Consider the following 57,441-nt stretch of genomic DNA (forward strand, 5'->3'; position numbering starts at 1 on the left):
GAAGCCTTCTTCAAAGTCCAGCCGGATCAGTTGCTGGTTACGGGATAATACGCGCAGTTTGGTGATGGTCGGATGCGTCGGCACCGAGACGAAATCGCACTTCACATTGACTTCGCCAAGTTTGCTGCTCAGGGCGCGGGCGGCGTCGTCAATCCCCGTCAGGCCGACCAGCCGCGAACCGGCCCCCAGAGAGGCGATATTCATCGCCACGTTCGCCGCCCCGCCGGGTCGCTCCTCGATGGTATCAACCTTGACCACCGGCACCGGCGCCTCCGGCGAAATGCGGCTGGTCGGGCCATACCAGTAGCGATCCAGCATCACATCCCCAACCACTAACACCCCCGCACGGCGGAAATCAGGCAGCGTAACTTTCATCCCATACTCCAAGCTCATTTTGCATAATGCGCGTAATAATATCACAGGCCCGATTATTACTATTAAAAAGCGCATCCCGGTTAAACAGAATGCGAGGCCTCTCTCAACCCAGCCATTTGTTCCAGCTGTGCTGCACCTGCCGACGTTCGGCGAGAAATTTATCCTGGCTCACGCGGCCGGCGATCTCCTGCAACGCCAGATGATGCAGCTCGTTGCGCAGCGTAACGTAAGCCAGCCGCAGGGCATGCGCCTCGCTCTCCTCCATCACGCCGTACCGCGCCATCATATCCAGGATGCGCACGTTATCCGACCAGCGGGTCAGGCGCGGCTCCCGCGGCGCATAGCGCAGCACCAGATACTGGACGATAAACTCGATATCGGTGATCCCGCCGGCGTCGGTCTTCAGGTCGAACAGCGTCTTGTCTTTATTCGCCAGATGCTGGCGCATCTTCTCGCGCATTGCGCGCACTTCGCCACGCAGTTTCTCCCCGTCGCGCTCGCGGCACAGGATGTGGCGGCGAATGTCTTCAAACTGCCGCTGTACGCCGCTCTCGCCGTAAACCATCCGCGCCCGCACCAGCGCCTGATGCTCCCAGGTCCAGGCTTCGTTGCGCTGATAGTCGTCAAAGGCTTCCACGGTGCTGACCAGCATCCCCGCCGCCCCCGACGGCCGCAGCCGCGCATCCACCTCATACAAAATCCCCGACGAGGTGCGGGTGCTGAACAGATGTATCACCCGCTGGGCCAGCCGCAGGTAAAACTGGCGGCCGTCGATGCTGCGCTCGCCGTCCGTCATCACCTCGGGCGGACAATCGTGCAGGAAAACCAGATCGAGATCGGAGCCGTAGCCCAGCTCCCAGCCCCCCAGCTTGCCGTAGGCGATCACCGCGAATCCGCGCCCCTCACGCTGCCGCAAATGGGCCGGCTGGCCGTAGCGCGCCGTCATCAGCCCCCAGGCCTGCTGTACCACCGCGGCGATGATGGCTTCGGCCAGGTAGGTTAAGTGATCGCTCACTTTCATCACCGGCAGCGCGCCGGCGATATCCCCGGCGGCAATACGCAGCAGCTGCGCCTGCTTGAACTGGCGCAGCGCTTCCAACTGCTGCTCTTCGTCCTCCTCCGGCACCCGAAGGAGATACTGCCGCAGCTCATCGGCATAGGCGTCCGGGGCGATGGGCTGATACAGGGTGGCGGAATCGAGCAGTTCATCGAGCAGCAGCGGATAGCGCGCCAGCTGGCCGGCCACCATCGGCGAGGCCGCGCACAGCCGGACCAGCTGCGCCAGCGCCGGACGCGATTCCAGCAGCAGCTCCAGGTAGGTGGTGCGGGTCACAATCCCCAGCAGCAGCGGCGTCAGGCGCGATAAAATGGTATCCGCATCCTGTCGGGCGCAGGCTTCCGCCAGCAGGTTGGGCATCAGTTGGTCGAGCACGTCGCGCCCGCGCGGGCCGATGGTGCGTTTCGCCACGTCGTGGCGAAACTCGATGACCGCGCGCAGCAGCTTCTCGCGCACGCTTTCCGTCAGGTGCGGCGTCAGCGACGCCAGATCGGCCTCATCCAGCCGGTCCTGCCACAGGCTGCGGTAGCTGGCGTGTTCGGGAATATCGTCGCTGTCCGGCGCATCATCGCCGATTAAATCGTCAAACACGCGCCGCACCGCCAGCATATGCCGCAGCAGCGCCTGATGCAGCTGCGCCCAGTCGGCGAATCCCATGCCCCAGGCCAGCCGCTGCCGATCGAGTTCGTCATCGGGCAGCGTTTGCGTTTGCTCGTCGGCTATCGCCTGCAGAAGATTTTCCAGACGGCGCAGAAAAAGGTACGCCTCGCTGAGTTCGCCGACCTGAGGCGGCGCCAATAGCCCCAGCTCGCCGATATGACGCAGCGTGGGCAACAGCGCCCGCTCCTGCAGCCCGGATTCGCGCCCGCCGCGGATCAGCTGAAAAACCTGGGTGATAAATTCGATTTCCCGAATACCGCCCGCCCCAAGCTTGATGTTGTTGCGCAAGTCGCGCCGGCGGACTTCGCGGGCGATCATGCCTTTCATATTGCGCAGCGACTGAATCACGCTGAAATCGATATAGCGGCGGAAAACAAAGGGCCGCAGCGTGCTGCGCAACTCCTGGCTGTAGGCGTCGTCCATGCCGCCCAGCAGGCGGGCTTTGACCATCGCATAGCGTTCCCAGTCCCGCCCCTGCTCCTGATAATAATCTTCCATGGCGGCGAAACTCAGCACCAGCGGGCCGCTGTCGCCGAACGGGCGCAGCCGCATATCCACGCGATAGACAAAGCCGTCCACCGTCGGCTGATCCAGCACTTTTATCAGCCGCTGGCCCAGGCGGGTGAAAAACTGCGCATTATCCAGCTCGCGGCGTCCACCCCGGGTCTGTCCGTTTTCCGGATAGACGAAAATCAGATCGATATCCGAGGAGAAGTTCAACTCGCCGCCGCCCAGTTTCCCCATTCCCAGGATCAGCAGCGGCTGGGCCGCGCCCTGCCCGTTGACCGGCGTTCCCCACTCCCGGCAGCAGGCCTGATACAGCCAGTCGCGGGCGGCGATAATCAGCGTTTCCGCCAGTTCGCTGAGCTGGCGCAGCGTCTGCTCCGTAGTGCTGGTGCGCAACGTCTGCGACCAGGCGATCCTCACCAGCATACGGCGACGGAACCGCCGCAATACCGCCATCAGCGCCGTTTCGTCATTGACCGCGGCCAGCGCCTGATTCAGCCAGTCGGAATAATGCCGCCACTCTTCCGGCCGCGGCGGCTGCCGATGGATCTCCCGCCACCAGTCGGGATAACGCGTCAGCGCGTCGCTGACGAAATCGCTCAGCGCCAATACGGCGAGATCGTCGTCCGCCGCCGGCGGGTAATCGGCGGCGGTTTCCCGCAAACGCGATAAAATCCGTTGAGACTGTTGCGCCAGTAACGGCGGCAAAGGAAGTAGCGGCATGGTGATTCCCTTGATCCGCCATCGCCGGCGGATAAATGCGGTTAACGGTTAGCCGGCGCTGTGCAGCCAGAATGGCGGCTGAGCCAACGCCTGTTTACGGCAGGCTTCCAGATAGGGCGACGGGGTGTGATCGACCGCCTGTTGCTCAATGGCCTGAATCAACGCGCGCCAGCGATCGATGTACGCTTCCGCCGGTTCCACCGGATAAGCGCCGGATAACAGCTGAAAGGCGCAAATATTGCGCTGCAGGCGCGGCAGTTGCTGTAAATATTGCACTTCGCTCAGCGTACTGGCGAACGTGCTTCTCAGATCGGCGGAACTGCGGCCCAGCATGATATCGGCGAAACGTTTGTAGGAGCCCTGCAGCCTGATGCGATCTTTGTTATCCATATAGTTAAGCCAGCCGGCTTCAACCAGCCATGAAGTAAGCGCCAGCTTACTTTGCAGATACTCCACGCCGTAGCATAGCTCTTGCGCATCCTCCGTCCTTTCGACGCCGGCCTCCAGATTGGCGAGGGCGGCGCGAAAAAGCGTCGTCACCTTACGCGACACCACCCCGCCCACCAGCACCAGCATCTCGCGGATCAGCGCGCCGGCCTGCGGCAGCGCGTGGCGGGCGTCGGCGTTGCCGCGCACCCAAAGCTCCTCATGGTACTGCCAGTGGCTCAGCGCATACTCCAGCGCCGCGCGGATCGCCTGATCGATGTTGGTTTTCGGTTCCACCACCAGGATGCCGAGCGGGCGGCACTCGCGGGGCGGGTTGCCCTGCGCCAGATGATAGCCGCGCGCGGCCTTGCTCAGGCTGCCCTGACGCAGGCCGCCGAATTCGGCGATCTCCTTCGCCAGCTCAAGCAGGTCCGAGGTCTGCCCCAGCTTGAGCTCCATCTCCAGTTCACACAGGGGTTCGCTCAGTTCGCCCGCGCGGATTTCACCCAGGTCAAGGGCGACCTCAATCACGCTTTGATGATAAGTGACCACCCACTTTTCACGGGTAAAATCGGTGCTGAACAGCGGCTTGAGCGACTGCTGGAGCGCCGCGGGATCGCAGTTTTCCGGCCAGATATCCGCCGGAAAAAGGGCCAGATCCAGCTCCGCCTTTTCCAGCGCCAGATTATATTCCGCATGCTGATGCAGCCCGCCGATGACGTTGCCGGCGGTTTTCGCCGTCATTTCGTAGCGCTCATTCTCGCCGCGGATGCGCAGCCCGATGCCATGTCGGCGCAGGAAGTTATCCGCCGTTTCATAGTAGCTATTGGTCAGCCGCAGGGCGCGCAGATGTTCGGAATGGCTGTACTCGCTCTGCCAGCCGGATAACTGCTGCCGTAGCGTATCAACGCCATCGGGATGCACAATAAATTTCAGTTCGATTTCTTCACTCATAATTTGCTACGCCGGGATCAATGTGAATGGCGTCAGTAAATAACATTTTACTTCACCTTGCCACCTTTGCCGCGCGCTCCGGTTTATCGCCCCCTTCGGGCCAGAGTAAGATAGTTCTCATTTCTGTTTAATCATTGCCTCGTCAGACTTAAGCCTCTACTATCGTCCCATAACTCACGCAACACGATGATCTTATGCAGAAATTAAGCCTGATTTGTTTTACCTTGATAACCTTCATTTTAAGCGGCGCGGCTCACGCCGAAGAAAAACGCTATGTTTCCGATGAGTTGCTGACCTATATCCATAGCGGACCGGGTAATCAATACCGCATCATCGGCACGCTGAACGCCGGCGATCAAGTCACGGTGCTCAGCGTTAACCAGGGGGCGGGCTATGCGCAAATCCGCGATGACAAAAACCGCACCAGTTGGATCCCGCTCGCTCAGCTCAGCGAAACGCCCAGCCTGCGCACCCGCGTTCCCGAACTGGAAAGCCAGGTAAAGGATCTGACGGAAAAACTGCACAATATCGATCAGACCTGGAACCAGCGCACGGCGGATATGCAGCAGAAAGTCGCCGCCAGCGACGATATTATCAACGGATTACGCGGCGAAAATGCGGAATTGAAGAATCAGCTTATCGTGGCGCAGAAGAAAGTCAGCGCCGCCAATGTCCAGCTTGACGACAAACAGCGCACCATCATTCTGCAATGGTTTATGTACGGCGGCGGCGTGGCGGGCATCGGACTATTGCTGGGCCTGCTGCTGCCGCACATTATCCCGCGCAGAAAGAAAAACGACCGCTGGATGGGTTAAGAGCGATGCCTGCCTGCGAAGGCATTTTTACCGGCGGTCAATAACGCATCAAAGATGTTAATATGTAGTGAATACCATCGCATACTCAGGAGTCCGACGTTGAATATTTATCTTGTCGGCGGCGCCGTACGAGACAGTCTGCTTAACTTGCCGGTCACCGAGAAGGACTGGGTGGTGGTCGGCGCCACGCCGCAACAGCTGTTGGCGCAGGGTTATCAACAGGTCGGCAGGGATTTTCCGGTCTTTTTGCACCCGCAAAGCCGCGATGAATATGCGCTGGCCCGCACCGAACGAAAATCCGGCAGCGGCTACACCGGGTTTGTCTGCCATGCCGCCCCCGACGTGACGCTGGAACAGGATTTACTGCGCCGGGATCTGACCATTAACGCCATCGCCCGCAGCGAACAGGGCGAGCTGATCGATCCCTATCACGGCCGCCGCGACCTGGAAAACCGCCTGCTGCGCCACGTCTCCGACGCGTTCAGCGAAGATCCGCTCAGGGTGCTGCGCGTGGCGCGTTTCGCCGCCCGTTTCGCCAACCTGGGTTTTCGCATCGCCGAAGAAACCATGGCGCTGATGAGCAAAATGACGCGCGACGGCGAGCTCGCCTACCTGACGCCGGAGCGCGTCTGGAAAGAGACAGAGAAAGCGCTCGCCACCGACAGCCCCCAGGTCTATTTCCAGGTGCTCAGAGAGTGCGGCGCGCTGGCGGTGCTGTTTCCTGAAATCGATAAGCTGTATGGCGTTCCGGCGCCGGCCAAATGGCACCCGGAAATTGATACCGGCATCCATACCCTGATGACGCTGGCGGTCGCCGCCCGCCTCAGCCCGGATATCGACGTGCGCTTCGCCGCCCTGTGCCACGATCTCGGCAAGGGGCTGACGCCGCCGGAGCTGTGGCCCCGCCATCACGGCCACGGTCCGGCGGGGGTTAAGCTGGTGGAGGCGCTGTGCCAGCGTTTGCGCATTCCCAATCATATTCGCGATCTGGCGAAACTGGTGGCGGAATACCATGACCTGATTCATACCGTCCAGGCGCTACAGCCCAAAACCTTGCTGAAACTGTTTGATGCCCTCGACGTCTGGCGCAAGCCGCAGCGGCTGGAGCAATTGGCGCTCAGCAGCGAGGCCGACGCCCGCGGCCGCACCGGCTTTGAAGAGAGTCCTTATCCGCAGGGCGATTATCTGCGCCAGGCGTTTCGGGTCGCCAGCGGCGTCGCCAGCGCCGAGGTCGTCGCCGACGGCCATCAGGGCATTGAGGTCCGCAACGAACTCAACCGCCGCCGCCGCAGGGCGCTGGAGCAGTGGAAAGCGCAGCAGGACGCTTCTCCCCCTGGCAAGGGGAGGAGTTAGCTCCTACAAAAACACCACGTACACCGCCGCCGCCACAAAGAAGCGATAGATAGCGAACGGCACGAAAGAGATACGTTTGATAATCTGCAAGAAGGTTTTAATGGCGATCAGCGCCACTACAAAGGCGGTCACAAAGCCGACGGCGAACATCGGCAGGTCGGCCAATGACAGAAAATGCCAGCTCTTGTACAGATCCAGCACCGTCGCCCCCATCATCATCGGAACCGCCAGAATAAAAGAGAACTCCGACGCCGCATAGCGGCTGACGCCCATCAGCATCCCGCCGGAGATGGTGGCGCCGGAGCGCGAAAACCCCGGCCACAGCGCCAGACACTGGAAACAGCCGATGATAAAGGCCTGGCGATGAGTGATATCGTCCAGCCCCACCGCCCGCGGCTGTTTGGGTTTTAACCACTCCGCCGCCAGCAGCAGAAAGCCCCCGACAACCAGCGCATACATCACATTTTTGGGATCAAACAGCGATTTGATAACGTCGTGAAAAACCAGCCCCAGCACCACCGCCGGGATCATTCCCAACAGGATATGCGTCAGTTTCAGACGCCCCGCCGTTTGTCCTTCATGCGGCACCTGACCGAAATGAATGCCGATCAGGCCGAACAGGCGGCGCCAGAACATCGCCACCACCGCCAGAATCGAACCCAGCTGGATAATCACCTCAAAGGTTTTGGCCTTGTCATCGGCAAATCCCAGCCAGTGTCCGACAATAATCATGTGCCCGGTGGAAGAAACCGGCAAAAACTCGGTAAGCCCTTCAACCACTCCAAGAATAAATGCGATTAACAACGAATGCAGGTCCGTCATCTAAACTCCCTTACCGCCATAAAAAAACGGCTGCGCCACCCAGCGAGCCGCTATAAGCCCCATAGACCCGGTAGATTACCGCTTAGTAACTCGTAAATCATTATTAACGCTGCTAAATCAGATTTATCGTCTGCCGCGCTCAATCACCACGCCAACCTGACGCGCCTGCGCCACGGCGCCCGGCTTGGCGACCTTGATGCGCAGCCAGGGGATCGGAAAACGCTGCATCAGCATCTGCGCCACCTCCTCCGCGACGCGCTCGACCAGCGCAAAGCGCTGTCCGGCCACCAGCGCAATCACCGCTTCGCTGACGTCGGCATAGCTTAAACAGTCATTAACGTCATCGCTGGCCGCCGCCTGACGGTTATCCCATCCCATTTCGATATCGAACACCAGCTTCTGCTGAATCGTCTGTTCCCAATCGTAAACACCAATGGTGGTAATTACGCCAAGCTCTTCAATAAATACGATATCCATCACGCCGTTCTCTGTTTTTGTCGTTGTCGGATACCACTTCCGACGGAATATGCGTATTATCCACAGATGCGAAGAGTAAAACGACCCTTATTAAACGGAACCGCGTTATGAGTGCAATCGCGCTTGGCATGATAGTAATCGCGTATCTGTGCGGCTCGATTTCCAGCGCGATTCTGGTCTGCCGGATCGCCGGGCTGCCGGATCCCCGCAAGCATGGTTCAGGAAATCCTGGCGCCACCAACGTACTGCGTATCGGCGGCAAGTCCGCCGCGGCCGCGGTGCTGGTCTTCGATATCCTGAAAGGAATGCTGCCCGTCTGGGCGGCTTATGCGCTGGGCATTCCCCCGCTGTACCTCGGGCTGACCGCCATCGCCGCCTGTCTCGGCCATATCTATCCGGTCTTTTTTCGTTTTCGCGGCGGCAAAGGCGTCGCCACCGCCCTCGGCGCCATTGCGCCAATCGGCTGGGACCTCACCGGCCTGATGACCGGCACCTGGCTGCTTACCGTGCTGCTCAGCGGCTATTCGTCGCTCGGGGCGATTATCAGCGCGCTTATCGCGCCGTTCTACGTCTGGTGGTTTAAGCCGCAGTTCACTTTCCCGGTCGCCATGCTCTCCTGCCTGATACTGATGCGCCATCACGACAATATTCAGCGTTTGTGGCGCGGGCAGGAAAGTAAAATCTGGAATAAGCTGCGCAGAAAAAAACAGCCCCCCGACGGCGAGCGCTGATGCGCGGTAAACACCGCGACAAAAGCTAGCCGGACAAGCGTGGCGACGCGCCCGCGGCTTTACCCGTCCTCCTAAAAATCGGCGACTTTCTCTGTGAGTTGGCTATAATGACCGGCACTCCATTTCAGCTTTAAAGAGAAGGAAAGCGACATGAGTCTGAACAATGTCCCGGCAGGTAAAGATCTACCGGAAGATATCTACGTAGTTATTGAAATCCCCGCTAACGCCGATCCGATCAAATACGAGATTGATAAGGATACGGGCGAGCTGTTTGTAGACCGTTTCATGTCTACCGCCATGTTCTACCCATGTAACTATGGCTACATCAACCACACGCTGTCGCTGGATGGCGATCCGGTTGACGTGCTGGTGCCGACCCCTTATCCGTTACAGCCTGGCGCCGTCATTCGCTGCCGCCCGGTCGGCGTGCTGAAAATGACCGACGAAGCCGGCGAGGATGCCAAGCTGGTCGCCGTTCCGCATAGCAAGCTGACCAAAGAGTACGATCACATTAAAGACGTTAACGACCTGCCGGAATTGCTGCGCGCGCAAATCGGCCATTTCTTTGAACACTACAAAGATCTGGAAAAAGGCAAGTGGGTTAAAGTCGAAGGCTGGGATAACGCCGCAGCCGCCAAAGCGGAAATCGTCGCCTCTTTCGAACGCGCCAAGAAGTAAGCCTCCTCGTAAAAGCGAAAACACCACTTTTCCTCCATCATGCCGGCGTAAGCCGGCATGCATTGCGAAATATCTCTCGCCGCGCAATATCATCGCACTTAACGTCATCTCATCCGTTTCAGAGGATAGCGCTGCGCATAACCATTTTTTAGTTTTTATATTAAAAATATACGTGCTAAGCGAGATTTTATATCGTTAATAATTAAATACCCTATGCAATACCAATCTTTTACTTTGACAATATCGGCGACCTCTTACAACGTAAACCTTCACGTTAATCCAGGCGGTTCGTCTTAATCTCCCGCTGAGCTTTTAGGCATTTAACTACGGATAAACAGGCGGTTTTATGAATTACGGAGATGTTTTAGCACGGCGCTTTCTGCGTCCGGTCATCGCGTTGATGGCGCTGGGAATATTCAGTCAGGCATTGGCGGAGACACCGCCCCTCAAGCAGTTGAATATCGGCTTTCAAAAAGCCAATATTCTGGCGCTGCTCAAATCCCGCGGCACGCTCGACGAAGCGTTGAAACAGAAGGGCATCGCGACCCGCTGGATCGAGTTTCCCGCCGGTCCGCAGATGCTGGAGGGGCTCAACGTCGGCAGTATCGACCTCGCCGCCACCGGCGACGCTCCCCCCGCCTTCGCCCAGGCGGCCAAAGCGGATTTAATTTATCTGGCGCACAACATCCCCAATCCAAAGACCGAAGCGATCGTGGTGCCGAAAGAGTCGACGGTGCAAAACGTAAAAGATCTTAAAGGCAAGCGGGTGGCCCTTAATAAGGGGTCGGATGTGAATTATCTGCTTATTGAGGCGCTGAAAAAAGCCGGGCTGGCCTATACCGATATCACGCCGGTCTACCTGACGCCCAGCGATGCGCGGGCGGCATTCCAGAACGGCAGCATCGATGCCTGGGTAATCTGGGACCCGTTTTATGCGGAGGTTGAAACCAACGCCGGCGCGCGCCGGCTTCAGGATGCCGAAGGTCTTGTACCGCACTACACCTTCTATCTCGCCAGCCGGCGATTCGCCGAGGACCATCCCGACATCGCCAAGTTGGTCATCGAACAGCTCACGCAGCTGAGCGTTTGGGCCAACGATAATCATGACGAAGTGGCGCGGGTGCTGTCGCAAAGTACCGGCCTGCCGCAACCGATATGGCTGCGGGCGCTGGCGCGTATGCCTTTCGGTACGCAACGCATAACCGATGACGTTATTCGCCAGCAGCAGACGCTGGCCGATACCTTTACCGGCGTAGGTTTGATTCCGGTGAAAGTCGACGTCGACCAGGCTCGCTGGTCGCAGGATAAACCTCAGGGCGCTAACCCATAACGGTGTAATACAGCGGATGGCGTTGCCGCGGTTAGTTAAAAACCGCTATCGCCGGCAAGCGCAAACGCTGCCTGCGCAGCGTTTACGCTGTTTCCTGATTGCGGCCGGCGGCGTCCGCTATTCTTCTTCGTCGCGCTTCAGCCAGTCCCCGCTGGCGATACGCGGTAATCCCGCCACCGAGTGCTTGTAAAGGTAGATCCAGGCGTTGCCCAACGGAGTGGCTATCAGTTCACGCTGATATTCGTGACCGTCCCGCTTTAGCGCATCCAGCTCGGCCAGTATTGACGAACTGATGCGATACACCTCGCAATAAATCTCCCCATTACCGGACACCACCGCCGGATAAAGGCCGAGATCGTACAGCTCGAACCCATCGAGCCGACAATCCCCCAGCCACTGGGCGTTGGTCATCCAGTGACTATTCCCCTGTTTGCGCCGTAAACTGCCGTAGACAATAATTCGCATCGCTAAAACTCGAACTGATAGAGCAGATCTAATGCCTGATCGATACCAGACACCGCTTCCAGGTATAGTTTTGGCATTAAACGATAACGCAGCGTCAACGTTGCCAAAGAATCAAATATGCCAACTCCGTATTTAACCTGCAGGCCGGGAAGGACGTAACCGCTGACCACCACTTGAGAATCGTCGCCAGCGCCTTGTGTATCCAAGGCTAAATTGCTTACGCCAAAAGCCTCGCCGATTTTACCCACAACTTGACCGCTTTGCGCAACCCCTAAACCAATAAGCATTGAGGTCATGGCCGCGCTATCGGCTCCGCTGCTGTCGAGCCCCTCGCCTCTGAGCAGATAGGACAGGGCTTCCTGCTGCGACATGGTCGGCTCGGAGAAAACCTCCAGCTTGGGCGCGCTCGCCGAACCGGTGACGCGGACGCCGGCGGTAACGTCATCCGCCGTATTATCAGGATTACGCACGGCTTCAATATTGAGCAGAGGCTGATCCGCCGGGCCGGAGAACAGCAACTGCCCTTTCTGCACGATAAGATCCTGCCCGTAAGCCTTGAAACGCCCGGAGGGGATATCTATCTGTCCGTTCAGTCCCAGCCCGCGCTCATCCTGCACCATTTTCAGGTCGCCCTGCAAACGCGCCTTGAGTCCATAGGCATCCAGCCGCACGTCATTACCGATGCGAATAGTCAGGTTGCTGTTGATCGGTATGGCGGCGGAGGTCGTCTCCAGCGGCTGACGCTGTTGGTCCAGCATCACCTCGTCCGACGATACCGCCACCGCGCTTTCCGGCAGCTCATTGACCACAATTCTCGCCCAGGGAATACTGACCGAGCCGTTTAACGCGAACACCTGCGGCGTCGCCTCAAATACGATGTCGGGCGAAACGTCCAGCCGCGCCATCGGCGGTACGGTAACCCTGATGCGCTGACCGATGGCCGCGATGCGCGCCCGCCAGGCGTCAGGCTGCGACCAGTCGGCGTTGCCGCCCAGATTTAACTGTCCGTTATCGGTTTTCAGGAATCCCTGCAGCGTCGAGGACATGCCGCTGAAACTCACCGCCAGCCGTCCGTTGGTCAGATCGATCGGCATCCAGCTGCCGTCGACGTCAAGCCGCTCCAGCACCATCTGGCCGAATATCTGCGGACGCTGCGCATCCCCCGCCAGACGCAGATTGGCATTCAGTATGCCGGTGACCTTCTCCCCTTGTTGCAGCACCGGGTTAAGCAGCGCCAGCGAAATATTATTGATGGTGACCGTGCCGCCGAGATTGCGCCTTCCTTGCGGATCGCTAATCTGCACGTCGCCGCTGAAGCGGCCGTTATCGCGGATGGCGATCAGCCAGCCAAGCTGCGCGCGACCGCCATCGATGCCGGCGTTCAGGGTTAAGGTATCAAAAGCGACGGGCAGCGTTTTCCCCTGAACCAGCTGGCGGACATTGACCCCATTGCCCGCCAGCGTCACTTTCGCCTGCGGCAAACTTTGTCCGGCCTGCCAGCTGATATCCGCCCCGCCGCTGAAGGTGCCCGCCAGCTGCGTCTCCTCGCTCAGGAAAGGCTTCAGCATGGCCAAATCAAAGCGGTTCAGACGGATGCTCGCCTGACCGCTCGGCCCGGCCTCAATGGGTCTGGCGACGCAGAGCTCGGCATGGGGATTACGCCAGCAGTGCGCGCCGATGGTGATTTTTTGCTGGGCGTTGAGGTAATCCAGCGCCACGGCCTGCGTCAGCCGCCACTCGCCGACCGGCGTATCGAAACGGGTGTTATTCAGCGTACCGCGCCAACGCTGCGCCTGTCGATCGAAGCTGCCGGAAAGCGCCAACTGCCCCGCTACCGGTTCCCCCGACATATTCAGGCGCAATTGATGCTGCTGCTCGTTGCCGTCGGCATTCAGGGTCAACAGCCCGATATTCAGATCCGCCTGACGCAGTTGCTCCACCCGCAGCGCAATCTGCCCCTGAATCTGCCGTTCGGAGCGCACGTCGGCCTTCAGCGTAACGCGCTGAATCGCCATCTCCTGCCAGCGCAGACCCGACGCCGTGATATCCGCCAGAATCTGCGGCTCACGCAGGTGGCCGCGCAGCTTCAGCGTACCGAGCGCCTGCCCGGCCAGACCGGGCAACAGACCTGTGAGGGCCGGCGCATTGATATCCGCATCCAGCTGCCATTTATCGCTGAGTTCGCCTTTCACGTTGAGCTGATTACGTCCCAGCGCCAGATTAAGGCCGGGTATCTGCCACTGACCGGCGGCATTGCCGCTTAGCTGACCTCTGGCGGTGAGCTTGTTCTGCTTCACGTTGCCGTCCAGACGCAGCTCCGGCACCCGTAACTGCCAACTGCCGCCATACAGGCTGCCGCGGACGGTCACTTTGCCGTCCACTTTCGCCGGCCAGTCGGGCCACTGTTTCGCCGTATTGATGCCGCTCAGCACCAGTTCGCTGCGCCAGCTGACCGCTTTACTCCAGTCCACCACGCCGCTCAGGTCGGCGTTCCCTTGCAGAGCCGACAAACGCAGGCGCTCCAGGTTAAATTGCTGCTCGTTCCCTTTGCCGTCCAGCGACAGCGCGGCGGGCGGCAGATCGGCGCCGCGAATATCGCCGCGCAGCGATAAGGCGTAATCCGTGGCCTTGCCGTTCAGGCGCAACAGCAGATTGTTCACCTGATATTGCGCGTCTCCCGTTAACGGCCAGCGCACCCGCTCGGTTTGCAGCGTCAGCGCCAGCGGCAGGCCCGCCTGCGCCAGCTCGGTCTGCAGCGTGAGCTGCGCCCGCTGCGGGCCGGACAGATTGAGCGCCACGTTCAGCTGTTCACGCAGCCCGCCGTCCAGGGTCAGCTTGAGTTTTTCCCCTTTCAGCGGATCGACGTTCAGCACGCCATTCGCCGTCAGGGAGACCGGCCAGCTCTCGCTCAGGGTGGCCGCTCCGCGCATATTCAGTCCCCCCTGCGGCGACTGAACCACAAACTTCTCCAGGGTAACGCGCTGTTGTTGCGTGGATGCCTGAATCAGCAGATCGGAAATCAGCATCTCCTGGTCACCCGTCAGCCGCAGCTGTTCGCCGTGAATTTCCGCGATATTCACATCCAGCGGCAAGGTGAACGACGGTAAGTCGGGTAATAACGGTTTGGAGAACAGCGCCGCCAGCCGCTCGCCGAGCGGCTGTTCGGGCAAGGCGTCCGTTGCGGCGGCCGGCTTATCGGGCGCCGCTCCGTTATCGCCGGCGACGGAAAGCGTCTTATCTATCTGAATCGGCTGCGTCGTTCCCTTTTCAACCGATTCGCGCACCTCGGCCGCCGTTTGCTTAACCACCGCCGCCACTTCCTGCGCCGTCACTTTTCCGTCTTCCAGCAGGTCGACGGGCGTTTTCGGCAAGGCCACCAGCAGGGCGCTGATTCTGGTCGGCAGCAGCGTCAGACTCCGTTCTTCCCAGCGCATGCCGGTACGGAATTCACCCAGCGACACCGCCGTGCCGTCCACGGTGACCCGCACATTATTCAGGGTCAGCTGACGCAAGGATATCGGAAACGGCGCCGACAGCTCGGTCAGCGGCTCGCCGGGCGGCGCGGGCTCTTCCGCCGCCGGCAGCGATTGGGTATCCACCGCCACATCAATATTCCGCGCCGACAAATCGTTGATGCACAGCTGGCCGCGCCGTAAACACCCCGGCGCCAGCGATAAATGAAACTCGCCCGCCTTAACCGTGACGCCCGGCATTTGATAGCTGACGTTTTTCAGCGTCAGATCGCGCCAGCCGCCGCTGACGCCGGCAATCTCCAGCCCCGGCACCACGCGCGTCGCGCCATTCAGCAACAGATGCAGACCCGGCGTGGTCGCTACCAGCAGCACCACCGCCGTCAGCAATAACAGTAGGAAAGCGATAGTACCGATGGCGATTTTTTTCATCAGGCCCCTTTTATTTATCAGACTCATAGTTCAGGCCCCAATGCGATATAGAACTGCACGTCATTCTTTTCCGCATCGCCAATCGGCGTGGCGATGTCGAGCTTCACCGGACCGATGGGCGAAGCCCAGCGAACGCCGACGCCCGCCCCGGTTTTAAAGTCGCTCTGTTTGATGTCGTTGACGGCCTCGCCCGAATCCACGAAAACGGCGCCCCACCACTTGCCGCTGACGTTGTACTGATACTCCAGCGATCCGGTCGCCAGTTTGGACGCCCCGGTCAGCTTATCTTCGCCGTCGCGCGGCGAGATGGATTTGTACTTGTAACCGCGAATGCTGCGATCGCCCCCGGCGAAGAAACGCAGCGAGGGGGGAACGCGGGAGAAATTGTTGGTTTCAATCCACCCCAGGTTGCCGCGGGCGACAAAACGGTGTTTCTCCGCCAGCGTGCGGATCCACACGTTCTGCGCCTGGAAGATGGTAAAATCGATATCCGATCCCCACAGGGTGTCGGAAACATCGATAGAGTAGCGCTGAGTGTCTCCCCATACCGGCATCAGCCCGCCGCGCTGGCGGGTGCGGTTGATACTCACGCCTGGATAGATCAGCATGGTGGTGTCGGTCACGCTGCCCTGCGTAAAGTGGTCGAGGCTCCAGCGCAGATTGACGGCCCGCTGCCAGCCGCTGGACAAGTCCCAATAACGCGCCACGTTCAGCGTGGTCGAGTCAGACTTCGTATCATTGAGATCTTCACGCTTGAATCCGCCCTGCAACAGGTAATACTGCTCTAACGGGTTCTTCAGTAAAGGAATTTTGTAACTCAGATCGAGCGACTGCTCCGGCGCGGAGACGCTGAGGCTGCTCTCCAGACTGTGTCCGCGGGAATTAAGCCAGGGTTTATTCCAGGTGGTTTTGAAACGCGGTCCGACGTCGGTGGCATACCCCACCCCGGTCTCTATGCGGTTGCGGGTGCGCGGCGTCACCACCGCATCCAGCGGCAGGACTTTGCTTTCCTTCGACTGGCTGAAATCAGGCGCGACAACCACCGAGTTAAACCAGCCGGTTGCCGACAGGCGGCGGTTCAATTCGCCCAGGTTTTCACTGCTGTACGGCTCGCCATCACCAAACGGCACCAGGTTTTGCAGGTAATCATCGCGGATTTGCGATCCCTGGAATTTAACCTCGCCAAAACGGTAGCGTTCGCCGCTGTCAAAATCGATATCCCAGAAAGCCTGGCGTTCTTCCTGAATGACGCCTAACCGGCTCAGCAGAAAATGGGCGTCGAAATACCCTTTACGCAGGGACAAACTATTCAACGAATTTTTAAAGCGGTCATAGTCCCCGTGATTCAGCACCGCGCCGCGTTCGGGCGTGCCCTCCCGCAGCAGTTGCTGATAGTCCTGGTCCTCGCGGGAGCCGCCGCGCAGCACAACGTTCACATCGGCTATTTTCACCGGTTCGCCGGGCGTCACGCTGGCAATCAGCACCGGACGTCCGCCGTTGACCGCCGGGCGGAACTCAAAAGCGATTTGCGGATCGTAATAACCCAGCGCGCGTAATCCCTGCCGGATGGCGTCATCGACCCGATTGCGAAAGCGCCCGTCGGCATTGACTTCATCGACGGCGATGGTGGATAAGCGTATCCGTACGTTCTTTTGCAGCTCGCCTTGCAGGCCGACGACCTGCAGACGCACATTGGCGGCGACGCTCTCGAAAGGAAATAGCAGTATGCACAACAAACCCAAAGCAGGGCAACGTGGCGGGCAGAAGCCCAATAGGCTGGTTTTTGGTCCTGTAAAAATAGTCACTTAGCTTCCTGATCGCATCGTTCTGTCACATCCAATCCATAGCACCGTTTATGACATGGCGTTGTGCCGGCAAACACCCGTACCCCCCTCCTCGCCGACCGCCACGGGGCGACGGAGGCAGTCGTCGATAATGAAGGTTCGTCATAAACCTGCGGGAAATATTGATAATTCCCTTTAGCTATAGATTTTAACCTGTAAATTCTAAATTGCAGCGTTCCGCATATACATAACCTTAACATTAAACAGTTCGGTGCGATAAAGACAGGCCGAGACTTCTCGGTTATGCTCAAAAAGATAAGGTTGATTATGATGTCGGGAGAACAAAAGTGGTAGACAACGTGGATAAAACACAGCGCATCAAGCCGTCCGAGACGCTGCCCGGACGCATCACGCCGATGCCGGTCGCCAGACTGCATGCCGTGAGCGAACACTCCATGACCCATGTTCCGGACAATATGGAGGTGGCTCTGTTTGCCATGGGATGTTTCTGGGGCGCCGAGCGCCTTTTCTGGCAGCTACCCGGCGTCTATAGCACCGCCGCGGGCTATACCGGGGGCTATACCCCCAATCCCACCTACCGCGAAGTTTGCAGCGGGAAAACCGACCATGCCGAAGCGGTGCGCGTCGTCTTTGATCCCGCGGTAATCAGCTATTCCCAGCTATTGCAATACTTCTGGGAAAATCACGATCCCGCACAGGGGATGCGCCAGGGCGGGGATATCGGCACCCAGTACCGCTCGGCCATCTATACGCTGACGCCGGAGCAGGAACAGGCGGCGCAAGAGAGCCGCCAGCGCTTCCAGCAGGCGATGAAAGAGAGCGGCGATAGCCGCGCCATCAGCACCGAAATCGTTCCCGCCGGCCCGTTCTATTATGCGGAGGATGAACACCAGCAATACCTGCATAAAAATCCGTACGGCTACTGCGGCCTGGGCGGCATTGGCGTCTGCCTGCCCCCGCAGCGTTGAGATCTGGCGGTAATTTCACCGCTCCTGTTATAATGCCCCGTTATTAAAATGATTTGGGCCGACTCCCGGCCCTGTTAACGGCTTACTGTGCGTTATTTGAAATGATTTGCCTTTCTGAGGATCGCCTTTCCCCGTTCCGGGCCAAAGCGAAAATACTATGTTAAACAGTCTACTCATTATTATCGTCCTTATCGCCATCAGCGCGTTTTTCGCCCTTTCGGAAATATCGCTGGCGGCGTCCCGTAAAATAAAACTCAAGCTGCTGGCTGACGAGGGAAACCTCAACGCCGATATGGTGTTGAAATTCCAGGAAACGCCGGGGATCTTCTTTACTGTGATTCAGATAGGCGTCAACGCGGTCGCCATTCTGGCCGGGGTTATCGGCGACGCCGCCTTTTCCCCCACTTTCTCCCTGCTGTTTGAGCAATTCATGTCGCCGGAGGCCGCCGACAAAGTCAGCTTTGTCTGTTCGTTCGTGCTGGTCACCAGCCTGTTTATCCTGTTTGGCGATCTCACGCCGAAACGCATTGGTATGATTGCCCCTGAGGCCGTTGCCATCCGCATTATCAACCCCATGCGCTTCTGTCTGTTCGTTTTCCGCCCGCTGGTATGGCTGTTTAACGGCCTGGCGAACGTGATTTTCCGGCTGCTTAAATTGCCGATGGTGCGTAAGGACGACATCACCTCCGACGATATCTACGCGGTGGTGGAAGCCGGCGCGCTGGCGGGGGTGCTGCGCAAACAGGAACACGAGCTGATCGAAAACGTGTTTGAACTGGAGTCGCGCACCGTGCCCTCCTCCATGACCTCGCGCGAAAGCGTGGTGTTTTTCGATCTGCATGAAGAAGAAGCGCACATCAAGGAGAAGATTGCCCAGCAGCCGCACTCTAAATTCCTGGTGTGCGACGGCCACATCGATCAGATTATCGGCTATGTCGATTCCAAAGACCTGCTGATCCGGGTGCTGGGCAACCAGAGCCTGGAGTTGCACAGCGGCGTGCAGATCCGCCCGGCGCTGATCGTGCCGGACACCTTAACGCTCTCCGAAGCGCTGGAAAGCTTTAAAACCGCCGGAGAGGATTTCGCCGTCATCCTCAACGAGTATGCCCTGGTGGTGGGAATCATTACCCTCAACGATGTGATGACCACACTAATGGGTGATTTGATTGGTCAGGGGCAGGAAGAACAGATCGTCGCCCGTGATGAAAATTCCTGGCTGATAGAAGGCGGTACGCCGATAGAGGATGTGATGCGCGCGCTGTGCATCGACGACTTCCCCCACTCCGGCAATTATGAAACCATCGGCGGGTTTATGATGTACACCCTGCGTAAAATCCCCAAACGCACCGATTTCGTGCGCTTTTCCGGCTTCAAATTTGAAGTGGTGGACATCGATAGCTATAAAATCGATCAGCTGCTGGTCACCCGTCTGGAAGATAAACCTGCGGCCGGCGCTGTGAAAAAAGATTAGAAAAAATAATAGCTTGCAGATAAACCTTCGTGGCCTGACCCAACCCTCCCCGTTCTCAGGGGAGGAGTTAGCGCCTGTGCTGTCAGCCCATCTCGGCCTGTAGCCTGATGACCTGCCGGTTGACCTCGGACATCACCAGCAGATGCTGTTTGTCCTGCGTCTTCGGCAATAAGATTTTGCCGTAATCGAATTCAAAAGCGCCGACGCCTTTAATGTACAGCCGTCCGCGAAACAGTGTCTTCACATACTTGGCGACCTTCATCGGGTTGTAACGTTCGAAGATCCTCATCATTTTTTACTCTCCTCCCGTTTTATTTTTCTACGCTCTTTCCATCACCGAAGCAGCTATAGGGTCAGAGCGTTACGGATACTGATAGTTAGTGTAGTGAAACGGCATTTAGTTCCTCCTCAATCAGTATTCTTCACTGCTTTTACAGATTTTTACAGAACAGACTTTACGCATTCCACTTACCATCAGTATAAACCTTCAAAAGATAGGTGTTTGTGCGCTCCGGCACAGGCGGCTAATTTACTTAATCAAGATGACAAAATAACGACGGTCGGCAATAGCGTTCGGTGCATAAGAAAGGGGCGTGTTGTGAAAGCAGGAAATCGTTAAAACGCGGGAAGTGCAGCAGGTTGCGCCCTGCTGCATCAATCGGAAAATGAAAAACAGAAAAACTCAGAACAGCGATACGCGGAAACCGGGGTTGAGGAACGATTCCCGCGGCGTATAAGACAGGTCTTTTCCCTGCCAGTCATGAACCTGCGCGCCGGCGGCGATGGCAACCGCATGGCCGGCCGCCGTATCCCAGACGTTGGTGGGTCCGAAACGGGGATAAAGCTGCGCCTTTCCTTCCGCCACCAGACAAAATTTCAGCGACGATCCGATGGCAACCGTCTGATGCTCGCCCAACTGGCTGAGATAATCTTTCAGCTCCTGATCCGCATGGGAACGGCTCACCACCACCAGCGGCGGACGCGCGTCATGCACATTGATTTGCCGGCGTTGCCCTTTTTCCTCTTTCCACGCTTTCCCCTGCGCGGCGGCGTACATTACGTCGGTAACCGGGACATAGACCACGCCCAGCACCGGCTGCCCCTTTTCAATCAGCGCAATGTTCACCGTAAACTCGCCGTTGCGGCTGAGGAACTCTTTGGTGCCGTCGAGCGGATCGACCAGCCAGTAGCGTTGCCAGTGCCGACGTTCCGACCACTGTGGGGGATCCTCTTCAGACAGTAACGGAATATCCGGAAATGCCGCCGCCAGTCCTTCCTTAATGACCCGATGCGCCGCCAGATCGGCCGCCGTCACCGGCGAATCATCTTTCTTATGCGCCACCTCAACGGGCTGATGCCCCTCATAAACCCGCATAATGGCGGCGCCAGCATCTCGTGCCAGTTGGCAAATAGGTTCTAGCATTTTCTACCTCGTCGTTACCGGTTATGCAGCGAAACGGATAATCACCGCGTCACATAGGCTTCATCCATATCATTATACAACGGGGATTTAAGGAGACACGCATCGGCACGTCCATTACCGGGAAATAGCGTCGTCCAGCTCGCGCGATGATTCATCGAATTTTTTCTGTGACGACAGCACGCGATCCATATTTTGCTCAGCCCAGTAGGTCAGCTCGGCAATGGGCTTGGCCAAGGTTTTTCCCAGTGCCGTCGATGAGTATTCAACGGTGACGGGAACGGAGGGGAAAACCCGGCGTTCCACAAAGCCGTCGCGCACCAGATTCTTCAGCGTCTGCGACAGGACCTTTTGCGAGATCCCTTCCACATCGCGTTTTAACTGGTTAAAGCGCATAGGCCGCTCAACCAGAATATTCAGAATCAGTAGCGTCCATTTATCCGCCACCCGGTCCAGAATCATGCGCGCCGGGCAATGCTGCGCATAAACATTGTAAGGTTTTTTCATTCGCTGGCTTCCGTCGCGGTTACCTTGAGGATACCTAATAACTTAAAAGTGCTTTCTTAACAGAATCATGAGACTCCGCTATAGTCGTCATATTATAGAGTCAGTATCCATAAGAAAGCACGTATCGCCATGATGGATTTTATCGTCGTGATGTCGGCGTGCATCTCATTCAAACACAGAAAGCACGAGGCTTGTTATGTCAAAAACTGTTGTGATCTATCATTCCGGCTACGGCCACACCCAACGTCTGGCTGATGCCGTTGCGCAAGGCGCCGGCGCCGAAGTGATCGCCATTGACGCGGAAGGCAATATCGCTGACGCGGATTGGGATAAACTGGCTGACGCCGACGCCATTATTTTCGGCACGCCGACCTATATGGGCGGCCCGTCCTGGCAGTTCAAGAAATTCGCCGACGCCAGCTCCAAACCCTGGTTTGCCGGCAAGTGGAAGGATAAAGTATTCGGCGGCTTTACCAACAGCGCCAGCCTGAACGGCGACAAGCAGGTTACGCTGATCTATCTGCAAACCCTGGCTTCGCAGCACGGCGGGATTTGGGTCAGCCTCGGCATACTGCCGGCGAATACCAAAGCCGCCACGCGTAACGATATCAATAACCTCGGCGCGTCGGTCGGCCTGCTGGCGCAAACGCCGTCCGATGCCAGCGTGGATGAAGTGGTCGCCGGCGATCTGGCCACCGGGGAACTGTACGGTCAGCGCGTGGCGGAGATCGCCGCGAAGCTGGCAAAATAATCTCCGGCCGCCCCCACCCCAACCCTCCCCTTCGCAGGGGAGGGAGTCGATCCAGCATCCTGGCAAGAGGCTCCCTTCGCAGGGAGGGAGCCAGTTTAGCCGATCAGTGCCGGAACTGGCCGGGGCCGGGACCGTGGCGATCCGGACCGTGACCGCGTTCGGGACCTCGTCCATGGCGGTAATCACGGCGCGGGCCGCGGTCGTCCATATGCCGTGGGCCACGGTGATGGCGATTGTCGAAATGCCGCGGCCCGCGCTGATATTCACGCCACCAGCCGGGGTCACGCCAGCGCCAGCCATCCCAATAGTAGCCGTGGCGGTTACGTTCGCCACGGTGATAGCCCCGGTATTCCCGCCACCAGCGCTCGCTGCGCCAGTCATAGCCATCCCAGTAATAGCCGCGCCGATCGCGATCGCCGATATTCAGCGTCACGCCGGGCAGGATATCGATGCTGACGCCGCCGGCCTCTGCCGCCGGCGTCAAGGCGAACATGCCGACCAACAGGGTACTGACTAACAGTGGCTTAAACATAGGGTCACTCCTTCCTTGCCGCTGCTGCGGATGGCAAAGATATACGGGGAATGCTTCATCGCCACTATCAGATAAATACCCATTTGCACGGATTTACAGTTCTTAACGATTGGCACAGGATTAGCGCCGGCCATGATGGAAAAAATTTTGCTGCACCTTATCCAGTGCATTCTATTAACAACTCCCCTTTCTTATGCTCATTAACCGCGCCGGCGAAAATAAACGAATAGGGATATTTTATAAATAACCACAAGTTAGCCGCCTGACGCCGCCGCCGGGAAAACCGCACGAAATTTGTGCAGCCGCGCTCAATGACAGTGCGAGGCCATATGTTTTTACTATATGATTTATATTGGAAAATTAGCCGTTGACAGCGCTTTGATTTGCTTTTTATAGTGATGTCAACTCTCCGCAAAACCGCCAATGACGTCGGTTTGTGGTGCAGGCAATAGAGCCCATGCAAGGTCTTAAGACTATGCCGGGCTCTTTTTTTTTGCTTATTTCCAGACCAACGCCAGGGGTATTTATGTCCAGAACAACAGGTAATTACGCCGCGCTGACGCTTGCGATCGCCTCCGCCTTTGCCGTGACCTTTTCAGGTATGGCGGCCGCAGCGGATAAACCGATAAAAATCGGCTTATTGGAAGATGCTTCCGGTAATTTTGCGCTGCCGGTTATTCCCAAGATCCATGCAACCGAATTAGCTGTCGAAGAAATCAATGCCAAGGGCGGTATTCTTGGCCGTCAGGTCGAATTGGTAAAATACGATACGCAATCCGACAATACCCGTTTTCAGCAGATGGCCCGCCGGTTAATCCGCACCGATAAGGTCGACGTTATTTTCGGCGCCTTTTCCAGCGCGTCGCGCGAAGCCATCCGGCCGATCATGGATCGGGAAAAACAGCTCTACTGGTACAACAACCAGTATGAGGGCGGCGTATGCGATAGCAACGTTTTCGTGACCGGCGCCGTCCCCGAGCAGCAGTTTTCCACCCTTATCCCCTGGATGATGGAAAAATACGGCAACAAGGTTTACACCATCGCCGCCGACTATAACTTCGGCCAGATTTCAGCGGAGTGGGTGCGCAAGATTGTCGAAGAGAACGGCGGCACCATGGTCGGCGAGGAGTTTATCCCGCTCAGCGTCTCCCAGTTCGGACAAACCATTCAGAATATCCAGCAGGCCAAACCCGACTTTGTGATGACCCTGCTGGTGGGCACCAACCAGTCCTCCTATTACGAGCAGGCGGCGGCGGCAAAGCTTAATCTGCCGATGGCCAGCTCCGTCAACGTGGCGCAGGCCTACGAACATAAACGCTTCAAGGCGCCCGCGCTGAAAGATATGTACATTACCGCCAATTACATGGAGGAAGTGGATACGCCGGCCAGCAATGACTTTAAGCAGCGTTTCCGCGCCAAATTCCCCAATGAGCCCTACATCAACCAGGAAGCGGCCAACGCCTACGATGCCGTCTATCTGTACAAACTGGCGGTCGAACGCGCCAGCAGCACCGATCAGGTCGCGGTGCGCAAGGCGCTGGAAAGCGGGGATATCTGTACCGACGGCCCGTCCGGCAAGGTCTGTATCGATCCTAAAAGCCATCACCTGAGCCATACCATCTATCTGGCCCACGTCAAAGAAGATCACTCCGTCGAGATTCCCAAGGTCTGGCCCGACATCAAGCCTTACTGGCTGGGCGAGGCGGGCTGTAATCTGCCGGTGAAACCGGATACCAGCCAGTACACGCCGTCCAATCCGCCCAAGCCATAACCCGGCGGCTTACGGTCGGGGAAGCGCCGGTCACACGGCGCTCCCCCGGTGTTATCCCTTTCTGACGGTGTCGCGCAGGGCACTAAGGATTTTCAGCAGATGCTCTCCTTTCTTTATTCGGTGATTTATCAGTTCGGAGACAACTTTGCCTATCTGGTGCTCGCGGCGCTGGGACTGGCGGTGATCTTCGGCATGATGGGGGTCATCAATCTGGCGCATGGCGAATTCATCATGTGCGGCGCCTACGTCACCATCTCACTGAACAAATCCGGTCTGCCGCTGCCGTTGGCGATGCTGGCCGGTTCGCTGGCCGCCGCGTTCGCCGGCGGGGTCATCGAGCGGCTGGTGGTGCGTCATCTGTACCACCGGCTGTATGACTCGGTGGTGGCGACCTGGGCGATCAGCCTGATCGTGCAGCAAAGCATGCTGCTGCTGGCCGGCCCGTCGCTGGAGGGGCTGTCCACGCCTTTTGGCTCCTTTACGCTGGGCGGCTACTCCTTCGCCACCTACCGGGCGCTGTTGCCGCTGTTCGCCATCGCCATCCTGCTGCTGTTGTACTGGCTGTTCTTCCATACCAATTACGGCGTCTGCGCCCGGGCCACCATCCAGAATGCCCGCATGGCGGCCTGTCTGGGACTGGAAACCGACCGTCTCTATACCCAGACGTTCGCGCTGGGCGCCGGACTGGCCGGGCTGGCGGGCGCCATCTACGCGCCGACGCTCACCGCCGTACCCACCATGGGCAGCAGCTTTATCGTCCAGGCCTTTGTTTCCGTGGTGGTGGGCGGCGCCAACGTGCTGGTCGGCACCATTCCCGCCGCCATGACGCTGGGGGCGATCCAGACCGGACTGAACGCCTGGTACGGGCAACTGGCCGGACAAATCGGTCTGCTACTTACCGCCATGCTGGTCATCCGCCTGCTGCCGAACGGTGTGGGCAGCCTGTTTACCCGTCATCGCTAGGAGCCGACCGTGACCTCATCATCCATCCGTTTATCTATCAGCCCGGCGGGGAAACGCCCGCTGGCGCCGTGGGCCGGCGGCCTTATCCTGCTGGCCGCCCTGCTGTTGCCGCTGGGCGTCGACAGCGGCACCATCGGGGATTTCGCCTATTTCCTGCTGTGGACCTTCTGCGCCATCGGGCTGGCCGCCATGTGGGGCCACGGCGGGATCCTCTCCTTCGGCCAGACCGCCTTTTTCGGGCTGGCCGGCTACGCCTACGGCGTGTTGACGCTGAATTTCGGCGACGGCGCGCTCGCCACCTGGTCGGGATTGCTGCTGGCGCTGCTGCTGGCGGCGGCCGTTGCCGCCGCGCTCGGTTACCTGATGTTTTACGGCGGCGTGACCGGTATTTTCATCGGCATCGTCACGCTCTCTTTCACCCTGGTGCTGGAAACCTTTATGTCGCAGACCGCCGGGCCGCAGTGGACCATCGGCAGCGCCCGGCTGAACGGATTCAACGGCATGTCCGGCATGCCGCCGCTCTCGCTGCCCGGCGTTGACGGCGAACTGCTGGTGCTGGAAGGCAACGCCTTTTACTACCTGATTATCGTACTGCTGGCGCTGACCTATTGGGGCGTGCGGCGTTTATTACGCTCCGGCTTCGGCCTGACGCTGGCCTCCATCCGCGAGAATCCGCGCCGGGCGGAAATGCTGGGGATCGATATCCGCCGCTATCAGCTGCTGGTTTTCGTGCTGGGGGGCGTGCTGTCGGGGCTGTCCGGCGTGCTCTACACCCTGTGGGGGTCGTATATCACGCCCTCGTCCATGGGGCTGACCGCCGCGGCCATGCCGGTTATCTGGGTCGCCACCGCCGGGCGTAAAAATATCTTCGGCACCATCGTCATTACCGCCCTGCTGGTCTGGCTCTCCCAGTGGCTGGCGGTTTACGGCAGCGAATACGCCATGATCCTGCTGGGCGCCATCCTGCTGTTTGTGGTGCTGGCCGCCCCCAACGGCGTCCTGCCCTGGCTGGGCGACAGGATACGCCGGCTGATGCCGTCCGAACGCAACGCGGAGGACTCATGATGACGCAAGAGATCATTCTGGAAACGCAGGGGCTGGGTAAACGCTTCGGCGGCGCGCAGGTCATCAATCAGGTGGATATGCAGATCCGTCGGGGGGAAATCCGCTGCGTCATCGGTCCCAACGGGGCGGGGAAAAGCACCTTCTTCAAGCTGCTGACCGGCGAGCACGCGCCGAGCAGCGGCGAGATCCGCTTTTTCGGCCGGCGCCTTAATTCGCTGTCGCCGTTTCAGCGTATTCGCATGGGGATGAGCATCAAGTTCCAGATCCCCGGCATTTTTCCCGATCTGAGCGTCGAACAGCACCTGCAGCTCTCCCTGCGCCATCTGCGGCCGGAAGTCCGCCACCAGCCGGAGAGTATCGATGCCCTGCTGCAACGCTTCAACCTGACCGGGGAATATCGCCAGTTGGCCGGCAACCTGTCCCATGGCAAAAAGCAGTGGCTTGAAATCGCCATGGCGGTTTCGCTGCAGCCCGTCCTGCTGATGCTGGACGAGCCGGTCGCCGGGCTGTCGGTGGAGGAAACCTATCTGACCGGCGAACTGATTAAACAGATGCGGCAGGACGGTCTGACGCTGGTGGTGGTGGAGCACGATATGACCTTTATCCGCCAGATTGCCTCCAGGGTGACGGTACTGCACGGGGGGCGGGTCTTTGCCGACGGGGAAGCCGAAGCGGTACTGGCCCAGGACGATGTAGCGGATATCTATTTGGGGAAAGCCGGATGAGCGACGACGTATTACTGCAGGTTAATGACATTACCGGCGGCTATGGCGGCGGGCTGGTGCTGAACGGCGCCACCTTCCAGCTGCATACCGCGGAAGTGCTGGGGGTGATCGGCCGCAACGGCGTGGGGAAAACCACCCTGATGCGTTCGCTGATAGGCGCCGTTCCCGTCAGCCGGGGCCGTATTCTGCTGGGAGAGACGGAGATCACCCACGCCACGCCGCAGCGCCGCGCCCGGTTGGGCATCGGCTATGTGCCGCAGGGGCGCGAAGTGTTCTCCGGACTGACGGTGGCGGAGAATTTGCAGGTGGGGATGCAGTTCGTGCGCGAACACCGGGAATTCGCCAGCGACCTGCTGGCGCGGGTGCTGGACTACTTTCCCATCCTGCGCCAGCGGCTGAAGCAAAAGGCGGGCACCATGAGCGGCGGCGAGCAGCAGCAACTGGCGATAGCCAGGGCGCTGGTCGGCGCGCCGAAAGTCCTGCTGCTGGATGAGCCGTCGGAGGGCGTACAGCCCTCCATCGTCAACATTATCGCCGACACGCTGACGCGCATCGCCCGCGAACTGCGGGTCGCCGTTATTCTGGTGGAACAGGATATCGCCATGATCCAACGGGCCGCCCAGCGCTGCTGCGTGATGGATAAAGGCCGGGTGGTCGACATCCTGGACCAGCGGCAACTGTCGGACGATCTGCTGATGCGCCGCCATCTGGCGCTGTGACCCTGACCCGCGCCGCACAGGCGGCGCGATACCCTTTTTCGCACAGGAGTAGACAATGAAACAATGGCTGGAAAATTCCATCATGACCCAGCGCGGGGTGGGAGCGCGGCGTAAGCCGGTTACCCATCATCTGACCGAAGAGATGCAGCAGGAGTTTCACTACACCATCGGCCCCTACTCCACCCCGGTGCTGACCATCGATCCCGGCGATCGGGTGATTGTCGACACCCGCGACGCCTTTGAAGGCGCGATTCAGTCCGAACGGGATATTCCCAGCCAGCTGCTGAAAATGCCGTTCCTCAACCCGCAGAACGGCCCGATTATGGTCAAGGGCGCGGAAAAAGGCGACGTTCTGGCGGTGTATATCGAATCGATGCTGCCCAGGGGAGAAGATCCGCACGGCATCTGCGCCATGATCCCCCATTTCGGCGGGCTGACCGGCACCGACCTGACGGCAATGCTCAACGATCCGCTGCCGGAGAAGGTGCGGTTGATCAAGCTGGACAGTGAAAAGGTCTACTGGAGCAAACGCCACACGCTGCCTTACAAACCCCATATCGGCACCCTGAGCGTGTCGCCGGAAATCGACTCCATCAACTCGCTGACGCCGGATAATCACGGCGGCAATATGGACGTCCCCGATATCGGCCCCGGCAGCATCACCTATCTGCCGGTGCGCTCGCCGGGCGGACGGCTGTTTATCGGCGATGCCCACGCCTGCCAGGGCGACGGCGAAATTTGCGGCACGGCGGTGGAATACCCTTCCGTCACCACCATCAGGGTGGATCTGATCAAAAACTGGTCCATCAACTGGCCCCGCATGGAAAATGATACCTCCATCATGAGCATCGGCAGCGCCCGGCCGCTGGAAGACGCCACCCGCATCGCCTACCGGGATCTTATCTACTGGCTGGTGGAGGATTTTGGTTTCGAACAGTGGGACGCCTATATGCTGCTGAGCCAGTGCGGCAAAGTCCGGCTGGGGAATATGGTGGACCCGAAATACACCGTCGGCGCCATGCTCGACAAAACGCTGCTGGCGCATTAATGATTCCCGCTATCGCGGCGAATCGCGCCGGGCCAAGTTCCGCAACCAACATTAAGCGAGTCAATATGGGGTCGGCCACACCAATCACCATCGGTTTACTCTACTCGTCCAGCGGCGTGACCGCCGCGCAGGAGCAATCGCAACTGCGCGGCGCGACCCTGGCAATCGAAGAAATCAATCACAACGGCGGCATCAACGGCCGCCCGCTGCAGGCCATTCATCTCGATCCGCACTCCGACAACGCGCGCTTCCGGTCGCTGGCGGAACAGCTGATCGTCGAACATCACGTCAATGTGATCTTTGGCGGCTATACCTCCAGCAGCCGCAAGGCGATGTCCCCCATCGTGGAGAAATACCAGAAGCTGCTGTTTTACTCCCAGCTCTATGAAGGGTTCGAATTCTCCGAGAACATCTTTTACGGCGGCGCGGCCCCCAACCAGAACTGCGTCCAGTTGGAGGATTACCTGACCAGCCATTTCGGCGCCAGGGTGTATATGATCGGCTCCCGTTACGTTTTCCCTTACGAATGCAACCGCAATATGCAGGAACTGCTGTTGCAGCGGGACGACGGCGCGGTGATCGGCGAACGCTATCTGGATCTCAATGCGCCGTATGAGGCTTTCCTGCCGGTGCTGGAGGAGATCCGCAAAAAACAGCCGGACTTTATCTTCAGCACGGTCATCGGCCAGACCGTGCCCTATCTTTATCGCGCCTATCACGAGGTCGGGCTTGATGCCGCGCGGACGCCCATCGGCAGTCTGAATACCTCTGAAACCGAAATCGCCATTATGGGCGCCGAACTGGCGGTAGGACACTTCACCTCCTCGCCCTATTTCCAGAGCCTGCAAACCCGCGCCAACCTGGCGGCGCTGGACAAATTTCATCAGATGTTCGGCCCGGACCTGACCACCGATATGAACTGGGAAGCGACCTACAGCCAGATACACCTGTTCGCCAACGCCATGCGGGAGTGCGGCAGCGACGCCATGCCGTGTTTATCCTCCGCGCTGCGGGGCAGCGAATTCGATTCCCCGCAGGGCCGGATCAGGATCGATCCGCTGAACCAGCATACCGGGCTTTACCCGCGCATCGGCAAAGCCGACGCCGCCGGGCAATTCACCATCGTGCGTGAGTCCCGTCGCATCGTGGCGCCCGATCCTTATATGACCAATCAGGTTCAGGGAGACTGGGTCACCAAACTGACAAAAGTGGAGTATCCCAATGCGCCGTAACGACTCCCGCAACAGCACCACCGCTCTGCTCCTCAGCCGGGGGATCCGCTGCGTGGTGCTGCATCCCGATGATGAAGATGGTGAAACCCTGACCCGTCATCTGCGACGCATGGGATTCAAAGTCAGGGCGTTCTGGCCGATACCGGAACAGCTTCCCGCCGATACCGATCTGATTTTCTTCGCCCCGCAGTCGGACCAGCCGGAACCGGACGTTCCCTGGCTGGATCACTCCCGGCATGCGCTGATTTCGATCATCGCCTATGAAAATCCGACCTTTATCGATCAGGCGCTGAATATGGGGGCCGGAGCGACCATCACCACCCCGATCCGCGCTTCCGGCCTGCTCTCTTCGATGGTGGTGGCGTTGCATCACCGGCAACAGCAGCAGCGGATGATGGAGCGCATCGAACGCCTGGAAAAGAAGATGCTGGGGATCCGCCAGGTCAGCGAAGCCAAAGCGATATTGATGCGCATACACGGCATCAGCGAGGAGCGGGCCTATGAAATCCTGCGCCATCAGGCGATGGATAAACGCATTACGGTGGAGGAGATCTCCAGCGTACTTATCCAGGCCAACGATGTTTTTTCCATGACCGCGCCGGTCAAGAAAGAGTGAGCGGCCTAGCGCCGCCACGGGTTTATTTTTCCTGCCGCGCCGCCGCTTGCGCCGGTCGTCGCGGCGACATTAACCGTTAGTAAGGATTCGCCATGTCAACAGCTCCTTTTCTCGCCGCCGCCGTCCAGTTCGAACCGGTGATGTTCGCCAAAGAAGAGAATATCGCCCGTCTGCTGGATCTGGTGGAACAGGCCGCCCGCCAGGGGGCCAAACTGATCACCACGCCGGAGATGGCGACAACCGGCTACTGCTGGTATGACCGGCAGGAGATCGCCGACCAGGTGGAAACCGTGCCCGGCGAAACGTCGGCGCGTTTTAGCGAACTGGCGCAGCGCTATCAGTGCCATATCGTGCTGGGAATGCCGGAAGTGGATGCGGAAAGCCAACTGTATTACAACAGCGCGCTGCTGATCGGCCCGCAGGGGGTGATCGGCCGCCACCGCAAAAGCCACCCCTATATTTCCGAACCCAAGTGGGCGGCGGCGGGCGACGTCGGGCATCAGGTGTTTGATACGCCGCTCGGCAAGATCGGCATTCTGATCTGCATGGATATCCATTTCCCCGAAACCGCCAGACTGCTGGCGCTGGCGGGAGCGGATATCATCTGTCACGTCAGCAACTGGCTGGCGGAACGCGCCCCGGCGCCCTACTGGATCAGCCGCGCCATGGAAAATAGCTGCTATCTGCTGGAAAGCAACCGCTGGGGGCTGGAGCGCGGCGTGCAGTTCAGCGGCGGCAGCGGGATTATCGCCCCGGACGGCACGATCCTGGACGTGGTGGATAACGGGGACGGCATTGCCTACGGCGAGATTGACGTGCGGCTCAGCCGCCGGCGCCAGGTTTTGGGCGAGCCGGTGTTCGCCCAGCGGCGGCCGCAGGAGTATCACGCGCTGCTTAGCGACAGCTTTCTGTGGAACCCGGCGGACTTTTTCGGCCTTTACGGTCATCGTCCCCTGCCGGCGGGCAAACAGAGCCGTATTACCGTCTGCCAGTTCTCCCCCGCCGATAGCGTTGAGGAGAATCTCGCCCGGATCGTGGCGCTGACGCAGGAGGCGGTCGGCCGGCAACAAAGCGAACTGGTGGTGTTTCCCGAAATGGCGCTGACCGGCCATGGCGCGCCGCAAACCAACGCCCAGACGCCGGACGCCCCGGCGCTGCGGTCATTGATCCAGCTGGCCATGACGCTGCGGGTGTATCTGGTGGTCGGCATGGCGGAACGACAGGAAGAGAAATATTACAACACCCAGGTACTGCTGGGACCGGAAGGGACGATCGGCAGCTACCGCCAGATGCATCTGCCCCTGGCCTATCAGTCGTGGGCGACGGCCGGCGAACGGTGGGGCGTATTCGATACGCCGCTGGGGCGCCTGGGTCTGCTGTCAGGCAATGACGCGTTGTTTCCCGAATCAGGCCGAATTCTCACCCTGATGGGCTGCGACATCGTGGCCTGTTCGGCCGCGCTCGGCGACGGTTTCGTCAGCGGCCACGGCGGCAGCCAGGTTGCGCAAAATTACCCGATCCCGGTGGGGGCCGATCCGCTGCACTGGCATTTGTTGCGCACCCGCGCCGGTGAAAACAATTTCTATCTGGCCTTTGCCAACGGCCTGGACACGCACCGCCAGCGCGGCGGATACAGCGGGATATTCGGACCGGAAACCTTCGTCTTCCCACGGCATGAACAGGCGCTGTGGCAGGAGCCGGGCATCGCGACCCTGACCGTCGATACCGCTTCGCCGGCGGGCAGCCCGGTGCCGACGAACGCCGTCAGGCGCAAGGATCTGGTGGCGATGCGTCAGGTGCACCATTACCGGCCGCTGCTGCTCGATCAACGCTAACCATCCCACTCATTAGAAAAAATAATCAGAGACACCGCCTGCCAGGCGGTGTCTCTGCGAATGTAACGCATGGTTGCCATTTTTTGCACTGATTAAATATTAGAATTTTTTAACATATCGCCAATACTTTCCTGTAGGTAATACGCTTACCCATGGGGGAAAACAATGCTCAACGGCTATACGATAGGCGATTATTTACTGGATCGTCTTGCTCAAACCGGCATCAGACATCTTTTCGGCGTACCGGGCGATTACAATCTGCAATTTCTCGATTGCGTGATCAACCATAAGCAGATCGCCTGGGTCGGCTGCGCCAACGAACTGAATGCCGCCTATGCCGCCGATGGATATGCGCGCTGTAAACCCGCCGCCGCCCTGCTGACCACCTTTGGCGTCGGCGAACTCAGTGCGATTAACGGCATTGCCGGCAGTTACGCCGAATACGTACCGGTTATTCATATCGCCTTCGCCCCCAGTCTGTTATCACAGCACAAAGGCGAGCTGCTGCACCACACGTTGGGAGACGGCGATTTCGGCCACTTTCAGCGCATGGCGGCTGAGGTCACCGCCGCCTGCGCCGCGCTTACCGTCGCCAACGCAACCATGGAGATCGATCGGGTGGTGGCAGAAGCGCTGCGCCTCCACCGGCCGGTTTACTTATTGCTGCCGCTGGATGTGGCCGCCGCGGCAACGGAAAACCGCCCCTATCCGTTGCCGATAGCAGAGCCGGCGTGCTCTGACGCCTCTCTGCAAGCATTCATCGCCGCGGCGACGGCCATGCTCGGTAAGGCGAATTCAGTGTCGCTGCTGGCGGATTTTCTTGCCGAACGCTTCGGCGCCGCCGGCGCGCTACAACGCTGGCTGGATCATACGCCTTTCCCGCACTCGACCCTGCTGATGGGTAAAAGCACGCTGAACGAACAACATCCCTGCTTTACCGGCACCTATGCGGGCAGCGCCAGCGGTGAGAACATAAGATTGCTGATTGAAGATGCCGATGCCATCGTCTGCGTCGGCGTCCGCTTTGCCGATACCATTACCGCCGGATTCAGCCAGCATATTCCCGTTGAAAAAAGTATCGATATTCAGCCTTTCGCCGCCCGCGTGGGGCATAAAACCTTTGCCAATATCCCGATGCTGGCCGCAATCGAAGCCCTGGAGAAGATAACGTCCACGCTTTCATCTCGCTGGCAACACCCGGCGATCGTCCCGCCGGCTCCCCTGGCCTCCAATGAAAAAGATACGCTGGATCAACGGGGGTTCTGGCGGCAAATCCAGGGGTTCCTGCGCCCCGGCGATATCATCGTCGCCGAACAGGGAACGGCCTGCTTTGGCTCCGCCAGCCTGCGGCTGCCGCAAGATTGCCGGTTTATCGTTCAGTCACTATGGGGATCTATCGGCTATACGCTGCCCGCCGCTTTCGGCGCGCAAATGGCGGCCCCGGAACGCCGGGTCGTACTGCTGATAGGCGACGGTTCGCTCCAGCTCACGGTACAGGAACTGGGTTCCATCATTCGCAACGATCTCCAGATCGCGATCTTTATACTCAACAATCAGGGATATACCGTTGAGCGGGCGATACACGGCCCGCAGCAGCGCTACAATGACATCGCCGCCTGGAACTGGACGCTGCTGCCCGCCGCGCTGGGCGGCGACAGCGATAATATTCTCTCCCGGCAAACCACAACGCCATCGCAGCTGGCCGAGACCCTGGATGAAATAAACCGCCGGCCCCGCCTGGCGCTGGTTGAAGTGGTGTTGCCCCAAATGGATATGCCGGACCTGCTACAGGCCGTTTCCCAATCCCTTGAGCGGCGCAACAGCGCGCATTGATGTGAAAAAGGCGCTATTGGTAATAGCGACGCCAAATCCGTCATCCCCGCACGCCCAAACCCGTCATCCCCGCACGCCAAACCCGTCATCCCCGCGTAGGCGGGGATCTCAGCAATACCGAACCGCTTGCGAAAGCAGATCCCTGCCTACGGACGCAGGGATGACGGAGGTGATTGCCGGGGATGACCGGTGGTGGTATTGGGTGGGTTTGTCAGCAAACTCAAAAGGCGCTCAGTGAGCGCCTTTCCCGTTATTGCATTAAGCGAGCTTACAGAATTTCCAGCAGCTCGACTTCAAAAATCAGGGCGCTGAACGGCGGAATAGACGCGCCGGCGCCGCGTTCGCCATAGGCCAGATTGTGGGGGATATACAGCTCCCACTTGGAGCCGACCGGCATCAGGGTCAAGGCTTCAATCCAGCCGGGGATCACCCCGCTGACCGGGAATTCGGCGGGCTGGCCGCGTTCGACCGAGCTATCGAACACGCTGCCGTCAATCAGGCGACCGGTATAATGAACGCGCACCCGATCCTGACGAGACGGGATCTCTCCGTCGCCCTGAGTCAGTACGCGGAACTGCAAGCCTGATTCGGTGCTGCTCACGCCCTCTTTCTGCGCATTTTCCGCCAGGAACCGCTGTCCTTCAACCGCCAGCGCCTGCTGACGCTCGCGGCGCACGGCATCGGCGCGTTCATGCACCTCACGCAGGGCGCGATGAACCACATCCACCGGGACCGCCGGCACATTGCCTTCCAGCGCATCGCGCAAACCGGCGACCAGGGCTTCCGGGATCAAACCTTCCAGACCAGATTCCTGTAGCTGTTGACCCACCTGTAAACCGATGCCGTAACTTGCCTGCGCCTCGACGCTATCAAAAGAAGGGGTTGTCATGCATGTTCCTTTTAAACTGTAAAAAACCGAAAGCGCAGCATAACAGCGCCGGAGATTAGGGTAAAATCCTGTGTGCGGATGAATAACTTTTATCTGCTAATCGATAGGGTAATTCCGGCTCACTGGCCTATACTGGAAATTCAGAACATTCTGTACTTCTGTTTCCTTAAGCATCAAAGAGTTAGCTGGTTATTATCCGCTTGTTACCGATATACTAACCTGTTTCCATTTATATACCGTTGCAAGAGAGGTCACCATGGGCAGAATTGCGCCCAGGAAGCGGAAAGTTACCTGGGGTTATCAAGCGTTATTACGCCGCTGCCAGCGTTTTATTCATCGGCAACCCAAGCGTGCCGAGGATGAAACGGTGGAGGATCCCCAATCGCCGCCGTCATCCGGGCAGCGTATCAAGACCTCGTTGCGAAAAATCTGGCATCTGCCCGACCACTATGGCTGGATGGAACCGCTTCCTCCGTTCCATCGCCGCTGGATTTTAATTGCTATCGCGCTATTGCTGGCGCTATTGCTGTGGCCTTACAGCCCGCCCCAGACTCAGCCGCCGCAAACGGTTTCCGCTCCGCTGGAACAGGCTGATGATAATGTTCCCATCCAGGCGGAAATTATCGAAAACCGGCCGGAGGCGCAACAGCCGCCCGCCGCCCCGCCGGTGCAACCCCCGCCGCAAAATACGCCCACGCCCTGGCGCAACTATCAGATTGCCTCGGGCCAGACGCTGGCGCAGCTATTTCGCGACAACAATCTGCCGGTGAGCGACGTTTTCGCCATGGCTCAGGTGGAAGGCAACGACAAACCGCTCAGCAACCTGCGAGCCGGTCAGGCGGTCAAATTGCAGTTGAACGCGCAAGGCACGGTGGCGGTGCTGGAAATAGAAACCATCGATAACCAGGTCGTCAGGTTCACCCGCAACGCCGACGGCGCCTTTACCCGCGCCCGCTGATTTCCCCGTCTCGAAAATGCAAAACGCCGGCACAAGGCCGGCGTTTTACTCGTCACTGTCAGCGATTACGCTTCAGCAACGACAACCACATTCAGCGTAGCGAACACATCGCTGTGTACCTGGAAGCTCACTTCGTGCTCGCCCAGAGTACGCAGAACGCCGTTCGGCAGGCGAACTTCGCTCTTCGCAATGTCAACACCGGCCGCGGTTACCGCATCAGCGATATCGCGAGTACCGATGGAGCCGAACAGTTTACCTTCGTCGCCCGCTTTAGACGCGATGGTAACGCTGCCCAGTTCTTTGATCTTGGCGGCGCGAGCTTCGGCGGCAGACAGAACGTCGGCCAGTTTGGCTTCCAGTTCCGCGCGACGCGCTTCGAAGAACTCAACGTTTTTCTTGGTTGCCGGCACGGCTTTGCCCTGCGGAACCAGGAAGTTGCGAGCATAGCCCGCTTTAACGTTTACCTGATCACCCAGGCTGCCCAGGTTTGCTACTTTATCAAGCAGAATAACTTGCATTACCTTATCCTCTCAAAGTCTCGTTAATGGACAGTGGCCGATTACTGATGACGATCGGTGTACGGCAACAAAGACAAGTAACGCGCACGCTTGATAGCGCGAGCCAGCTGACGCTGGTATTTTGCACGAGTACCGGTGATACGGCTCGGAACAATCTTGCCGCTTTCAGTGATATAGTTTTTCAGCGTAGCGATGTCTTTATAGTCGATCTCTACAACGCCTTCCGCGGTGAAACGGCAGAACTTGCGACGACGGAAATAACGTGCCATTTGGCTAGTCTCCAGAATCTATCAATTCAATCTGCTCGGCATGCAACACAATTTTACTCAGGCCATTGCGCCCTTGATGGCAGCTAATAAACCCCTGTACGGTGAGTTGCGTGCCGACCGTTATACTGTGGGTAAATGCTTGTGACGTTGGTCCACTGACAATCACGGGCATACGACACCATGCTTGCCGGTTGAATCCGGCTTCCTCCTGCGCCGATCGGTGCTCGAGCACAAACTGGCAGTGAGGAATACCCGAAGGACTGACTTTACGAATGGGGGTCTTGCACACCGTGCCCGACAACACCAGACGATTGGTCGTCACCACGACAATTACTCTTCAGAATCCCCAGCATCCGCATCATCGCCGGCTTCTGCGAAATCTTCACGACGCTCACGGCGCTCGTCTTTCGCTTTGACCATCGGAGATGCTTCGGTTACCGCGTGTTTAACGCGCATAATCATGCTGCGGATAACGGCGTCGTTGAAGCGGAAGTTTGTTTCCAGCTCGTCGATCACTTCCTGCGGCGCTTCAACGTTCAGCAGAACGTAGTGAGCCTTGTGCAGTTTGTTGATCGGGTAAGCCAGTTGACGGCGGCCCCAGTCTTCCAGACGGTGGATCGTACCTTCCGCCGCCGTGATGGCGCCGGTATAGCGTTCGATCATGCCTGGAACCTGTTCGCTTTGGTCAGGATGAACCATAAAAACGATTTCGTAATGACGCATCGAATTGCTCCTTACGGATTATTCAGCCTCCTGTCAGGGTCAACCGCGGCCCATGGAAGCAAGGAACGTGTGTATGTGTGCGGCTGAAAAAATGACGCGTAAGTATAGTGTTCCCGGCGCGAGAACACAAGCGGCGACGGCGGATATTATCAGACCGGCCAAACCGCGCCAGGCCGGCGCGCCGGGTCGTCAATTCTCACAGGCGCGGCCTCTTCAACGCGGCATGCGCGGGATGCCGGCCAACAGCTTTTGCGTATACCCATGGCGCGGCGCGGCGAGAATATCCTCCACCCGGCCGCTCTCCACAATGCGGCCGCGCTCCACAATCACCATCTCTTCGCACAGCGCGGCCACCACGCTCAGATCGTGCGATACCAGTACCAGCGTAAGGCTATGCGATAAGGTTTTCAGCAGTTCCACAATGCGGACTTTGGTCGCCAAATCGAGCGCGCTGACGGCCTCATCGGCCAGCAGCACCGCCGGACGGGAAACTATCGCCCGGGCAATGGCGATGCGCTGACGCTGACCGCCGGAAAAGGCGTGCGGGTAACGATCGAGGCTCTCTTCCGCCAGCCCCACCGCATTGAGGACCTCCAGCACCCTCGGCTCCACCGGGCCGGGGATCCCCAGCGAGCGCAAAGGTTCGGCGATGATATCCCGCACCCGCTGGCGGGGATCCAGCGATGAATAGGGATCCTGAAAGACCACCTGCACCGCTTTGCGGTAATCGCGCATAAACGCGCGGTTGGCGGGATCCAACCGCGCGCCGTTAAAGCGGATCTCCCCCTGCGACGGCCTGATCAACCCCAGCAGGAGCCGCAGCAGGGTGGTTTTGCCCGATCCCGATTCACCGACGATCCCGACATTCACCCCGCGCCGGATTTGCAGCGAAACGTCATTGAGTATGCGCCGATCCCTGTGGTAGCCGAAGGCCACATGACTGACCTCGATCAGGCTCATGACGGACCGCCCAGTAACTTGTCAAACGCGCGCGCGGTGGCGACCAGCATTTGGGTATAGCCATTTTTCGGCTGGCTGAATACCGCAGCCAGCTTGCCCTGCTCGACCAGATGCCCGTTATTCATCACCATCACGTCGTCGGCGACTTTCGCCACCACCGGCAGGTCATGGCTGATAAACAGCAGCGCGGAGCCTTGTTCGCGCACCAGGTCGGTCAATAACGTTAAAATCTCCGCCTGAGTGGTCACATCCAGCGCCGTCGTGGGTTCATCCGCAATCAGCAGCGCCGGCCGGCAGGCCAGCGCCATGGCTATCGCCACCCGCTGACGCTGCCCGCCGGACAGCTCATGCGGCCAGGCCGCGGCGATCCTCTGCGGCGGCGACAGCGCCACCCGTTCGAGCCAGTTCAATACTTCGCGCTCCACCGTGCGGCGATCGGCCGCGCGCCCGTCGCGCAGCGCCCGGCGCCTGAGCGGTTCCGCCAATTGCCGACCGATTTTCATCAACGGATCCAGCGCGGTCAGCGGCTCCTGAAACACCATTGCCGCGCCGTCGCCGCGCAGCCGGGTCAGTTGCCGATCGCCGGCGCCGATAACCTGCCGATCGGCCAGCACCACGGAGCCCTGCGCCTGAATCCCGGCCGGCAGCAGCCCGATAACCGCCAGCGCGGTGAGTGATTTTCCCGATCCCGACTCGCCGATTAACCCCACCCGTTCTCCCGGCGCAATGGTAAAGGATAGATCCGACACCAGCGTCTGTCGGCCCGAGCGCAACGACAGCGCGTCCACGCGAAGCAGCGGGTTCATCAGCGTCTCCCCTGGGCGGCATCGGCCGCGGCCCTGAGGCCATCCGCCAGCGAATTGACGCCAATAACCAGCGTCACCAGGGCGATGCCGGGGGCGATCGCCGCCAAAGGCGCGCTATATAGGGTGCCCTGCGCCTCCTGCAACAGCCGTCCCCAGGACGCCTCCGGCGGCGGCGCGCCAAGCCCCAGATAAGACAAAGAGGCTTCGGCAATCACCGCCAGACCGAACTGCAAGGCTATATTCACCGACAGCGTCGGCCAGATATTCGGTAAAATATGCCGCATCACAATGCCGGCCCACGACGTGCCCGAGGTCCGGGCGGCGCTAATATAGTCCATGCGCAACACCCGTTTCGCCAGAATGCGCGTCAGGCGCGCCACAATCGCGGAAACGGCGATCCCCAGCGCCATAACGGCCGACCCCAGGCTGGCGCCATCGCCGGCCGCCACGATCAGCATCGCCAGCAGCAGCGTGGGAAACGCGATAAGAATATCCAGCGTCACCGCCAGCACGTCATCCAGCGTACGGCTGGCGAACGCCGCCAGCAGGCCAAGGGGCACGCCGATCGCCAGCCCGACGATCGCCGCGCCGCACCCCACCTGCAACGCGATACGCCCGCCGATCATGATCTGGGTAAACAGATCCCGCCCCAGTTTATCCGTGCCGGCCCAGTGCGCCATGGATGGCGCGGCCAGCCGTCCGCCGCTCATCGCCGTGGGGTCATAGGGCGTCCAGAACAGGGTGGTCAGCGCGACGATGATATGGATGCCCACCAACACTATCCCCAGGATTAACGTCGGTGAATAGGTGGCGCATCGCCTGCGGGCAACAGGGACCGGGAGAATCATGGCGCCGTTCCCGACGCGCCGCCGCGTAAGCGCGGATCGATCAGCCGTTGGGCCACATCGGCGATAAAGCCAATCAGCAGCACCAGCAGCGTGGAAACCAGCAGCACGCCCTGCACGTTGGGATAATCCCGCTGGCCGATGCCCAGCAGCAGCATCGATCCCAGACCGGGCAGCGCGAACACCTGCTCGACCACCACCGCCCCCAGCAAGGTTGAAGCGAGTTCAATGCCGAGGATGGCAATCACCGGGACTGCGCCATTGCGGATACCGTGCCTGATAAGCGCCTGCGGAAAACTGGCGCCCAGCGCCCGCGCGGTGCGCAGATAATCGCTGCCCAGCACGTCCTGGGTGGCCGAACGCACGTAGCGTAACAGGGAAGCCGACATAACGATCGCGATGGTACTCACCGGCAGAATAAAACTTTGCAACGCCGCCGGAAGATCTTGCCAGCCCTCGGAGGGAAACCCGGCGGAAGGGAACAGCCGCAGATTGACGGCAAAAATCGTTACCAGCAGGATGCCGATCCAGAATACCGGCACCGCGATGCCGATCTGCGAGACCACCGAAATCAGCGCGCCGTACCAGCGTTCAGCCTTTACCGCCGCGATAATACCCAGCGGCGCGGCAATCACTATCGCCAGCACAAAGGAAAGCAGCGTGAGCGGCAGGGTTACGGTCAGCCGGGCGCGAATTTCATCGGCCACCGGCACGCCGCTGACAAACGAGGAGCCCAGCTCGAAACGCCACAGCTGGTGTACGAACCGCCAGAACTGCTGTAGCACGGGGAGGTCCGATCCCACCTGACGCCGCGCCGCGGCGATCTGTTCCGGATCCGCCCCGATTGAAACCAATGCATTGGCCGGATCGCCGGGCAGCAGGCGCAACAGGACGAACAGCACGCCGATGGCGATAAAGGCGGACAGCAGCAGAATAATGGAACGACGGAGCAGATAAACGGCCATAGTATCGTGATAACCAACCTTGATTTAATGCCCCTGCCCGCCATGAAAGCGGGTCGCCGTCATCTCTGGCGCTTCTTGATATTCCAGGCGAAAAACTGCGCATTCAAGCCATTCACCGGGTAGCCGTCGATGGTATTGGCCGCCACCACGATTTGCGGATAGAGATACAGCCAGCCGCTCGCCGCATCGTCGGCGATGATGCGGTTCGCTTCGGTCAGCTTGCGCGTCTGTTCCTCTTCGCTGGACGCCAGCTCCGCCTCTTTAATCAACGCGCTAACCCGCGGATTATCATAGCCCCAATAAAAATCGGGATCGCCATAAAACACGATGTCGCGGTGGTTCACATGTTCCTGCAACGTCGCCTGGAAATTATGCGCCTTATAGATTTTCGTGTACCACTCATTGGCGGTGATCACGTTGATTTTTATCTTGATCCCCACCTTCGCCAGCTCGTTTTGCAGAAACTGCGCCACGATGGGATGCGGATCGTAGTTCGGCGTGTCCAGCGTAAAGGTAAAGCCGTCCGGATAACCGGCCTGCGCCAGCAGCTCCTTCGCGCTCTGTGGGTTATAGCCGTTTACCCCGGTCAAATCCACGTACCAGGGGTCGGTCGGCGGCACAAAAGAGCCGATCGGCGTGCCATAGTCGCCCCAGATAGAGGTCAGCAGCTTGCGGGTATCGATAGCGCGAATAATCGCCCGGCGGACATTGGCGTCGTTGAAAGGGGCGACGCGGTCGTTGTAGGCCAGCAGCAGCTTGGTGGTGGAATGGCCTTCCGTCACCGTAAAGGCCGGGTTATCTTTGAACTGCGCCAGCGAATCCGGACTCTGCACCGAGGTAATGATATCGACCGCGCCGGTCAGCAACGCGTTGTTCAGCGCCGAGGCGTCGGTAAAGTACTGAAAAACCACGCCGGCGTTGGTCGGTTTGTCACCCCAGTAGCCGTCAAACCGCTTCAGCGCCAGCGCCGAACCGCGCCGCCAGTTTTGTAACTGATAGGGGCCGGTGCCGTCCTCACGGGTCGTGAGGCTGGTGGCCCGATCGTTGACAATCCACACGTAGCTGAGGTTGTACGCCAGCGAAATAGAGGGCGAAGAGAGCGTGACGACCACCGTGCGATCGTCCGGCGTGTCGATCCCGGCAATGGCTTTCAGGCTATTCTTGCGCGAGCTTTTCGATTCCGGCGCCAGCACCCGTTGAATACTGAATTTTACATCCGCCGCCGTCAGCGTTTTCCCGGAATGAAACCGCACGCCCGGACGCAGCGTAAAACGATATACCAGACCATCCTCGCTGACCTGGTAATCCGTCACCAGCTGTTTTTCCACCCTGCCTTTATCGGTCAGTTGAAACAGCGCCTCATACACATTGCCGTTAAACGCTTCGTTGATTCCCTGCCCGGCGCCGGCGGTATTGTCCAGATTTTGCGGTTCCGCCAGGGAGCCGATTTTAATGGCGGCCTCAGGATCAAAGCTTGCGGCCGCCGCCAGCGTGGCAAACAACGCCGCGGCCATCGACAACGCCACTACCGCCGCGCTGCGCAATAGCCGTCCGCGCATCCGTTCGCCCCACAACACCATCGATTGATACATACTCAGCTCCCGACCAGATAAGGAATCCATTACGCTGTGGATATTCGTCGCCATTGTTTCCGCCTACGCGGTCAGATGCCGCTGAAAAAAATCACCCCCCGCCCGCAGCGCCAGCGGCGTGATGCGGTGCGTCACGCCCGCCTCGGTCAGATAGGTCAGATTGCTATCCTGGCCGCTTGCTTTCAGCGCCTGATATAAACGCGCGCTCTCCCGCGCCGGCACCACGTCGTCCGCGTCGCCGTGCCATAGCAGTAAGGGACGATCGGCCAACGCCGCCAGACGGGGGGAAACATCGTACTCGGCGAGCGTGGCGGACAGTTCCCGGCGCGCAATATCTGCGCCCGCGCTGTCGGCAGGCACCGGGGGATAGAGCGCATGGGACAGGGTGGAAAAATAGCCCGATCCCATAAAGGCCGCCACGGCGGAAATCCAGGGGTAGCGCGCCATGCTCCCCAGCGCGCTCATGCCCCCCAGGGAAGCGCCGCACACGCCGATGCGTTCGTCGGCGATCAACCCGCGCCGCCGATACTCTTCCACATAGCCGGGCAATTCACGAATATTAGACTGCAGAATGTCCCAAAAATGGCGCAGCCGCCGGGCGTCGTCGCCGTCATAACGGGCGCCGTGCATGGCGGCGTCCGGCAAAATCACCCGAAAGCCGGCCTCGGCCAGCGCGTAGCCGAAATAGGAGTAGACCTCTTTTGAGGAGAGGTAACCGTGAAAGAAAAAAATAGTTGGCAAGGGAAGATGGTGTTTACCGCCGGGAACCGCATGCAAAGCATTAATACCGTTAATGGTATCCAGTGAAATTTCAACCATGTCCTTTTTCTCTACCTGTCATCGCCCAATTTTGAACGTAAGCCCGATGAAAAACACCATAGCACCAAAAAGACGTTCTTTTTAAAAACAAATTCGCAATGGTTTAGCTCAAACATGGCAATGCGGCGCTGATAAAATCTCCCTGAACCCGAGCGCGGGCGCAGGATAAATCCCTACGGGATGGCGATAAAGCGCGCTACACTCATCAGGCTGACAAACGTTATGGAGCAATGCACCATGCTGAGAGCTTTACTGACGGCGGCTTTCTCGCTATGCGTCGCCGCCTGCGGCACGCTGGCCGGCGCGCCGGCCTCTCCGCCGCCGCCGACGGAACGGGCGCAGCTGATTACCTACGCGCAAACCGCCGCGTTGCAAAAAATCGGCACCGCGTCCGTTAGCGTAAACGGCAGCCCGGATGACGCGGATCGGGCCATTCAGCGCCGGGCGGATGAGCAAGGCGCTCGTTACTACACCATCGTGCTGAAATCCGAGCGCGCCACGCTTCCCGGCGTCTGGTTCGCCCGCGCGGTGCTATACCGCTGAGGCCGCCCTCCTGAAAATCAGGGCGACCGCGGCCGGCGACGCCTCAGTATGTCATACAGGCCGCGTTCAGAATCCCGCCGCCCAGCGAGGCCGTGCATAGGAAAACGCCGGACGCCACTTCATTATGCTGGATTCGCTGGCTGATAGCCGGCATATACAGCCGCACCGCGCCATAGATGACAAGCTGGATCACCAGCGCCACGATCCCCCAGGTGATGTAGTCAACCAGGCTGACCGAATTCACCGCCGCGCTGGCCAGCGGAATCACATACCCGATCAGCGCGCCGGCGAAACCGACGGCGGCGGCGCCGTTGTTCTGTTTAATCAGCGTCCACTCGTCATGCGGCGTGACGCGGGTATAGATAAACAGGAATGCCAGCACCATGACGAACCCGATGAAAAAGTAAGAAGCGAAAGCGAGTAATGCGCTGACAATAATCATGGCGTAAATTTCCTTTAGGTTACTGGGGTGGTGAATATAACGCGGCGCCGATGTCCGAGACAGGCGCCGGCAAAGCCGGCGCCAGATTAGCCGTCAACTACGCTGACGCACCGCTTCAAACAGGCATACGCCGGTGGCGACGGAAACGTTCAGCGAAGAGACGCTGCCCGCCATCGGAATGCCGATCAGTTCGTCGCAATGCTCGCGGGTCAGGCGGCGCATACCCTCGCCTTCAGCCCCCATCACCAGCGCCAGCGGCCCGGTCAGCTTGCTTTGGTACAGCGTATGGTCGGCTTCGCCCGCCGTGCCGACGATCCAGACATTGTGTTCCTGCAACAGTCGCAAGGTGCGGGCCAGGTTGGTCACGGCGATCAGTGGCACGCTTTCCGCCGCGCCGCAGGCCACCTTCTTCACCGTGGCGTTCATCTGCGCCGAACGATCGCGCGGCACGATAACCGCGTGCACCCCCGCCGCATCGGCGTTACGCAAACAGGCGCCGAGATTGTGCGGATCGGTAACGCCGTCCAGCACCAGTAAAAAAGGCGTCTCCAGCCCCTCCAGCAAGGCCGGCAGATCGTTCTCCTGATACTTCCGCCCCTCTTTGACCTTGGCGACAATACCCTGATGCACCGCCCCCTCGGCCTGGCTATCCAGCCACTGGCGGTTAGCCAGCTGGATCACGATACCCTGCGCTTCCAGCTCGGCAATCACCGGCTGCAGACGACGATCGTCGCGCCCCTTGAGGATGAAAACTTCCTGGAAACGTTGCGGATCGCGCTCCAGCAACGCTTTGACGGCGTGAATACCGTAAATAATTTCGCTCATTGCTACTCTTCAAATTAATCATAAACGGGCGGCGTCCGCCCGTTGGAGAGGCCCTACCCCACCCCTCCCCTTCACAGGGGAGCAGGCGCGGTGAATATTACTCGGCCGGCTTCTTCTTCGCGCGTTTGGTCCTGGTCGCCGCCGCGCTGTTGCGCGTTTTATCGGCGCTTTTTTTCGGCTTCGCCGGTTTGTCCTTGCGCTCACCTTCCTTACGAAAAGCGGCATCAGGCTCAAAATTGGCCGCGGGCTTGGCGACATTGCGCCGGCGACGGCTCGGTTTGGCTTCCCGGCTATCCGGTTTTTTAGTCCGCTCGCGAGCCGTTTTGCCTTCGCCGCGCGGTTTACGCGTGCTGGAGACCAGCGCAAAGTCGATATTGCGCTCGTCCATATGGACCGCTTCAACACGAATTTCCACTTCGTCGCCCAGACGATAAACCTGACCGCGCGACTCGCCGATCAGCCGCTGGCCGATATTATCGTAGCGATAGTAGTCGTTATCCAGCGTGGAGACGTGCACCAGCCCGTCGATAAACAGATCCTTGAGGCGCACGAAGAAACCGAAACCGGTGACGCTGGCGATAATCCCGGTGAACACCTCACCCACGTGATCCTGCATAAAATCACATTTCAGCCAGTCCGCCACGTCGCGGGTGGCTTCATCGGCGCGGCGTTCGGTCAGCGAACAGTGCATGCCCAACTGCAGCATTTCGTTTAGGTCGCTGTGCCAGCCGCCGGTTGGCGTCCCGCGCGCTTTGCGGTCGCCCAGCAGATACTTGATCGAACGATGCAGCGATAGGTCGGGATAACGGCGGATCGGCGAGGTAAAGTGGCCGTAAGAGGTTAACGCCAGGCCGAAGTGCCCGCGGTTTTCCGGATCGTATACCGCCTGCTTCATCGAACGCAGCAGCATGGTTTGCAGCATTTCACGGTCGGGGCGGCCGGCGATCTCCAGCATCAGATCGGCATAATCCTTCGGTTGCGGCTTCATACCGCCTTTTAGCGTCAGCCCCAGTTCGCCCAGTACGCTGCGCAAGGCCAGAACGTGATCTTCGCTGGGACGATCGTGCACGCGGAACAGGGCCGGCTCCTCATACTTCTCGACGAATTTCGCCGCCGAGATATTCGCCAGGATCATGCACTCTTCAATCAGCTTGTGCGCGTCGTTGCGCACCACCGCTTCAACCCGCTCGATGCGGCGCTCGGCGTTGAAAATAAATTTCGCTTCTTCGGTTTCAAACGCGATGCCCCCGCGGATATCGCGCGCCCGCTCCAGCACCCGAAACATCTTATGCAGCTCTTCCAGTCCGCCCACCAGCGGTTGATAGTGCGCGCGCAGCTCCTGGTCGCCCAGCAGAATATTCCACACCTTGGTGTAGGTCAGACGGGCGTGGGAACGCATTACCGCTTCATAAAACTTGTACGAGGTGAGCTTGCCCAGCCCCGACACGGTCATCTCGCACACCATACACAGGCGGTCGACCTGCGGGTTGAGCGAACACAGCCCGTTGGAAAGCACTTCCGGCAGCATCGGCACCACCTGCGACGGAAAGTAAACCGAGGTGCCGCGCGCGCGGGCTTCGTTATCCAGCGGCGTATTCGGGCGCACATAATAGCTGACGTCGGCAATCGCCACCCACAGACGCCAGCCGCCGCCGCGTTTTTTCTCGCAGTAGACGGCGTCATCGAAATCGCGGGCGTCTTCGCCGTCGATGGTGACCAGCGGCAGCTTGCGCAAATCCACCCGCCCTTTTTTGGCTTCCGACGGCACCTCTTCGGCGAAGTCTTTCACCTGCTCTTCCACCTGGGGCGGCCAGGTATGGGGAATATCATGGGTGCGCAGGGCGATGTCCACCGCCAGGCCGGTGCCCATATTATCGCCGAGGATCTCGACGATTTTCCCGATGGCCTTGGTACGGCGCGTGGCGCGCTGGGTGAGTTCCACCACCACCACAAAGCCCATGCGGGCGCCGTTGATATTTTCCTGCGGGATAAGAATGTCGAAACTCAGACGGCTGTCGTCCGGGACGACAAAACCGACCCCGGCATCAACAAAATAGCGCCCGACGATCTGCCCGGTGCGCGGCTCAAGCACGCGCACGATGCGGCCTTCGCGGCGCCCCTTGCGGTCTTCTCCCAACGGCTGCGCCAGCACCACGTCGCCGTGAATGGCGCGCTTCATCTCTTCCGCGGAGAGGTAAAGATCGTCTTTACGGCCTTCCACGCGCAGGAAGCCGAAACCGTCGCGGTGGCCGATCACGGTACCGCGCAGCAGATCCAGCTTTTCCGGCAGGGCATAGCATTGGCGACGGGTAAAGATTAACTGACCGTCGCGCTCCATCGCCCGCAGGCGGCGGCGCAATGCTTCGAGTTGCTCTTCGCTGGTTAACTCCAGATCGGCGGCCAGCTCTTCCCGTTTAATCGGGGTATCCCGCTTGGCGATATGCGCCAGAATGAATTCACGGCTCGGGATGGGGGATTCATATTTTTCTGCTTCTCGTTCCAGAAATGGATCTTGTGACATTGCGGTTCCTCCGTTGTCATCAGCAGGAGGCTGAACATATCTCATTCAACCAACAATAATTTGTAAAGTGGTGGGTTTTCTTTGACCAAATCGGCCAGCGTGTATTGGTCCAGCTCATGCAGGAAACTCTGCACCGCCTGCTGGAGCACCTGTTTCAGGCGGCAGGCCGGCGTAATGTGGCAAAACTCATGACTACAGTTAACTAACGAGAGCGGCTCCAGCTTACGCACCACATCGCCAATCCGGATGGACTCGGCGGGTTTTCCCAGCCGGATCCCGCCATTTTTACCGCGCACGGCCATAACAAACCCGGCCCGGCTGAGCTGATTGATAATTTTGACCATATGATTGCGCGACACGCCATACACTTCCGTCACTTCCGAAATGCTGGTCATTTGCCCGCCGGGCAACGATGCCATATATATCAGCGCCCGCAAGCCATAATCCGTAAAACTCGTTAACTGCACATAAACCTCGGATACCTCTGGGTATCGTTTTCCGGCGCGCACAGGCGCCCCGAAGAAACCGGTCGGAATACCGCCGGACAAATGCCCGGGCGCGCATCCCAAACGCACAAGCGTAACCTTGTTACGCAGATGATAAACCAGCCGCAAACGCTACGGCTAATTATTTAGCGCTAAAACCGATATATACCGGTGAAAGGGAGAGCGGATATAACCCTCATCATCCCGACCTGCTTAACTAAAATCAAATATCCGTCGTCTTGCCCTAATGGTTCGCGCTTATAAGCCGATTTTTACTTAGGCGAAGCGTAAAAGATGAAGTTAAAGCTTGGCGTCTGTTCCGCGAACCCTTAACGGATAGACGATAAATCGGGTTACCCGGATGGTCTGCGTTACCCTATCTATTTAATATTATTAATGCCTTATCGGCATCAGGTATGCTCGCACCGCACTAATCCCGAATTTTCTGTGATGTTCTGTTTGATGAATGGCCTCGAAAGAAACATGAGGTTTAACGAGGCTGTGAGCTTTACGACGTCTGTTTCTTTAATGCTGCACACACAAGGAAAAGGAAACCATGGGCCTGAAAAATATCTCCATTCGTGCCGGATTATTGACATTATTGTTATTAATCACCCTGCTGCTGCTTGTCGTCAGCGCGATGGGTATTCTGGCGATTAAAAAGGACCGACAGGCGCTGCTGGCGCTGAATCAGATTCAGGGAACCGAGCTCGGCAGCCTGCTGAACGGCTATAATCTGACGCTGAGAGCCAGAGGGTCGGCCACGCTGGCGGTGAGAAAAATTGAAATGGGCCGGCTTGAAGAGGGAACGCAGGAGACAGCAATAGTGGAAAGCAACCTGCTTCAGTCGCAACAAGAGATTGCTCGCGCCCTGGAATCCGTGGAGCACGGCACCCAGCGGCATGAACTGGCGCAGGCGATACGCAAAACCTACCAGGATTATCTCGAACAAGGCATGACGCCGATGCTGAGCGCGCTGCAAAAACAATACACCGATGAATATTACGACGTGCTCGAAAAACAGCTCGGCCCGCTGAGCGACGCCTTCGATCAATCCATTCGGAATTTCCGTCTGCACGCGCAGCAGCTTTCCGCCCAGGGGCTGGAGCAATCGGCGCGCAATGAGCGGTTAATGCTGCTGCTTATCGCTATTTCCTGCCTGCTGTCGGTGTTGCTGATTGCGCTGGGCTGGGCGGCGCTGCGCCATATGCTGTTGCGGCCGTTGAATTACGCCATTGAACAACTGGAACGCGTCGCCACCGGCGACCTGACATCTCGCCTGATGCTGGGCGGGAACAATGAGCTGGGGCGGCTCAACGACGCCATCGGCCGTATGCAGGGGGCGCTGCTGGAGTCCGTCAGCCAGGTGCGGGACGCCAGTACCAGCATCGATCGCGGCAGCCGCGAGTTATTCGAAGGCAATATTCATCTTTCGCAGCGTACCGAAGAGTCCGCCGCGTCGCTGGAGCAAACCGCCGCCAGCATGGAACAGCTGAGCGCGACGGTGAAAAACAACGCCGAACATGCGGAGCTGGCGCATCAGCTTGCCAATAGCGCGTCGGATACCAGCAGTCTCAGCAGTGAGTCCGTCTGCTATGTGATCGAGAAAATGCAGGAGATCGACGCCAGCGCCAAACGGATTAACGACATTCTCGGCGTGATTGACGGCATCGCCTTCCAAACCAATATCCTGGCGCTGAACGCCTCGGTGGAGTCGGCCCGCGCGGGCGAACAGGGGCGCGGCTTCGCCGTGGTGGCCGGGGAAGTGCGCAATCTGGCGCAGAACAGCGCCCAGGCGGCCAAAGAGATCCGCTCGCTGATCGCCGACTCGCAGACAAAAATTTCCGAGGGGCTGGATCTGGCTTCACGCGCCGGCGAAACCATGGACGAAATGGATGAGGCGATCATGCGCATCACCCAACTGATGAAAAACATTTCCCAGGCGACGCAGGAGCAGTACCGGGGCATTGAGCAGGTTAATATCGCTTTCAACCAAATCGACAAGGCGGCGCAGCAAAACAGCCAATTGGTGAAGTCCTTTTCAGCCACGACCCAATCGCTGGAAGAGCAATCGCAGCAGCTTACGCGCTCAATGGCGTTGTTTCAGGTGTAGCCCCTCGCCGGAATCCGGGGAAAAAACTCCCGGATTCCGGCGGACAAATCCTTATTATCCGGCCTGCATCATGGTTTTTATCGGCGGTTATCGGGCAAAATATCCCAAGTAAATTACCCTTTCCCATACCCAACGGTAACCGCCGACTATCCACCGCATGAGCGTACAATGAACAGCTTTGATCTCGCTTTTCTGAAATATGTGCAGGAACACAGCCCGCTGGCCATTGACGAGGTGATAACCAAATTCGGCAAGACCTTGTCCACGCTAAAACGGACGATGAAAGAGATCAACGAGGGGCTTCCTCCCGCCTATCATCTGCATATTGATAATCAGTTTATTATCTCCGCCATGAGCTATCGGGAATATATCGATTTTCTCGACCATATTCCGTTCAACCGTTATATCACCACCGCGGAAGAGCGCATCAAAGCGTTGAGCGTGGCGCTGTGTTTACAGGATGTGGTGAATAAAGGCGACTATTATCGCAAATTCCACGTCAGCCCGACCACGCTGAAAAATGATAATCAGGCGCTGCTCGGCTTTTTACAGGCCAATAATCTTATCGTCGCCGGCATTCCCAAGCTGGGCTCGCGACTGGAGGGCGATGAAATCCTGCTGCGAATCGCCATCTGCCTGATTATTTTGAAAACCGTTGAAATAGGCGAGCATCACCGCCTGGTTCCCCATCAGGCCAACGAGCCGATAAACAAATTCATCGCCGCGCAGTTTTTAACCCAATGCGCCCCTGAAGTAGAGCGGGCCGCCACGCTTTACCAGCAGCGGCTGCAACCGCTGGTGCCGCTGGGCTATAACAGCAAGAAGTATTTTCTGGTCTATATGAGTATTGCGCTGCACCGTAACCGGCGCGGCCATGAGATCCCATCCGGCAGCCAGCTTGATTTTATCCAGTCGCTGGATTTTTCCCTGCTGGAACAGCGCCATGAGAATCAGTTTCTCAACCTGCTGATTTCATCGCTCACCTATACCCGGCGCCCTTTCAATGTGTACGATCCGGTGCTGATCCGGCATGTGCGGCAATTATGCGCCGCCCTGTCGCCTTTATTGCGGGCGCGGATTCATAATAGCCACGCGTTTTTCTCCGAGCTGTATCAGTTTATTTATTCGGCCATCGTGCAGAATAAATTCAACCTCTATTTCGATGATAAAAAACTGCACGACGTCCAATCCCGTTATGCCGCGTTATATAGCGGCGTCCGTCAGGCGACCGCCCCGATTGAGCAGCATTATCACACCACCTTTTCGCCCATTCACCAGGCAACGCTGGTATTGATCCTGAAAAAATATGAGCTGCAAAACCGGGTCTACAGCGAGCCGAAGAAGCGCGTCATCATTGTGACCAATTCGTCTGAAAGCAAAGTGGGCTATTTTAAAGAGGTGCTGAAATCCCATTTTCATATCGAGATTATCGACTGCGTCAATATTAATGAATTACGGCGGCTTGACCAGTTACCCTGCGACCTATTGATTACCTTTACCAATAAAATCTCGAACTACCTGAAATACTATCGGCTGGATTATATCAAGGTGAATTTTTACCTTACCCGGGATGATATTGCCTTATTGAGTAAGCAAGGGCTGTCCCGCGCGAAAAAGAAAATTCCGCTTGATGAGTTTCTGCGGGAAACCGCGGAGATGGATCAACGGCAGCGCCGCCGCTGGCTGGAACAGCGCTACCCCGACTTTTTTATTTGATATTTGCCCGCGGGAAAATCCCCCCGGATTACACTACCCGTTTGAAAACCCGTTCGGCCATCTCCTCCGCCAGTACCGCGCACAGCCCGGTGTAGGCCGCCGGATCCAGCAGGTCGGCAATCTCCTGCGCCGAGAAATTCGCCGCGATAACCGGGTTGCTCGCCAGCGCCTCGCGGTAGGCGATATCTTCATGGGTGCTGCGCATCGCCACCTGATAAACCAGTTCGTGGGCCGGATCCTTACCCAGCGCCTCCACCAGCTTCATCATGATTTTTTCACTGTTGATCAACCCATGGGTCAAATCCAGATTTTGGCGCATCCGCTGCTTGTTGATCACCAGCGTGCGGGTCAGTTCTTCGGCGCGCAGAATAATTTCCGCCATCAATTCAATGCTTTCCTGTAGATTGGCATCAAAAATAAAGTAGGCGGAGCTATCCGCCTCAAACGGCCGCGGACAGACATAGAGCGAGGAGGTGAGCACCGCGTACAGTTTTTGCGCATTGGCGATGATCCCTTTCGCCAGCTTGGGATTGACCTTCTGCGGCATGGTGCTGCTGCCGACCGTCCCTTTGGCGAAGGCTTCGGACACCTCGCCGAATTCTTCGCCGGAGGTCTGGTATACCTCTTCGGCGATTTTGTGCAGCGTGGTGGCCAACAGGCACAGATTCGAGATGTACTCGGCGCGAAACACCTGGGCGTTGCGCGAAGGGACCGGCATGGCGTACATCCCCAGCGTTTCCGCCACCAGATCCTGCACCCGGCGCCCCGGTTCGCCGGTGGCATGGAACGCGCCGACCGCGCCCCCCATCATCACGGTAAACACCCTTTTCTCCGCTTCCTGCATCCGTTCCACCGCCCCCAGCAGTTCATAAATCCACACCGAGACTTTATAGCCATAGGTAATGGGCAGCGCGTGTTTGCCATGCGTGCGCCCCGCCATCAGGGTGTCTTGATGCGTTTTCGCCAGCCGGGCCAGGTTAAGCAGCACGCTGTCCACAAACTGCATCAGTTGCTGATGGAAGCGCTTAACGAGATACAAGTGCGCCGTTTGCTGGATGTTCTGCGTCGTCACGCCGTAGTGCACATACTTTCCGCTTTCCGCGTCGCAGGCGTTGACCAGCACTTTTATCACCGGCACAAAACCGTGGCCGATCTGCTGTAACAGGCGGTCGACCTCCGCCAAATCAATGCGTTCCAGCTTGCAGTTGGCGGCGATATTCTCCGCCGCCTTCTGGGGGATCATCCCCACTTTGGCCTGCGCCAGCGCCAGCGCCGCTTCGATATCGAGCCACGACTGTACCCGCGCCTGGTGGGTAAACAGCTTTTTCATCCCTTTATCGTCAATGGTTTTGCTTTTTGAATCATAGAGTGCGCGCATGTTTATTCCCCTTAACCTTGGCTATTTCCAGCCAGAACATCGTCCACCGCGTTACGGACGAACTCGACGTGCGGCCCGAAAACAACGTGAATATGGTTGCTGGACGGAATAAACGTTCCCAGAGATCCCGACTCTTTCAGCAACTCCATCCGCAGCAGTTTTTGATCGTGAAGGTCGACGCGCAGGCGGGAAACGCAATTTTCCACCCGCTTGATATTGCTTTTGCCGCCCAATCCCTCAATCACCAACTGGGCTACCTTGTCATATTCCTTGTTATTTAATAGCGTGCTGTCCGCCATCTCATTTTCACGACCGGGCGTTTTGATATCAAACTTACCAATTGCCCAACGGAAGAAGAAATAAAACACCACAAAGTTGATACTGCCGAGCACGATCAGATTTACCCAGTGGGTATTTTCATACATCAGGCCGAAAATACCGAAATCGAAAATGGTGCCGCGGATATAGCCAATGGAGACGTCTAATATTTGCAGCGGTATGGTTAATAACCCGCACAATATCGAATAGACAATAAACAGTTTCGGGGCGATAAACAGGAAGGAGAATTCCAGCGGTTCGGTAATATTGCCGAGAAACGCGGTCAGCACCACGGTCAATATCATCCCTTTGGCGAACTTTTTATTTTTGAAATACGCCATATGATACATCGCCAGGCCGATGGCCGGCACGCGGAATAAGGTGGTCAGCATTTGCGACGACGCCAGATAACTCGACAACGTCGGCATAAATTCATTCCACGCCGGATGGTTCGGACCCAGCTCAAAAAGAATTTTATTCATCGCCGGCAAAATACCGACATAGGTTTGCCCGTCGATCAGATAGGTGCCGCCCGCCTCGGTAAAGCGAACGGTGGAGCTCAGGACATGGTGCAATCCAAAGGGGATCAGCAGCCGGTTTAGGGTCATATAAATTCCCGAACCAATATGCGGCGCCATCATCACGGTTGAAATACTTTTCATCCCCGCGGTAAACACATCCCAGATAAACGGGATCAGCAGTCCGACGGGGATGGTAAAGGCGATGGATAAAATCGCCACGGATTTTTTGCCGCTGAAAAACGCAAAGGCCAGCGGCAGCTGCAAGCGATAATAGCGGTCGGTGACCTTGGCCGCCAATAGCCCGGCGATGATGCCCCCCAGCGCCTCTATTTTCAGCGTCTGGATCCCCAGCACCATGCCCTGTCCGACAAAAGCCATATTATTATCCACCAGCTGTCCCATCAGTTTTAAATGGACATGCATGGAGATCAGCAGCGTCAGATAGGCGATTACCGATGAAAAAACCGCGATCCCTTTCTCTTTTTTCGACATGCCGTAGGCGACGCCCATGGCGAACAACAGCGGGATATTTTGAAATACCACGCTGCTGATTGACCCTACGGACGACAGCGTCGCCTTAAAATAAGCGTTGCCCAAAAAAGGCAGCTTATCGATCATATAGGCCTGTCCCAACGCGCTGCAAATACCCATTAACATCCCGACCGGAGCCAGTACCGCAATAGGCAATAATAGTGAGCGTCCAAATGTTTGTATTTCGTTTTTAAAATTGGCGTTCATAAATAAGATCCCTGGTGTGGATTTACAAACTTATATACCCTAAATAATTCGAGTTGCAGGAAGGCGGCAAGGGAAGGAATCCCGATGAGCTTACACAAGTAAGTGATTCGGGTGACTGAGCGCAGCCAACGCATCTGCAGCTTGAAGTATGACGGGTATAAAACACTAATGGCGAGCTGACCATCAAGGTCAAATCATGGCCGATTTAAAGCTCATCTTTTGCCCCTGAAAAATAATGACGGCACTCACAGTTTTAGTGCATCGCACGACAACACGCACACTTATGACGCGCCATCAGCCAATAATAAAAACAGAAGTGTGCATGCCGCACACTTAATACTATTATCCTTGCAAGGTTATTTGGCGATTTTCTGTTTTTAAAATCAGGCACGTTTATTGCTGTTCTCTGCGGGTACGCGCACCCATCTTTTACCAGAGGAAAGCAATATGTCCGAGCAGAATGAATTCCCGTTAAGCGAAGCCCCCAAAGAGGGGCGCAAGGGATTACTGTCGATTTCGATGGTGTTATTCAGTTTTACCTTTTTTACCGGCACCATGTTTGCCGGCGGAAAAATCGGCGTCGCCTTCAATATCGTCGATATGCTGTGGGTGGCCGTTATCGGCAACCTGCTATTGGCGGCGTATGCCGCGTCACTGGCGCTGATCGCCGCGCGCAGCGGCCTGAATTCCGTGCTGATGGGGCGTTTCTGCTTCGGCGAAATAGGCAGCAAACTCTCCGATTTCCTGTTGGGCTTCGCCGAACTGGGCTGGTACGCCTGGGGCACCGCGACCTTGGCCATCGCGCTGGTCAAACTGCTGAACCTCCCCGCCGCGTATACGGTTCCGCTGATGATCCTGTTCGGCCTTGGCTTCTCCATCACCGCGCTGGTGGGTTACAAAGGGCTGGATATCCTGTCCCGCGTGTCCGTGCCGCTGATGTTCGTGATGCTGATCGCCTCCATGTGGATTGCCACCCATGATATTGGCGGCTGGCAGGGGGTGAAAAAAATCGTGCCGCACGACGCCATGACCTTTTCCGCCGCCATCACCATGGTATTCGGCACCTTCGCCAGCGGCGCCACGCAGGCGACCAACTGGACCCGCCTGGCCCGCAGCGGCCGCGTCGCCGTCTCCGCCAGCTTCCTCAGTTTTCTCGGCGGCAACGGGTTGATGATTATCTCCGGCGCTTACTGCGCGATTATTTACAAACAGGCGGATATTGTCGCCGTCATGATGCTGCAAGGGCTTTCCGTCGCCGCGGTGATCATGCTGTGCCTCAACCTGTGGACCATTCAGGGACCGACCATCTACAACGTTTCCGCCGCCGCCTGCCACCTGCTGCGCAGCGAACGCCGCCGCACATTAACCCTGCTGGGCGCCGTCGCGGGCATCGTGCTGGCTATCGGCGGCATGTATGAAATGCTGATCCCTTTCCTGATCCTGCTCGGCTCGATCATTCCGCCCATCGGCGGGGTTATCATGGCGGACTACTGGTTCCGTTATCGCGGCCACTACCCGGCGCTCCAAAACACCGCGTTGCCGCGCTTTAATTTTATCGGCCTTGGCGCCTATGCGGTCGGCGCGCTGCTGGCCTACTTTTCGCCGTGGATTGCGCCGCTGGTCGGCATCGCCGCCTCCGCCGCGAGCTATATTGCGCTCTACCAGATTGCCAAACGCGTCGCGCCCGCCGTCGCCATGCAGGGGGAATAGAATGAGTCTGACCGTCAGCGAAATCCTTGAATTACCGGGGCTGGCTGAACTGAAGCTGCGCGCGGGGGAGAATAATCTTCACCGTACGGTTCGCTGGTATTACGTGGCGGAAAACGAAGGCATCGCCGACTGGATTATGGGGGGCGAGCTGGTTTTCGTGACCGGGATTAATCACCCCAGGGATGAGGGCAACCTGCTGCAACTGGTGCGCGAAGGGCAGCAAAGCGGCATTGCCGGGCTGGTGATCCTTA

At 58.4% G+C, this 57,441-nt stretch carries 53 protein-coding genes (2 of these 53 running past the window's edge); 24 read left to right on the top strand and 29 right to left on the bottom strand.

The genetic code is table 11. From position 1 onward, the window contains the following. From hldE to MFP24_RS03505, 3 genes are all read right to left on the bottom strand, one after another. Positions 1 to 375, bottom strand: partial view of a bifunctional D-glycero-beta-D-manno-heptose-7-phosphate kinase/D-glycero-beta-D-manno-heptose 1-phosphate adenylyltransferase HldE gene (hldE, locus tag MFP24_RS03495; protein WP_249229229.1) — the 5' end (the start) only. The gene continues 1,059 nt to the left of window position 1, outside the view; 375 of the gene's 1,434 nt are visible here — the first part of the coding sequence; the start codon lies at positions 373 to 375; its stop codon lies beyond the left edge, outside the window. 103 nt (positions 376 to 478) lie between these two features. Next, positions 479 to 3,322: a bifunctional [glutamate--ammonia ligase]-adenylyl-L-tyrosine phosphorylase/[glutamate--ammonia-ligase] adenylyltransferase gene (gene glnE, locus MFP24_RS03500; RefSeq protein ID WP_249229228.1), complete on the bottom strand. Its 2,844-nt coding sequence runs from the start codon at positions 3,320 to 3,322 to the stop codon at positions 479 to 481. A gap of 48 nt (positions 3,323 to 3,370) precedes the next feature. After that, positions 3,371 to 4,702 (bottom strand): CYTH domain-containing protein, encoded by a 1,332-nt coding sequence (locus MFP24_RS03505; RefSeq protein WP_249229227.1) that lies wholly within the window; start codon positions 4,700 to 4,702, stop codon positions 3,371 to 3,373. 194 nt (positions 4,703 to 4,896) lie between these two features. On the opposite strand from MFP24_RS03505, the gene MFP24_RS03510 reads away from it, so the two are divergent. Then, on the top strand, positions 4,897 to 5,517 hold the full coding sequence (locus MFP24_RS03510; protein WP_249229226.1) for a TIGR04211 family SH3 domain-containing protein: 621 nt from the start codon (positions 4,897 to 4,899) through the stop codon (positions 5,515 to 5,517). Positions 5,518 to 5,616: 99 nt separating this feature from the next. Beyond that, a complete protein-coding gene (locus MFP24_RS03515) occupies positions 5,617 to 6,870 on the top strand; it encodes a multifunctional CCA addition/repair protein (RefSeq protein WP_249229225.1) in 1,254 nt (417 codons plus the stop codon). Between the two features lie 3 nt (positions 6,871 to 6,873). On the opposite strand, the gene bacA is transcribed toward MFP24_RS03515, so the two are convergent. Both bacA and folB read right to left on the bottom strand, forming a co-directional pair. Then, complete coding sequence (bacA, locus tag MFP24_RS03520; RefSeq protein WP_249229224.1) at positions 6,874 to 7,692, bottom strand: undecaprenyl-diphosphate phosphatase; 819 nt, start codon at positions 7,690 to 7,692, stop codon at positions 6,874 to 6,876. 123 nt (positions 7,693 to 7,815) lie between these two features. Further along, complete coding sequence (folB, locus tag MFP24_RS03525; RefSeq protein ID WP_249229223.1) at positions 7,816 to 8,169, bottom strand: bifunctional dihydroneopterin aldolase/7,8-dihydroneopterin epimerase; 354 nt, start codon at positions 8,167 to 8,169, stop codon at positions 7,816 to 7,818. A 107-nt stretch (positions 8,170 to 8,276) separates the two neighbouring features. Between folB and plsY the strand changes: the two genes are divergently transcribed. The 3 genes from plsY (at position 8,277) to MFP24_RS03540 (ending at position 10,908) form a co-directional block, all read left to right on the top strand. Next, entirely contained in the window at positions 8,277 to 8,900 is a 624-nt protein-coding gene (gene plsY, locus MFP24_RS03530) for a glycerol-3-phosphate 1-O-acyltransferase PlsY (RefSeq protein WP_249229222.1), read from the top strand. Positions 8,901 to 9,050: 150 nt separating this feature from the next. Next, a complete protein-coding gene (gene ppa, locus MFP24_RS03535) occupies positions 9,051 to 9,578 on the top strand; it encodes an inorganic diphosphatase (RefSeq protein ID WP_249229221.1) in 528 nt (175 codons plus the stop codon). A gap of 346 nt (positions 9,579 to 9,924) precedes the next feature. Further along, on the top strand, positions 9,925 to 10,908 hold the full coding sequence (locus MFP24_RS03540; protein WP_407061973.1) for a sulfonate ABC transporter substrate-binding protein: 984 nt from the start codon (positions 9,925 to 9,927) through the stop codon (positions 10,906 to 10,908). 117 nt (positions 10,909 to 11,025) lie between these two features. On the opposite strand, the gene MFP24_RS03545 is transcribed toward MFP24_RS03540, so the two are convergent. Genes MFP24_RS03545 through tamA form a run of 3 tightly spaced genes read right to left on the bottom strand, consistent with a single transcriptional unit; the run spans position 11,026 to position 17,080 of the window. Then, entirely contained in the window at positions 11,026 to 11,373 is a 348-nt protein-coding gene (locus tag MFP24_RS03545; protein ID WP_249229220.1) for a gamma-glutamylcyclotransferase family protein, read from the bottom strand. A 2-nt stretch (positions 11,374 to 11,375) separates the two neighbouring features. Continuing rightward, positions 11,376 to 15,275, bottom strand: coding sequence for an autotransporter assembly complex protein TamB (gene tamB, locus MFP24_RS03550; protein WP_249229219.1), 3,900 nt, complete (start codon positions 15,273 to 15,275; stop codon positions 11,376 to 11,378). Positions 15,276 to 15,298: 23 nt separating this feature from the next. Continuing rightward, positions 15,299 to 17,080, bottom strand: a complete 1,782-nt coding sequence (tamA, locus tag MFP24_RS03555; RefSeq protein WP_407061972.1) for an autotransporter assembly complex protein TamA — start codon at positions 17,078 to 17,080, stop codon at positions 15,299 to 15,301. A gap of 326 nt (positions 17,081 to 17,406) precedes the next feature. Here tamA and msrA point away from each other — a divergent pair, with 326 nt between their 5' ends. Both msrA and paeA read left to right on the top strand, forming a co-directional pair. Next, positions 17,407 to 18,048: a peptide-methionine (S)-S-oxide reductase MsrA gene (gene msrA / locus MFP24_RS03560; RefSeq protein WP_249229218.1), complete on the top strand. Its 642-nt coding sequence runs from the start codon at positions 17,407 to 17,409 to the stop codon at positions 18,046 to 18,048. 157 nt (positions 18,049 to 18,205) lie between these two features. Continuing rightward, a complete protein-coding gene (gene paeA / locus MFP24_RS03565; protein ID WP_249229217.1) occupies positions 18,206 to 19,519 on the top strand; it encodes a polyamine export protein PaeA in 1,314 nt (437 codons plus the stop codon). An 82-nt stretch (positions 19,520 to 19,601) separates the two neighbouring features. Here the strand turns inward: paeA and MFP24_RS03570 are convergent, their stop codons facing one another. From MFP24_RS03570 to MFP24_RS03580, 3 genes are all read right to left on the bottom strand, one after another. Beyond that, a complete protein-coding gene (locus MFP24_RS03570) occupies positions 19,602 to 19,808 on the bottom strand; it encodes a DUF1107 domain-containing protein (protein ID WP_249229272.1) in 207 nt (68 codons plus the stop codon). Positions 19,809 to 20,201: 393 nt separating this feature from the next. Continuing rightward, complete coding sequence (gene cysQ / locus MFP24_RS03575; RefSeq protein ID WP_249229216.1) at positions 20,202 to 20,942, bottom strand: 3'(2'),5'-bisphosphate nucleotidase CysQ; 741 nt, start codon at positions 20,940 to 20,942, stop codon at positions 20,202 to 20,204. Between the two features lie 114 nt (positions 20,943 to 21,056). After that, positions 21,057 to 21,446, bottom strand: coding sequence for a winged helix-turn-helix transcriptional regulator (locus MFP24_RS03580; RefSeq protein WP_249229215.1), 390 nt, complete (start codon positions 21,444 to 21,446; stop codon positions 21,057 to 21,059). 196 nt (positions 21,447 to 21,642) lie between these two features. Between MFP24_RS03580 and MFP24_RS03585 the strand changes: the two genes are divergently transcribed. Then, on the top strand, positions 21,643 to 22,197 hold the full coding sequence (locus tag MFP24_RS03585; RefSeq protein ID WP_249229214.1) for a flavodoxin family protein: 555 nt from the start codon (positions 21,643 to 21,645) through the stop codon (positions 22,195 to 22,197). Positions 22,198 to 22,300: 103 nt separating this feature from the next. Here the strand turns inward: MFP24_RS03585 and MFP24_RS03590 are convergent, their stop codons facing one another. Next, entirely contained in the window at positions 22,301 to 22,729 is a 429-nt protein-coding gene (locus MFP24_RS03590; protein ID WP_249229213.1) for a DUF2502 domain-containing protein, read from the bottom strand. A gap of 601 nt (positions 22,730 to 23,330) precedes the next feature. On the opposite strand from MFP24_RS03590, the gene MFP24_RS03595 reads away from it, so the two are divergent. From MFP24_RS03595 to MFP24_RS03640, 10 genes are all read left to right on the top strand, one after another. Continuing rightward, positions 23,331 to 24,500, top strand: a complete 1,170-nt coding sequence (locus tag MFP24_RS03595) for an urea ABC transporter substrate-binding protein (protein ID WP_249229271.1) — start codon at positions 23,331 to 23,333, stop codon at positions 24,498 to 24,500. 99 nt (positions 24,501 to 24,599) lie between these two features. Beyond that, complete coding sequence (locus MFP24_RS03600) at positions 24,600 to 25,463, top strand: ABC transporter permease subunit (protein WP_009111567.1); 864 nt, start codon at positions 24,600 to 24,602, stop codon at positions 25,461 to 25,463. A 36-nt stretch (positions 25,464 to 25,499) separates the two neighbouring features. Next, positions 25,500 to 26,528, top strand: coding sequence for a branched-chain amino acid ABC transporter permease (locus tag MFP24_RS03605; RefSeq protein ID WP_407061974.1), 1,029 nt, complete (start codon positions 25,500 to 25,502; stop codon positions 26,526 to 26,528). Beyond that, a complete protein-coding gene (locus MFP24_RS03610; protein ID WP_249229212.1) occupies positions 26,525 to 27,253 on the top strand; it encodes an ABC transporter ATP-binding protein in 729 nt (242 codons plus the stop codon). The genes MFP24_RS03605 and MFP24_RS03610 overlap by 4 nt, the downstream gene beginning before the upstream one ends. Further along, positions 27,250 to 27,972: an ABC transporter ATP-binding protein gene (locus MFP24_RS03615; protein WP_249229211.1), complete on the top strand. Its 723-nt coding sequence runs from the start codon at positions 27,250 to 27,252 to the stop codon at positions 27,970 to 27,972. The genes MFP24_RS03610 and MFP24_RS03615 overlap by 4 nt, the downstream gene beginning before the upstream one ends. 55 nt (positions 27,973 to 28,027) lie before the next feature. Next, a complete protein-coding gene (locus tag MFP24_RS03620) occupies positions 28,028 to 29,020 on the top strand; it encodes an acetamidase/formamidase family protein (RefSeq protein WP_249229210.1) in 993 nt (330 codons plus the stop codon). A 65-nt stretch (positions 29,021 to 29,085) separates the two neighbouring features. After that, on the top strand, positions 29,086 to 30,252 hold the full coding sequence (locus tag MFP24_RS03625) for a transporter substrate-binding domain-containing protein (protein WP_249229209.1): 1,167 nt from the start codon (positions 29,086 to 29,088) through the stop codon (positions 30,250 to 30,252). Next, positions 30,242 to 30,868: an ANTAR domain-containing response regulator gene (locus MFP24_RS03630; protein ID WP_249229208.1), complete on the top strand. Its 627-nt coding sequence runs from the start codon at positions 30,242 to 30,244 to the stop codon at positions 30,866 to 30,868. Before MFP24_RS03625 ends, MFP24_RS03630 begins: the two co-directional genes overlap by 11 nt. A gap of 92 nt (positions 30,869 to 30,960) precedes the next feature. After that, positions 30,961 to 32,703, top strand: coding sequence for a nitrilase-related carbon-nitrogen hydrolase (locus MFP24_RS03635; protein ID WP_249229207.1), 1,743 nt, complete (start codon positions 30,961 to 30,963; stop codon positions 32,701 to 32,703). Positions 32,704 to 32,868: 165 nt separating this feature from the next. After that, entirely contained in the window at positions 32,869 to 34,536 is a 1,668-nt protein-coding gene (locus MFP24_RS03640; RefSeq protein WP_249229206.1) for an alpha-keto acid decarboxylase family protein, read from the top strand. A gap of 268 nt (positions 34,537 to 34,804) precedes the next feature. Here MFP24_RS03640 and bamJ read toward each other — a convergent pair whose 3' ends face one another. Beyond that, positions 34,805 to 35,425 (bottom strand): BamJ family beta-barrel-assembly machinery protein, encoded by a 621-nt coding sequence (bamJ, locus tag MFP24_RS03645; protein WP_249229205.1) that lies wholly within the window; start codon positions 35,423 to 35,425, stop codon positions 34,805 to 34,807. A 256-nt stretch (positions 35,426 to 35,681) separates the two neighbouring features. Between bamJ and MFP24_RS03650 the strand changes: the two genes are divergently transcribed. Continuing rightward, on the top strand, positions 35,682 to 36,383 hold the full coding sequence (locus MFP24_RS03650; RefSeq protein ID WP_249229204.1) for a LysM-like peptidoglycan-binding domain-containing protein: 702 nt from the start codon (positions 35,682 to 35,684) through the stop codon (positions 36,381 to 36,383). A 65-nt stretch (positions 36,384 to 36,448) separates the two neighbouring features. Here MFP24_RS03650 and rplI read toward each other — a convergent pair whose 3' ends face one another. The 10 genes from rplI to yjfP all read right to left on the bottom strand — a co-directional run bounded on the left by rplI (position 36,449) and on the right by yjfP (position 43,880). Continuing rightward, entirely contained in the window at positions 36,449 to 36,901 is a 453-nt protein-coding gene (rplI, locus tag MFP24_RS03655; protein ID WP_249229203.1) for a 50S ribosomal protein L9, read from the bottom strand. A 41-nt stretch (positions 36,902 to 36,942) separates the two neighbouring features. Then, positions 36,943 to 37,170 carry a 30S ribosomal protein S18 gene (gene rpsR / locus MFP24_RS03660; protein ID WP_005974788.1) on the bottom strand — a complete coding sequence of 76 codons (228 nt, stop codon included), beginning with the start codon at positions 37,168 to 37,170 and terminating at the stop codon, positions 36,943 to 36,945. Positions 37,171 to 37,174: 4 nt separating this feature from the next. After that, a complete protein-coding gene (gene priB / locus MFP24_RS03665; protein ID WP_009111556.1) occupies positions 37,175 to 37,495 on the bottom strand; it encodes a primosomal replication protein N in 321 nt (106 codons plus the stop codon). 5 nt (positions 37,496 to 37,500) lie between these two features. Next, entirely contained in the window at positions 37,501 to 37,893 is a 393-nt protein-coding gene (rpsF, locus tag MFP24_RS03670) for a 30S ribosomal protein S6 (RefSeq protein ID WP_249229202.1), read from the bottom strand. A gap of 213 nt (positions 37,894 to 38,106) precedes the next feature. After that, positions 38,107 to 38,853: an ATP-binding cassette domain-containing protein gene (locus MFP24_RS03675; RefSeq protein WP_249229201.1), complete on the bottom strand. Its 747-nt coding sequence runs from the start codon at positions 38,851 to 38,853 to the stop codon at positions 38,107 to 38,109. Next, entirely contained in the window at positions 38,850 to 39,659 is an 810-nt protein-coding gene (locus MFP24_RS03680) for an ATP-binding cassette domain-containing protein (RefSeq protein ID WP_249229200.1), read from the bottom strand. Before MFP24_RS03680 ends, MFP24_RS03675 begins: the two co-directional genes overlap by 4 nt. Continuing rightward, entirely contained in the window at positions 39,659 to 40,507 is an 849-nt protein-coding gene (locus MFP24_RS03685) for an ABC transporter permease (protein WP_249229199.1), read from the bottom strand. The genes MFP24_RS03680 and MFP24_RS03685 overlap by 1 nt, the downstream gene beginning before the upstream one ends. After that, complete coding sequence (locus MFP24_RS03690; RefSeq protein ID WP_249229198.1) at positions 40,504 to 41,469, bottom strand: ABC transporter permease; 966 nt, start codon at positions 41,467 to 41,469, stop codon at positions 40,504 to 40,506. The genes MFP24_RS03685 and MFP24_RS03690 overlap by 4 nt, the downstream gene beginning before the upstream one ends. A 59-nt stretch (positions 41,470 to 41,528) precedes the next feature. Next, a complete protein-coding gene (locus tag MFP24_RS03695; protein WP_249229197.1) occupies positions 41,529 to 43,061 on the bottom strand; it encodes an ABC transporter substrate-binding protein in 1,533 nt (510 codons plus the stop codon). Positions 43,062 to 43,124: 63 nt separating this feature from the next. Next, entirely contained in the window at positions 43,125 to 43,880 is a 756-nt protein-coding gene (yjfP, locus tag MFP24_RS03700; RefSeq protein ID WP_249229196.1) for an esterase, read from the bottom strand. A 237-nt stretch (positions 43,881 to 44,117) separates the two neighbouring features. Between yjfP and bsmA the strand changes: the two genes are divergently transcribed. Next, positions 44,118 to 44,423: a biofilm peroxide resistance protein BsmA gene (bsmA, locus tag MFP24_RS03705; protein WP_249229195.1), complete on the top strand. Its 306-nt coding sequence runs from the start codon at positions 44,118 to 44,120 to the stop codon at positions 44,421 to 44,423. 43 nt (positions 44,424 to 44,466) lie between these two features. Here the strand turns inward: bsmA and MFP24_RS03710 are convergent, their stop codons facing one another. From MFP24_RS03710 to nsrR, 4 genes are all read right to left on the bottom strand, one after another. Then, positions 44,467 to 44,865: a DUF350 domain-containing protein gene (locus tag MFP24_RS03710; protein ID WP_249229194.1), complete on the bottom strand. Its 399-nt coding sequence runs from the start codon at positions 44,863 to 44,865 to the stop codon at positions 44,467 to 44,469. Between the two features lie 93 nt (positions 44,866 to 44,958). Further along, entirely contained in the window at positions 44,959 to 45,690 is a 732-nt protein-coding gene (gene rlmB, locus MFP24_RS03715) for a 23S rRNA (guanosine(2251)-2'-O)-methyltransferase RlmB (RefSeq protein WP_249229193.1), read from the bottom strand. 97 nt (positions 45,691 to 45,787) lie between these two features. Further along, the gene (rnr, locus tag MFP24_RS03720; RefSeq protein WP_249229192.1) at positions 45,788 to 48,211 is read right to left on the bottom strand and encodes a ribonuclease R; all 2,424 of its coding nucleotides are present in this window, start codon (positions 48,209 to 48,211) and stop codon (positions 45,788 to 45,790) included. A 41-nt stretch (positions 48,212 to 48,252) separates the two neighbouring features. Further along, positions 48,253 to 48,678, bottom strand: coding sequence for a nitric oxide-sensing transcriptional repressor NsrR (nsrR, locus tag MFP24_RS03725; RefSeq protein WP_249229191.1), 426 nt, complete (start codon positions 48,676 to 48,678; stop codon positions 48,253 to 48,255). Positions 48,679 to 49,252: 574 nt separating this feature from the next. On the opposite strand from nsrR, the gene MFP24_RS03730 reads away from it, so the two are divergent. After that, a complete protein-coding gene (locus MFP24_RS03730) occupies positions 49,253 to 50,809 on the top strand; it encodes a methyl-accepting chemotaxis protein (RefSeq protein ID WP_249229190.1) in 1,557 nt (518 codons plus the stop codon). A gap of 168 nt (positions 50,810 to 50,977) precedes the next feature. After that, entirely contained in the window at positions 50,978 to 52,525 is a 1,548-nt protein-coding gene (locus tag MFP24_RS03735) for a BglG family transcription antiterminator (RefSeq protein WP_249229189.1), read from the top strand. A gap of 28 nt (positions 52,526 to 52,553) precedes the next feature. Here MFP24_RS03735 and MFP24_RS03740 read toward each other — a convergent pair whose 3' ends face one another. Next, positions 52,554 to 53,903: a class-II fumarase/aspartase family protein gene (locus MFP24_RS03740; protein WP_249229188.1), complete on the bottom strand. Its 1,350-nt coding sequence runs from the start codon at positions 53,901 to 53,903 to the stop codon at positions 52,554 to 52,556. An 11-nt stretch (positions 53,904 to 53,914) separates the two neighbouring features. After that, the gene (locus MFP24_RS03745; RefSeq protein ID WP_263458393.1) at positions 53,915 to 55,480 is read right to left on the bottom strand and encodes a PTS transporter subunit EIIC; all 1,566 of its coding nucleotides are present in this window, start codon (positions 55,478 to 55,480) and stop codon (positions 53,915 to 53,917) included. 447 nt (positions 55,481 to 55,927) lie between these two features. Between MFP24_RS03745 and codB the strand changes: the two genes are divergently transcribed. Together codB and MFP24_RS03755 are read left to right on the top strand one after the other, a co-directional pair. Continuing rightward, positions 55,928 to 57,190, top strand: a complete 1,263-nt coding sequence (gene codB, locus MFP24_RS03750) for a cytosine permease (protein WP_249229186.1) — start codon at positions 55,928 to 55,930, stop codon at positions 57,188 to 57,190. A gap of 1 nt (position 57,191) precedes the next feature. Continuing rightward, positions 57,192 to 57,441, top strand: the 5' end (the start) of a protein-coding gene (locus tag MFP24_RS03755; protein ID WP_249229185.1) for a PucR family transcriptional regulator. The gene runs 986 nt beyond the window's last position; the window shows 250 of its 1,236 coding nt (coding positions 1-250); the start codon lies at positions 57,192 to 57,194; its stop codon lies off the right edge, out of view.

Source organism: Brenneria tiliae, assembly GCF_023347575.1.
GTDB classification, from domain to species: Bacteria; Pseudomonadota; Gammaproteobacteria; order Enterobacterales; family Enterobacteriaceae; genus Brenneria; species Brenneria corticis.

What these genes read in the sequence shown, in the direction of transcription:
- glnE (WP_249229228.1), bottom strand. Translation starts at nt 3,322, where the DNA reads ATGCCGCTACTTCCTTTGCCGCCGTTACTGGCGCAACAGTCTCAACGG.
- MFP24_RS03505 (WP_249229227.1), bottom strand. Translation starts at nt 4,702, where the DNA reads ATGAGTGAAGAAATCGAACTGAAATTTATTGTGCATCCCGATGGCGTT.
- MFP24_RS03510 (WP_249229226.1), top strand. Translation starts at nt 4,897, where the DNA reads ATGCAGAAATTAAGCCTGATTTGTTTTACCTTGATAACCTTCATTTTA.
- bacA (WP_249229224.1), bottom strand. Translation starts at nt 7,692, where the DNA reads ATGACGGACCTGCATTCGTTGTTAATCGCATTTATTCTTGGAGTGGTT.
- folB (WP_249229223.1), bottom strand. Translation starts at nt 8,169, where the DNA reads ATGGATATCGTATTTATTGAAGAGCTTGGCGTAATTACCACCATTGGT.
- plsY (WP_249229222.1), top strand. Translation starts at nt 8,277, where the DNA reads ATGAGTGCAATCGCGCTTGGCATGATAGTAATCGCGTATCTGTGCGGC.
- ppa (WP_249229221.1), top strand. Translation starts at nt 9,051, where the DNA reads ATGAGTCTGAACAATGTCCCGGCAGGTAAAGATCTACCGGAAGATATC.
- MFP24_RS03540 (WP_407061973.1), top strand. Translation starts at nt 9,925, where the DNA reads ATGAATTACGGAGATGTTTTAGCACGGCGCTTTCTGCGTCCGGTCATC.
- MFP24_RS03545 (WP_249229220.1), bottom strand. Translation starts at nt 11,373, where the DNA reads ATGCGAATTATTGTCTACGGCAGTTTACGGCGCAAACAGGGGAATAGT.
- tamB (WP_249229219.1), bottom strand. Translation starts at nt 15,275, where the DNA reads ATGAAAAAAATCGCCATCGGTACTATCGCTTTCCTACTGTTATTGCTG.
- paeA (WP_249229217.1), top strand. Translation starts at nt 18,206, where the DNA reads ATGTTAAACAGTCTACTCATTATTATCGTCCTTATCGCCATCAGCGCG.
- MFP24_RS03570 (WP_249229272.1), bottom strand. Translation starts at nt 19,808, where the DNA reads ATGAGGATCTTCGAACGTTACAACCCGATGAAGGTCGCCAAGTATGTG.
- cysQ (WP_249229216.1), bottom strand. Translation starts at nt 20,942, where the DNA reads ATGCTAGAACCTATTTGCCAACTGGCACGAGATGCTGGCGCCGCCATT.
- MFP24_RS03580 (WP_249229215.1), bottom strand. Translation starts at nt 21,446, where the DNA reads ATGAAAAAACCTTACAATGTTTATGCGCAGCATTGCCCGGCGCGCATG.
- MFP24_RS03585 (WP_249229214.1), top strand. Translation starts at nt 21,643, where the DNA reads ATGTCAAAAACTGTTGTGATCTATCATTCCGGCTACGGCCACACCCAA.
- MFP24_RS03590 (WP_249229213.1), bottom strand. Translation starts at nt 22,729, where the DNA reads ATGTTTAAGCCACTGTTAGTCAGTACCCTGTTGGTCGGCATGTTCGCC.
- MFP24_RS03595 (WP_249229271.1), top strand. Translation starts at nt 23,331, where the DNA reads ATGGCGGCCGCAGCGGATAAACCGATAAAAATCGGCTTATTGGAAGAT.
- MFP24_RS03600 (WP_009111567.1), top strand. Translation starts at nt 24,600, where the DNA reads ATGCTCTCCTTTCTTTATTCGGTGATTTATCAGTTCGGAGACAACTTT.
- MFP24_RS03610 (WP_249229212.1), top strand. Translation starts at nt 26,525, where the DNA reads ATGATGACGCAAGAGATCATTCTGGAAACGCAGGGGCTGGGTAAACGC.
- MFP24_RS03615 (WP_249229211.1), top strand. Translation starts at nt 27,250, where the DNA reads ATGAGCGACGACGTATTACTGCAGGTTAATGACATTACCGGCGGCTAT.
- MFP24_RS03620 (WP_249229210.1), top strand. Translation starts at nt 28,028, where the DNA reads ATGAAACAATGGCTGGAAAATTCCATCATGACCCAGCGCGGGGTGGGA.
- MFP24_RS03625 (WP_249229209.1), top strand. Translation starts at nt 29,086, where the DNA reads ATGGGGTCGGCCACACCAATCACCATCGGTTTACTCTACTCGTCCAGC.
- MFP24_RS03630 (WP_249229208.1), top strand. Translation starts at nt 30,242, where the DNA reads ATGCGCCGTAACGACTCCCGCAACAGCACCACCGCTCTGCTCCTCAGC.
- MFP24_RS03635 (WP_249229207.1), top strand. Translation starts at nt 30,961, where the DNA reads ATGTCAACAGCTCCTTTTCTCGCCGCCGCCGTCCAGTTCGAACCGGTG.
- MFP24_RS03640 (WP_249229206.1), top strand. Translation starts at nt 32,869, where the DNA reads ATGCTCAACGGCTATACGATAGGCGATTATTTACTGGATCGTCTTGCT.
- bamJ (WP_249229205.1), bottom strand. Translation starts at nt 35,425, where the DNA reads ATGACAACCCCTTCTTTTGATAGCGTCGAGGCGCAGGCAAGTTACGGC.
- MFP24_RS03650 (WP_249229204.1), top strand. Translation starts at nt 35,682, where the DNA reads ATGGGCAGAATTGCGCCCAGGAAGCGGAAAGTTACCTGGGGTTATCAA.
- rplI (WP_249229203.1), bottom strand. Translation starts at nt 36,901, where the DNA reads ATGCAAGTTATTCTGCTTGATAAAGTAGCAAACCTGGGCAGCCTGGGT.
- rpsR (WP_005974788.1), bottom strand. Translation starts at nt 37,170, where the DNA reads ATGGCACGTTATTTCCGTCGTCGCAAGTTCTGCCGTTTCACCGCGGAA.
- rpsF (WP_249229202.1), bottom strand. Translation starts at nt 37,893, where the DNA reads ATGCGTCATTACGAAATCGTTTTTATGGTTCATCCTGACCAAAGCGAA.
- MFP24_RS03675 (WP_249229201.1), bottom strand. Translation starts at nt 38,853, where the DNA reads ATGAGCCTGATCGAGGTCAGTCATGTGGCCTTCGGCTACCACAGGGAT.
- MFP24_RS03680 (WP_249229200.1), bottom strand. Translation starts at nt 39,659, where the DNA reads ATGAACCCGCTGCTTCGCGTGGACGCGCTGTCGTTGCGCTCGGGCCGA.
- MFP24_RS03685 (WP_249229199.1), bottom strand. Translation starts at nt 40,507, where the DNA reads ATGATTCTCCCGGTCCCTGTTGCCCGCAGGCGATGCGCCACCTATTCA.
- MFP24_RS03690 (WP_249229198.1), bottom strand. Translation starts at nt 41,469, where the DNA reads ATGGCCGTTTATCTGCTCCGTCGTTCCATTATTCTGCTGCTGTCCGCC.
- MFP24_RS03695 (WP_249229197.1), bottom strand. Translation starts at nt 43,061, where the DNA reads ATGTATCAATCGATGGTGTTGTGGGGCGAACGGATGCGCGGACGGCTA.
- yjfP (WP_249229196.1), bottom strand. Translation starts at nt 43,880, where the DNA reads ATGGTTGAAATTTCACTGGATACCATTAACGGTATTAATGCTTTGCAT.
- bsmA (WP_249229195.1), top strand. Translation starts at nt 44,118, where the DNA reads ATGCTGAGAGCTTTACTGACGGCGGCTTTCTCGCTATGCGTCGCCGCC.
- MFP24_RS03710 (WP_249229194.1), bottom strand. Translation starts at nt 44,865, where the DNA reads ATGATTATTGTCAGCGCATTACTCGCTTTCGCTTCTTACTTTTTCATC.
- rlmB (WP_249229193.1), bottom strand. Translation starts at nt 45,690, where the DNA reads ATGAGCGAAATTATTTACGGTATTCACGCCGTCAAAGCGTTGCTGGAG.
- rnr (WP_249229192.1), bottom strand. Translation starts at nt 48,211, where the DNA reads ATGTCACAAGATCCATTTCTGGAACGAGAAGCAGAAAAATATGAATCC.
- MFP24_RS03730 (WP_249229190.1), top strand. Translation starts at nt 49,253, where the DNA reads ATGGGCCTGAAAAATATCTCCATTCGTGCCGGATTATTGACATTATTG.
- MFP24_RS03735 (WP_249229189.1), top strand. Translation starts at nt 50,978, where the DNA reads ATGAACAGCTTTGATCTCGCTTTTCTGAAATATGTGCAGGAACACAGC.
- MFP24_RS03740 (WP_249229188.1), bottom strand. Translation starts at nt 53,903, where the DNA reads ATGCGCGCACTCTATGATTCAAAAAGCAAAACCATTGACGATAAAGGG.
- MFP24_RS03745 (WP_263458393.1), bottom strand. Translation starts at nt 55,480, where the DNA reads ATGAACGCCAATTTTAAAAACGAAATACAAACATTTGGACGCTCACTA.
- codB (WP_249229186.1), top strand. Translation starts at nt 55,928, where the DNA reads ATGTCCGAGCAGAATGAATTCCCGTTAAGCGAAGCCCCCAAAGAGGGG.